Annotated in this window: 50 protein-coding genes, 1 tRNA gene and 2 pseudogenes (1 of these 53 cut by a window edge); 24 read left to right on the top strand and 29 right to left on the bottom strand. The window is 67.8% G+C overall.

Annotated elements, in window-relative coordinates:
- Positions 1 to 40: 40 nt before the first annotated feature.
- The 6 genes from UAA55_RS16620 to UAA55_RS16595 all read right to left on the bottom strand — a co-directional run bounded on the left by UAA55_RS16620 (position 41) and on the right by UAA55_RS16595 (position 3,058).
- Positions 41 to 190, bottom strand: a complete 150-nt coding sequence (locus tag UAA55_RS16620; RefSeq protein WP_145610108.1) for an entericidin A/B family lipoprotein — start codon at positions 188 to 190, stop codon at positions 41 to 43.
- Positions 191 to 222: 32 nt separating this feature from the next.
- Positions 223 to 687, bottom strand: coding sequence for a hypothetical protein (locus tag UAA55_RS16615; protein ID WP_322954088.1), 465 nt, complete (start codon positions 685 to 687; stop codon positions 223 to 225).
- 49 nt (positions 688 to 736) lie between these two features.
- Positions 737 to 982, bottom strand: a complete 246-nt coding sequence (locus UAA55_RS16610; RefSeq protein ID WP_145610110.1) for a hypothetical protein — start codon at positions 980 to 982, stop codon at positions 737 to 739.
- Between the two features lie 118 nt (positions 983 to 1,100).
- Positions 1,101 to 1,583 carry a ferritin-like domain-containing protein gene (locus tag UAA55_RS16605; protein WP_322954087.1) on the bottom strand — a complete coding sequence of 161 codons (483 nt, stop codon included), beginning with the start codon at positions 1,581 to 1,583 and terminating at the stop codon, positions 1,101 to 1,103.
- Between the two features lie 304 nt (positions 1,584 to 1,887).
- Entirely contained in the window at positions 1,888 to 2,634 is a 747-nt protein-coding gene (locus tag UAA55_RS16600) for a lipid-binding SYLF domain-containing protein (RefSeq protein ID WP_322954086.1), read from the bottom strand.
- 223 nt (positions 2,635 to 2,857) lie between these two features.
- Positions 2,858 to 3,058: a CsbD family protein gene (locus UAA55_RS16595; protein ID WP_322954085.1), complete on the bottom strand. Its 201-nt coding sequence runs from the start codon at positions 3,056 to 3,058 to the stop codon at positions 2,858 to 2,860.
- Positions 3,059 to 3,602: 544 nt separating this feature from the next.
- Here UAA55_RS16595 and UAA55_RS16590 point away from each other — a divergent pair.
- From UAA55_RS16590 to UAA55_RS16580, 3 genes are all read left to right on the top strand, one after another.
- Positions 3,603 to 3,761, top strand: coding sequence for a DUF3309 family protein (locus tag UAA55_RS16590; RefSeq protein WP_322954084.1), 159 nt, complete (start codon positions 3,603 to 3,605; stop codon positions 3,759 to 3,761).
- Positions 3,762 to 4,084: 323 nt separating this feature from the next.
- Entirely contained in the window at positions 4,085 to 8,467 is a 4,383-nt protein-coding gene (locus tag UAA55_RS16585) for a response regulator (protein WP_322954083.1), read from the top strand.
- A gap of 301 nt (positions 8,468 to 8,768) precedes the next feature.
- A complete protein-coding gene (locus UAA55_RS16580; protein WP_322954081.1) occupies positions 8,769 to 9,449 on the top strand; it encodes a TetR/AcrR family transcriptional regulator in 681 nt (226 codons plus the stop codon).
- Between the two features lie 75 nt (positions 9,450 to 9,524).
- On the opposite strand, the gene UAA55_RS16575 is transcribed toward UAA55_RS16580, so the two are convergent.
- From UAA55_RS16575 to UAA55_RS16565, 3 genes are all read right to left on the bottom strand, one after another.
- Positions 9,525 to 10,613, bottom strand: a complete 1,089-nt coding sequence (locus UAA55_RS16575) for a GGDEF domain-containing protein (RefSeq protein WP_322954080.1) — start codon at positions 10,611 to 10,613, stop codon at positions 9,525 to 9,527.
- Positions 10,614 to 10,873: 260 nt separating this feature from the next.
- Positions 10,874 to 11,185, bottom strand: a complete 312-nt coding sequence (locus UAA55_RS16570; RefSeq protein ID WP_322954079.1) for a hypothetical protein — start codon at positions 11,183 to 11,185, stop codon at positions 10,874 to 10,876.
- 101 nt (positions 11,186 to 11,286) lie between these two features.
- Positions 11,287 to 11,697 (bottom strand): acyl-CoA thioesterase, encoded by a 411-nt coding sequence (locus tag UAA55_RS16565; protein WP_322954077.1) that lies wholly within the window; start codon positions 11,695 to 11,697, stop codon positions 11,287 to 11,289.
- Between the two features lie 170 nt (positions 11,698 to 11,867).
- Here UAA55_RS16565 and UAA55_RS16560 point away from each other — a divergent pair, with 170 nt between their 5' ends.
- A complete protein-coding gene (locus UAA55_RS16560; RefSeq protein WP_322954075.1) occupies positions 11,868 to 13,130 on the top strand; it encodes a CaiB/BaiF CoA transferase family protein in 1,263 nt (420 codons plus the stop codon).
- Positions 13,131 to 13,185: 55 nt separating this feature from the next.
- Complete coding sequence (locus tag UAA55_RS16555) at positions 13,186 to 14,061, top strand: dienelactone hydrolase family protein (RefSeq protein ID WP_322954074.1); 876 nt, start codon at positions 13,186 to 13,188, stop codon at positions 14,059 to 14,061.
- 399 nt (positions 14,062 to 14,460) lie between these two features.
- On the opposite strand, the gene UAA55_RS16550 is transcribed toward UAA55_RS16555, so the two are convergent.
- Both UAA55_RS16550 and UAA55_RS16545 read right to left on the bottom strand, forming a co-directional pair.
- A complete protein-coding gene (locus UAA55_RS16550) occupies positions 14,461 to 15,195 on the bottom strand; it encodes an SDR family NAD(P)-dependent oxidoreductase (protein ID WP_322954073.1) in 735 nt (244 codons plus the stop codon).
- A 109-nt stretch (positions 15,196 to 15,304) separates the two neighbouring features.
- Entirely contained in the window at positions 15,305 to 15,811 is a 507-nt protein-coding gene (locus tag UAA55_RS16545) for an Lrp/AsnC family transcriptional regulator (protein ID WP_088873210.1), read from the bottom strand.
- Between the two features lie 160 nt (positions 15,812 to 15,971).
- Between UAA55_RS16545 and ald the strand changes: the two genes are divergently transcribed.
- The 3 genes from ald to UAA55_RS16530 all read left to right on the top strand — a co-directional run bounded on the left by ald (position 15,972) and on the right by UAA55_RS16530 (position 18,381).
- On the top strand, positions 15,972 to 17,087 hold the full coding sequence (ald, locus tag UAA55_RS16540) for an alanine dehydrogenase (protein WP_088873209.1): 1,116 nt from the start codon (positions 15,972 to 15,974) through the stop codon (positions 17,085 to 17,087).
- A gap of 142 nt (positions 17,088 to 17,229) precedes the next feature.
- Positions 17,230 to 17,412, top strand: a complete 183-nt coding sequence (locus UAA55_RS16535) for a hypothetical protein (RefSeq protein ID WP_322954072.1) — start codon at positions 17,230 to 17,232, stop codon at positions 17,410 to 17,412.
- Positions 17,413 to 17,577: 165 nt separating this feature from the next.
- Complete coding sequence (locus tag UAA55_RS16530) at positions 17,578 to 18,381, top strand: hypothetical protein (protein ID WP_322954071.1); 804 nt, start codon at positions 17,578 to 17,580, stop codon at positions 18,379 to 18,381.
- 26 nt (positions 18,382 to 18,407) lie between these two features.
- Here UAA55_RS16530 and UAA55_RS16525 read toward each other — a convergent pair whose 3' ends face one another.
- From UAA55_RS16525 to UAA55_RS16495, 7 genes are all read right to left on the bottom strand, one after another.
- Positions 18,408 to 20,687, bottom strand: coding sequence for a putative bifunctional diguanylate cyclase/phosphodiesterase (locus UAA55_RS16525; RefSeq protein WP_322954069.1), 2,280 nt, complete (start codon positions 20,685 to 20,687; stop codon positions 18,408 to 18,410).
- A gap of 115 nt (positions 20,688 to 20,802) precedes the next feature.
- Positions 20,803 to 21,201 carry a response regulator gene (locus tag UAA55_RS16520; RefSeq protein WP_322954067.1) on the bottom strand — a complete coding sequence of 133 codons (399 nt, stop codon included), beginning with the start codon at positions 21,199 to 21,201 and terminating at the stop codon, positions 20,803 to 20,805.
- A 143-nt stretch (positions 21,202 to 21,344) separates the two neighbouring features.
- Positions 21,345 to 23,729: a response regulator gene (locus UAA55_RS16515; protein WP_322954065.1), complete on the bottom strand. Its 2,385-nt coding sequence runs from the start codon at positions 23,727 to 23,729 to the stop codon at positions 21,345 to 21,347.
- Between the two features lie 272 nt (positions 23,730 to 24,001).
- Entirely contained in the window at positions 24,002 to 24,244 is a 243-nt protein-coding gene (locus tag UAA55_RS16510) for a hypothetical protein (RefSeq protein WP_322954063.1), read from the bottom strand.
- 193 nt (positions 24,245 to 24,437) lie between these two features.
- The gene (locus UAA55_RS16505; RefSeq protein WP_322954062.1) at positions 24,438 to 25,751 is read right to left on the bottom strand and encodes a pentapeptide repeat-containing protein; all 1,314 of its coding nucleotides are present in this window, start codon (positions 25,749 to 25,751) and stop codon (positions 24,438 to 24,440) included.
- Between the two features lie 159 nt (positions 25,752 to 25,910).
- Positions 25,911 to 28,232, bottom strand: coding sequence for a hybrid sensor histidine kinase/response regulator (locus UAA55_RS16500; RefSeq protein ID WP_322954061.1), 2,322 nt, complete (start codon positions 28,230 to 28,232; stop codon positions 25,911 to 25,913).
- Positions 28,233 to 28,402: 170 nt separating this feature from the next.
- Positions 28,403 to 31,210 carry a M16 family metallopeptidase gene (locus UAA55_RS16495; RefSeq protein ID WP_322954060.1) on the bottom strand — a complete coding sequence of 936 codons (2,808 nt, stop codon included), beginning with the start codon at positions 31,208 to 31,210 and terminating at the stop codon, positions 28,403 to 28,405.
- Between the two features lie 371 nt (positions 31,211 to 31,581).
- On the opposite strand from UAA55_RS16495, the gene UAA55_RS16490 reads away from it, so the two are divergent.
- From UAA55_RS16490 to UAA55_RS16465, 6 genes and pseudogenes are all read left to right on the top strand, one after another.
- Positions 31,582 to 32,232 (top strand): paraquat-inducible protein A, encoded by a 651-nt coding sequence (locus tag UAA55_RS16490; RefSeq protein WP_322954059.1) that lies wholly within the window; start codon positions 31,582 to 31,584, stop codon positions 32,230 to 32,232.
- Entirely contained in the window at positions 32,229 to 32,969 is a 741-nt protein-coding gene (locus UAA55_RS16485) for a paraquat-inducible protein A (protein ID WP_322954057.1), read from the top strand. The genes UAA55_RS16490 and UAA55_RS16485 overlap by 4 nt, the downstream gene beginning before the upstream one ends.
- 121 nt (positions 32,970 to 33,090) lie before the next feature.
- Entirely contained in the window at positions 33,091 to 34,644 is a 1,554-nt protein-coding gene (locus UAA55_RS16480; RefSeq protein ID WP_322954055.1) for a PqiB family protein, read from the top strand.
- Positions 34,641 to 35,297: a PqiC family protein gene (locus UAA55_RS16475; RefSeq protein WP_322954054.1), complete on the top strand. Its 657-nt coding sequence runs from the start codon at positions 34,641 to 34,643 to the stop codon at positions 35,295 to 35,297. The genes UAA55_RS16480 and UAA55_RS16475 overlap by 4 nt, the downstream gene beginning before the upstream one ends.
- A gap of 222 nt (positions 35,298 to 35,519) precedes the next feature.
- A pseudogene (locus tag UAA55_RS16470) lies at positions 35,520 to 37,181 on the top strand (methyl-accepting chemotaxis protein); the annotation flags it as partial.
- 450 nt (positions 37,182 to 37,631) lie between these two features.
- On the top strand, positions 37,632 to 38,528 hold the full coding sequence (locus tag UAA55_RS16465) for a DUF5694 domain-containing protein (protein WP_322954051.1): 897 nt from the start codon (positions 37,632 to 37,634) through the stop codon (positions 38,526 to 38,528).
- Between the two features lie 24 nt (positions 38,529 to 38,552).
- On the opposite strand, the gene UAA55_RS16460 is transcribed toward UAA55_RS16465, so the two are convergent.
- The 7 genes from UAA55_RS16460 to UAA55_RS16430 all read right to left on the bottom strand — a co-directional run bounded on the left by UAA55_RS16460 (position 38,553) and on the right by UAA55_RS16430 (position 42,009).
- Positions 38,553 to 38,628 (bottom strand) — tRNA-Phe (locus UAA55_RS16460).
- Positions 38,629 to 38,836: 208 nt separating this feature from the next.
- The gene (locus UAA55_RS16455; RefSeq protein WP_322954050.1) at positions 38,837 to 39,049 is read right to left on the bottom strand and encodes a DNA gyrase inhibitor YacG; all 213 of its coding nucleotides are present in this window, start codon (positions 39,047 to 39,049) and stop codon (positions 38,837 to 38,839) included.
- A gap of 14 nt (positions 39,050 to 39,063) precedes the next feature.
- Positions 39,064 to 39,291, bottom strand: a complete 228-nt coding sequence (locus tag UAA55_RS16450) for a ribonuclease E/G (protein WP_322954048.1) — start codon at positions 39,289 to 39,291, stop codon at positions 39,064 to 39,066.
- Positions 39,228 to 40,355 carry a ribonuclease E/G gene (locus UAA55_RS16445; RefSeq protein WP_322954047.1) on the bottom strand — a complete coding sequence of 376 codons (1,128 nt, stop codon included), beginning with the start codon at positions 40,353 to 40,355 and terminating at the stop codon, positions 39,228 to 39,230. Before UAA55_RS16445 ends, UAA55_RS16450 begins: the two co-directional genes overlap by 64 nt.
- 13 nt (positions 40,356 to 40,368) lie before the next feature.
- Positions 40,369 to 40,998 (bottom strand): Maf family protein, encoded by a 630-nt coding sequence (locus UAA55_RS16440; protein ID WP_322954046.1) that lies wholly within the window; start codon positions 40,996 to 40,998, stop codon positions 40,369 to 40,371.
- A gap of 14 nt (positions 40,999 to 41,012) precedes the next feature.
- A complete protein-coding gene (infA, locus tag UAA55_RS16435) occupies positions 41,013 to 41,231 on the bottom strand; it encodes a translation initiation factor IF-1 (protein ID WP_044559220.1) in 219 nt (72 codons plus the stop codon).
- Between the two features lie 220 nt (positions 41,232 to 41,451).
- Positions 41,452 to 42,009: a thermonuclease family protein gene (locus tag UAA55_RS16430; protein ID WP_322954045.1), complete on the bottom strand. Its 558-nt coding sequence runs from the start codon at positions 42,007 to 42,009 to the stop codon at positions 41,452 to 41,454.
- 233 nt (positions 42,010 to 42,242) lie between these two features.
- Here UAA55_RS16430 and cysQ point away from each other — a divergent pair, with 233 nt between their 5' ends.
- The 6 genes and pseudogenes from cysQ (at position 42,243) to UAA55_RS16400 (ending at position 48,958) form a co-directional block, all read left to right on the top strand.
- Complete coding sequence (gene cysQ, locus UAA55_RS16425; protein ID WP_322954044.1) at positions 42,243 to 43,043, top strand: 3'(2'),5'-bisphosphate nucleotidase CysQ; 801 nt, start codon at positions 42,243 to 42,245, stop codon at positions 43,041 to 43,043.
- 128 nt (positions 43,044 to 43,171) lie between these two features.
- Positions 43,172 to 44,488, top strand: a complete 1,317-nt coding sequence (locus UAA55_RS16420; protein WP_322954043.1) for a cyclopropane-fatty-acyl-phospholipid synthase family protein — start codon at positions 43,172 to 43,174, stop codon at positions 44,486 to 44,488.
- Between the two features lie 156 nt (positions 44,489 to 44,644).
- Positions 44,645 to 46,147 carry a replicative DNA helicase gene (locus UAA55_RS16415; RefSeq protein ID WP_322954042.1) on the top strand — a complete coding sequence of 501 codons (1,503 nt, stop codon included), beginning with the start codon at positions 44,645 to 44,647 and terminating at the stop codon, positions 46,145 to 46,147.
- Positions 46,148 to 46,166: 19 nt separating this feature from the next.
- Positions 46,167 to 47,291, top strand: a complete 1,125-nt coding sequence (alr, locus tag UAA55_RS16410) for an alanine racemase (protein WP_322954041.1) — start codon at positions 46,167 to 46,169, stop codon at positions 47,289 to 47,291.
- A 106-nt stretch (positions 47,292 to 47,397) separates the two neighbouring features.
- Positions 47,398 to 48,167: pseudogene (locus UAA55_RS16405) on the top strand (MlaE family ABC transporter permease).
- Positions 48,164 to 48,958 carry an ABC transporter ATP-binding protein gene (locus UAA55_RS16400; RefSeq protein WP_322954040.1) on the top strand — a complete coding sequence of 265 codons (795 nt, stop codon included), beginning with the start codon at positions 48,164 to 48,166 and terminating at the stop codon, positions 48,956 to 48,958. The pseudogene UAA55_RS16405 and the gene UAA55_RS16400 overlap by 4 nt, the downstream one beginning before the upstream one ends.
- 153 nt (positions 48,959 to 49,111) lie before the next feature.
- On the opposite strand, the gene UAA55_RS16395 is transcribed toward UAA55_RS16400, so the two are convergent.
- Both UAA55_RS16395 and UAA55_RS16390 read right to left on the bottom strand, forming a co-directional pair.
- Positions 49,112 to 49,480 carry a hypothetical protein gene (locus UAA55_RS16395; protein WP_322954039.1) on the bottom strand — a complete coding sequence of 123 codons (369 nt, stop codon included), beginning with the start codon at positions 49,478 to 49,480 and terminating at the stop codon, positions 49,112 to 49,114.
- A gap of 236 nt (positions 49,481 to 49,716) precedes the next feature.
- On the bottom strand, positions 49,717 to 51,093 hold the full coding sequence (locus UAA55_RS16390; protein ID WP_322954038.1) for an amidohydrolase family protein: 1,377 nt from the start codon (positions 51,091 to 51,093) through the stop codon (positions 49,717 to 49,719).
- 240 nt (positions 51,094 to 51,333) lie between these two features.
- On the opposite strand from UAA55_RS16390, the gene radA reads away from it, so the two are divergent.
- From radA to purF, 3 genes are all read left to right on the top strand, one after another.
- Entirely contained in the window at positions 51,334 to 52,761 is a 1,428-nt protein-coding gene (gene radA, locus UAA55_RS16385; RefSeq protein WP_322954037.1) for a DNA repair protein RadA, read from the top strand.
- 6 nt (positions 52,762 to 52,767) lie between these two features.
- The gene (locus tag UAA55_RS16380) at positions 52,768 to 53,466 is read left to right on the top strand and encodes a CvpA family protein (protein WP_145748694.1); all 699 of its coding nucleotides are present in this window, start codon (positions 52,768 to 52,770) and stop codon (positions 53,464 to 53,466) included.
- Positions 53,467 to 53,527: 61 nt separating this feature from the next.
- A complete protein-coding gene (gene purF / locus UAA55_RS16375) occupies positions 53,528 to 54,982 on the top strand; it encodes an amidophosphoribosyltransferase (protein WP_322954035.1) in 1,455 nt (484 codons plus the stop codon).
- 120 nt (positions 54,983 to 55,102) lie between these two features.
- On the opposite strand, the gene UAA55_RS16370 is transcribed toward purF, so the two are convergent.
- Positions 55,103 to 55,579: a hypothetical protein gene (locus UAA55_RS16370; protein ID WP_322954034.1), complete on the bottom strand. Its 477-nt coding sequence runs from the start codon at positions 55,577 to 55,579 to the stop codon at positions 55,103 to 55,105.
- Positions 55,580 to 56,107: 528 nt separating this feature from the next.
- Here UAA55_RS16370 and UAA55_RS16365 point away from each other — a divergent pair.
- Positions 56,108 to 56,545 (top strand): helix-turn-helix domain-containing protein, encoded by a 438-nt coding sequence (locus tag UAA55_RS16365; protein WP_322954033.1) that lies wholly within the window; start codon positions 56,108 to 56,110, stop codon positions 56,543 to 56,545.
- Positions 56,546 to 56,573: 28 nt separating this feature from the next.
- On the opposite strand, the gene UAA55_RS16360 is transcribed toward UAA55_RS16365, so the two are convergent.
- A protein-coding gene (locus UAA55_RS16360) for a hypothetical protein (RefSeq protein ID WP_322954032.1) crosses the window boundary here: on the bottom strand, positions 56,574 to 57,092 show its 3' portion. 138 nt of this gene lie beyond the right edge of the window; only the last 519 of its 657 coding nucleotides appear in the window; the start codon falls outside the window, past its right edge — the gene reads right to left on this strand; its stop codon occupies positions 56,574 to 56,576.

The raw sequence follows: 57,092 nt of genomic DNA, 5'->3' as shown, positions 1-57,092 counted from the left end.
TCGCGGGCGGGTGCTTTTCAGCGGTTGCGCGGGGGCGCCATCACGGCGTGTCCTTGTGGGCCTCCTTGCTGATGGCGTGGCCGGTGGCGGAGATATCCTCGCCGGCGCCCTCGGTGGTATGGCAGGCGCTGACCAGCGCCCCCATGCCCAGCATGGACAAAAGAACAAGCGCGCGGAGTTTGGTCGTCATCGTGGCCCTCCTTGGTGGGCTAGGGGTTGCACTCATTTGCGGTCGGCGCGACTGGCGGGGGTTCCGACAATCAGGCCGGCCACGACGGCCGCCAGCAGAGCTGGCACCTTGTGTTTGACCACCAGGCGCTGGGCTTCCGCCATCAGCGCCTCGGGGTCCAAATCCAGGGCCGGATGCATCGCCGGCGGGGGCGGCGGCTCGCGCCGGCTCACCAACAGGCGCATCACGAGCAGCAGCACCAGGCACAGCACGATGAGGGCCAGCGCCACCAGCGTCGGCGTCCAGACGGGCCCCATCTGCGGTTCCAGCCCGGCCCACAGCGCGGCGCACAAAAGACCCACCGCCGCCACAACGGCCAGCATGGCCAGCACGCCGGTGAGGATGACGGTGACGACACCGTCGACCAGCGGCGCGGGAGAGGACCGGTGCACCGGACCAAAGGGGATGACCCCCAGTTGCGACAAGGCCATCACGGCCAGCTTGGTCCAGCCTTCCATCACCGGTCCCCCTTATGCGGCGCTCATATACCACCCCGTCCGGCCCGCCTCAGCGGGACAGCAGGCGGCTGGCGATAAATCCGGCGGAGAAGGCCAGCAGCAGGCTGGTGATGGGCTGCGCCTCCACCTGTGTGCCCACGGCCTTGGCCGCCGCCTCGCCCTTGGCGGCCAGCGTCTTGTAAAGATCGCTGGCCTCGGCCTTGATGGCGCTGGACAGGTGGTCGGCATCCTCCCGCGCGGCGTCGCGCACGGAACGGGCGGCGGTGGCGGCGGCGTCGATGGTTTCGCTCTTCATCGTCCTTCTCCTTTGTTGGTCGGGGACCGCCGAAGGGGCGGCGCGCGCCCTCAAGTCGGCCCCCGTGGGCGAGTCCCGGTCCGTCGGGCCCGCCGGATCCGGCATCGCGGGCCGGCGGTCAGCGGCGTTCCAGCGCGTGCTTCAAGGTACTCATCTGATCATGGTCGGCCTTGATGCTGTCGTAGCAGGTGGCGACCACCTCGCGGGCCGGCATGGGCAGATCGCCCTGCAGGGCCTTCTCGAAGCTTGACTTGATGTCGTCCTCGCCCGCCTCGACGGCGGCGACGACGCTCTGGTCGCTACCGGTGACAGCGTTTTTCAGGTTAACGAACATACGGCGCGCCGCCCCTAGCACCGTGCCGTCCGTTTCGGGCTGGCCACCCAGGCTGATGACCTCGGCTTGCAGGGCGGTGGTCAGCTGGCGGCGCTGGCGGGCGCGGGTGGAGAACAGCGTCTTGAAACTGTCGTTGGCGGCCTCTTCCGCGGCGTCCTTGTAGCCCAGGGCGCTGTCCAGAGTCTTTTCGATTAGATCGTTCAGGACTTTGATCGAATGTTCGGTGGCGGCGGGCGGGACGGTAGGGGGAACGGTGGGCGGAATCATGGTCTGCTCCTCTCCTGGAATGGTTGCCATGTCGGGATCGTATTATTCGCCCCGATGTTGAATAAACAAACCTCGCATAAGGAGCGTTGCGCAGAAATTGTTTGCTATATCTTTATCAATAAAATTAACCAGTTGCTCATAGTATAGAATGTTTTACCTAAGCTGTGAGGCTGGCCCATTACTGGATAACGTTCCGCCTAGGCCGAACGCGCCGACACCCCGCCATTGGTATACCCTGCCCTTGGCAGCCATGATCGGGTGAGGGAGGCGCAACGCCGTCCCTCACCCTTCGGCGAAGCAACCGTCAGCGTATGGTCGCCAAGTTCTTGCGCAGACCGTCGGCGTCGGAATTCTTCACGCTGCGCGCGGAGACGATGGCCGATACCGATTCCGGTTTGCCGTAATAGGCTTCGTTCCAGCTGTCGCGGGGCTTCAGGACCGAGCCGTTGAGAGTCAGGCCGGCATAGGCGCCGCTGGCCGACGACCAGACGATGATATCGCCGCTCATCGAGGTGCCGGTGGCGGCCTCGGCGGTGGAGCCCAAGGTCACCACGGCCAGACCCGCCTGGGCACCGATCTTGAATTCATCCTGCAGGACGGACGACAGGGCCTTGTCGCTCATGATGAACAGGACCAGCTCCGCCTGCTCCACGCCGATCTGCAGGCCGAAGGAAGCGGAGCCCAGGGTGTAGAAGGCGGGATAGCTGAAGTCGCCATTGGGGCCCCGCGTCAACAGCACGGCGTCGCCGCCCTCGCCGCCCACAAAGAAGCCGCCCTTGATCAGCTGCGGGACGATCAGCACGCCCTTGGCGCGGCGCATCAGGTCACGGGCGTTGCCGAATTCCTTGTCCTTGCGCAGGTCGTCGATGGTGACGCGGGCGCGCTCCACCAGGTTGCTCTGGTCCGTGCCATGGGATGCGACGGCAGCCAGCGCGTGGGGCGCGGTCGCGGTCATGGCGCCGAAAACCATCAGGGCCGACAAGGCGGCGGGAATGACTCGGGAGTGCAGGGACGGCTTGGCCGCCGCCGAGGTGTACGACACAGGCATCATGGTCACTCCGTTATTGGGCCGGCCGGGGGCGCCGGCCAAGCCATCGCCGCTGAGGGGCCAGCTGGCGGGGATGGTGGATGGGAATGGCCGGAACGGCCGCTCCCTTTGCTGTTTCAAGGCGCTCGCCAATAAGGTCAGGGACCCCGCCGCGGCACGGGGGGTGACGGCGTCCGCACCGTCACCGGCCCAGCGGCGGGCACAGCGGCAGACCACCGCCGCCCCGTCAGTCCACAGCCTTCTTGGCGGTGTCCTTCAGGGCCTTGCCGGCTTCCTGAATCTTGCCGGCGGCGTTCTGGGCATGGCCCTCGACCTTCTTGGCCTTGCCTTCGGCCACCATCTGATCATCGCCCACGACCTTGCCGGCCACTTCCTTCACGGCACCGCCGGCGATCTTGGCATTACCTTCGATACGGTTCTTGTTCATGATCGTCTCCCTCTGTTGGGGTTGGGTTGAAGTACCATCCGGGCTGAATCGAAAGACCGCTATCCGCCCCGCGTCCGGAAAACCTCGCTCCGGGCCGGCACGACCGGGTCCCCGTGAATCGCTCCCGGGGATGAGCGCCTCAGTATGAACAAGCGGCTTCCCAAGAGTTGATCCGTCAATAGCCAGTCAATGTTCAACACGCCTTATGGCGGGAATGTGGCGCGATTAGGCGGATCATGCGGCAATTATCGCTATATAATGAAGTAGGATATTGGGAAAGAATCACATTATTTATTTCGTCATCATCACGATGGCCGCACTATCGGCTCTGTACGACCAAATGCCTATGTCGTCACCTTTATTTACACACCGGACTAGCAATACGGAATACACCTGGGCGTCTCGGCGCTATGGCACGGGTCATGCACACCTCTTTTCTTTGGCGGATAGCTAGTTTTTCATGCCGACGGGATTTTAAAAACATGTTTTGGTCACAATGAATTTCCATCATCTGAACGCCTTCGAATTCTGGAGGGATGCCGTTATGAATCTTGGAACCATCATCCTGATCATTCTAATACTGTTCCTGATTGGCGCTCTGCCCACCTGGCCGCACAGCGTCAACTGGGGTTACTATCCGGCCGGCGGCCTGGGCACGTTGATCGTCATCGTGCTCATCCTCATCCTGATCGGCCGACTATAGGACATCCCTCTGAGGAGGGCCTGGACGGCCTCGGCGCCCCCGCGCCGGGGCCGTTCGCGCATCCGGGACCCGACCTGGCCATCCACAGCCGTTGGACGAGATACCCTTATGGATTTCACCCGCCGCCGCCGATTGGGGATAGAATGGAGGCGGTTCCGGACTTTATGGGCCTTTGGGTCGGAACTACCCCCAATTCCCCGTCGATTTCACGGGATTTGGTTGTTTGATTGGTGTGGATGGCGGCGCCCGGAATGGCGCGGCAGTCCTGTGGCCCCGCCCCTTCCACGGTGCGAGGATGGTGGCGCTTCCGAACGGGGGGATGCATGCGGTTCGGCTTGCGGCACCGTCTGTTGCTGTTTCTACTGCTGTCGGTCCTGCCCTTCATCATCCTGCTCGCCTGGGAGATTCAGCAGCGCCGGAATGAAGCGGTGGCGGGCGTGCAAGCCACCGCCCTATCCTTCGCCCGCCTGGCGGCCAACAGCCAGCAGCGCCTGCTGGACCAGGTGCGCGACCTGGCAGCCAGCTTCGCCACCCACTCCGCCCGGTCGGCCCCCGACGTCTGCAACGATGATGCGGCCATCATGAAGGATGCCCAGCCTTGGCTGGCCAACATCCATGTCGTCACCCGCGACGGCCAACTTGTCTGTTCTTCCCTGCCCCAGCCCTGGCCCAGCTACGCCGACCGCGTCTTCCTGCAAGAGGCGGTGCGTAGCGGTAAGCCCACCATCAGCGGCTTCCTGCTGAGCCGCGCCTCCGCCAAGCCCATCATCGGCATGGCCTATCCCATCCTGAAGTCCGACGGCGGGGTCGACCGCCTGGTGTTGGCTGGCCTGAGCCTGGATTGGGTGGAGCACAACAGCAAGGTCATCCTTGAGGACGACATGACCTTCCTGATGGTGGACAAAGAGGGCACGGTGATGGCCCACCTGCCAGCCATGCCCGAGGTCATCGGCAAGAAGATGGCCGACACGCCCGCCATCCGTTTCGCGCTGGGGCGGGAACAGGGCAGCGGCAGCGCCGTGGGCCTGGACGGGCGGGAAAAGCTGGTAGGCAGCGCCGTCCTGCCTTCCACCGGCATGCGAGTGATCGTCGGCTTGGACCGCGCCGCCGTGCTGGCCAAGGTGAACCGCGATTCCGAGCGCATCGCCCTGCTGGCCCTCGCCGTGACCCTGGCGGCCATGAGCCTGGCCTGGGCGACGTTGAGCGGCACGGTGCTGCGCTGGCTGGCGTCCCTTCAGCACGCGGTGCACCGCCTGGGCGCGGGAGACAAGACCATCCGCGCCGACGTACCGTCCGGCGCCGGTGAACTGGGGGAACTGGCCAACGCCTTCAACGCCATGGCCGAGGCCATCACCTGGCAGGATCGGGAGCTGCTGGCGCGCGAGGCCCGATTCCGCGACCTGACGGAGATTTCCAGCGACTGGTTCTGGGAAATCGACGAGGCCGGCCGCATCTCCACCATATCGCAGGGCATCACCGCCATCGGCCTGGACCCCGCCGATCTGCTGGGCCGGAAGCGGCGGGAGCTGTCGGCCAACCCCAACGACCCGTCTTTGGCCAGGTATGAGGCCTTCCTGGCTGCCCGCCAGCCCTTCCGCGAACTGACCTACGCCATCCCGGACCATCAGGGGAACATCCACCACATCGCCATCAGTGGCGTTCCTCGATTCGACGAGAACGGCGCCTTCCTGGGCTTTCGCGGCTCGGGACGCGACCGCACCGCCGAGGTCAAGGCGGCCCATGCCCTGGCCGCCAAGGTGGCCGAGCTGGAAAGCGCCCGCATCGACCTTCAGGCGCAACGCACCCTGCTGGACAGCGTCATGAACAGCTCGCTGGACGCCATCCTAGCGCTGGCGGCGGTGCGCGACCCCAACACTGGCGCCGTGATCGACTTCCGCTTCACGCTGGTGAACAAGGCCGGCGAACACCTGATCGGCCAGCCGGCGGCCCACCTGGTGGGGAAGCGCCTACGGGACGAGCTGCCTGGCCCCCTGGGCGGTGGCCTGTTCGAGCGCTACGCCCGCATCGTCAATCGAAACGCCGCCGAAAACTTCGAGCATCTGAACCCCCAGGAAGGCGGGCTGGAAGGCGAAGGAACCTGGCTTTGGGTCTCCGCCGTGCCCTGGGAAAAGGGCCTGGCCGTCACCCTGTCCGACATCACGACGGAAAAGATGCGCGCCGCGGCCCTGGCGGAAAGCGAGCAGCGCTTCCGCCTGCTGGCCGACAACGCCACCGACATCGTGGCCCTGCATGCCGTCGACGGGCACTGTCTCTACATGTCGCCATCGGTGGAGCGGGTGCTGGGCTGGCGGCTGGAGGAGGTCATGGGGCGGCGCACCGTGGAATTCACCGAGCCCATGGACATCCCCATCCTGGCCGACGCCCAACGCCGCCTGATGGCCGCCCCCAACGGGGAGCCCATCACCTACCAGTTCCGCGTCATCAGAGCCGACGGTTCCACCGTCTGGCTGGAAACGGTGGCCCGCCTGATCGTCGACCCGGTGGAGGGGGCGCGCTTCGTCGCATCGTCCCGCGACGTGACGGAACGGCGGCGCCATCTGGAGATGATGACGGAGGTCAACAGCCGGCTGGAGGCGCAGACCAGAGAACTGGTCGCCCTGGCCGACGACCTGGATCGGTCGCGCCACGCGGCCGAGGCCGCCAACCAAGCCAAGTCGGAGTTCCTGGCCAACATGAGCCACGAAATCCGCACGCCCATGAACGGCGTCATGGGCATGACCCAAATCCTGCTGGAAACCGATCTCACGTATGACCAGCGCACCTACGCCGAGACCATCTATGACAGCGCCGAGGCGCTGCTGAACATCATCAACAACATCCTGGACATCTCGAAGCTGGAGGCCGGCAAGGTCGAGTTGGAGATGCTGGAGTTCGACGTGGGTGACGTGGTGGATGGCGTGGTCGCCATCCTGGCCACGCGTGCGCAGGAGAAGAAGCTGGACCTGACCGGCCTGGTCGACGCCAAGGCCGCCGGCATCTATCGCGGCGACCCCACCCGCCTGCGCCAGATCCTGCTGAACCTGGCCGGCAACGCCGTGAAGTTCACCGCCACCGGCCAGGTGGGCATCAAGGTCGTGGCCCTGTCGGCCAAGGGGGGCGACAAGAGGAGCCGCGTGCTGGAATTCGCCGTCACCGATACCGGCCCCGGCATGACGGAAGGCCAGCAGGCCCGCCTGTTCCAGAAGTTCACCCAGGCCGACACCTCCATAAACCGCAAATTCGGCGGTACCGGCCTGGGCCTGGCCATTTCCCACCAGCTGGTTCGCCTGATGGGCGGCGACATCATGGTGACCAGCAGCCCAGGCCAAGGCGCCGCCTTCAGCTTCGCCATCCCGCTGGAGGTGGTTTCAGCCAAGGGCCGCGGCGGCCGGGCCCCCGTGCTGAAGGGACGGACGGCCCTGGTGATCGATGACCTGCCCCTGAACCTGGCCGTGATGGAAAGCCATTTGAACCGGTTGGGCATCGACTGCGTCACCACCTCGGGCGGCAACGCGGCGCTCCGCCAGATGGACCTCGCGACCCAGGCGGGCCGCGCCTTCGACGTCATCTTCGTCGACCAGGCCATGCCCATCATGGACGGCCTGGCCTTCGCCGCCCAAATCCGCCAGGAACCGCCCTATGCCGGGGTGAAGATGGTTCTGGTCACCTCCGTCGGCGGCGACCTGGGGGAAATGAAGGGCCTGTTCGACGGCGTGCTGACCAAGCCCGTGCGCCTGGCCACGCTGAAGGACTTGCTGACCCGCCTGGTGCAGCAGGAGGTCGCCGCCAGGCGCAGCCGCGCCGGCCGCTCAGGCGCCGCCGCCCGGATGGCCGCGCCGGCGGGACGCAAGGCGCGACCGTCCGCCGCCGCCCATCCCGGCAAAGGGCACGCCGTCCTGCTGGTCGACGACAATGAGACCAACCGCGCCATCGCCCGGATCATGCTGGAGCGGGAAGGCTATGCCGTCGACGACGCCACGGATGGGGAAAAGGCCGTGACCCGCTGCGCCGAAAGGGCATATGACCTGATCCTGATGGATGTGCAGATGCCGGTGATGGACGGCGTGGCCGCCACCCGCGACATCCGCGCCGGCGGACCCTGCGCCCAGGTGCCCATCATCGCCATGACCGCCAACGCCATGGTGGGCATGCGTGAGGAATACCTGGCGGCGGGCATGAACGACTATGTGTCCAAGCCCTTCGACCAAGAGCAGTTCCTGCACAAGGTGGAGCATTGGGCGGGACAGGCCGCCCCGCCCCCGCCTGAGCCCGGCGGTCCCGCCACGGCCGCCGCGACGCCGGAGCCGGCAGAACGGGCGGAACCCGCCTTCGATCCCGGAGTGCTGTCCGGTCTGGGCGCCGCGGTGCCCGCCGCCGCCTTTCAAGGCCTGGTCCGCGGCTTCGCCGACAACGGGATGGCCCGGATCGACCGTCTGCGGGCCCTGGACCCCGGCACCGACCTGGGCGCCATACAGGGCGAGGCGCATGACCTGGTCTCCACCGCCGGCAACGTCGGCCTGCGCCGGCTGCAGCGCCTGGGCCGCGATTTGCATCAGGCCTGCGTCGACGGCGACCTGGCCAGCGCCCAGACGGCCCTGGACCACATCGTGCGCGAGGGACCACCGGCCTGGGCCGCCCTGCGCCAGCGCTTCGTCGGCGACGACGGACCCGCCCTGGAAACCAACGCCAGCGGCAGTGACGACTGAATCTTTTCCCCATGATTACGCCCGAACCCGCCGGTGACGGCGCTGAAGCGGGACATGACACCGGTTGCCTATCCAACAGTGAATAATATGATCGATTATTGCCCGCCAGCGCCTTGTTTGTTGCCATTCGATGCGATAAGACGGGACGGACAAGACGCCGCGCAACCAAGCCAGGGAGTGGTTGCCGCCACCTAAAACGCCGATGTTCCAAGCGCTTCCGCGCCCCTCGCCCGTGTTCGGCTGTCGTCGTCCGGGTTTGGCCGTCTTCCGAATTCCCACGCCGTGAGAGCGCAACCGCCCCATGACCGCCACCGCCCTCGTCAACGCCCCCGGCCAGCCCCCGCAGCAGCGCTCCGTCCGGGGCCGCCCACGCTGTGACAAGTCGCGCCAGGCCATCCTCAGCAGTGCCTATGACCTGCTGGTGCAGGCGGGTCTGTCCGGGTTCACCATCGAGGCGGTCGCCGCCCGCTCCGGCTGCGCCAAGACCACTATCTACCGCTGGTGGCCCACCAAGGGTGCGCTGGCCGTCGCGTCGCTGCTGGAAATGGTGGAGGTGGCGGCCCCCATCCGCGCCACCGGCTCGGCCCGCCGCGACCTGGAAAGCCTGCTGGACGTCATGGCCGGCACCATGGCGGGCCCCATGGGCCGGGTCGTCGCCAGCATCATCGTGGAAGGGCAAAGCAACCCCGAGGTGCTGGACAGCTACTGCACCCAGGTGCTGCGGCCCCGCCGGGAACGCATCCGCGACATCGTTCACATGGGTGTGCGCTCGGGCGAGTTGCCGGCCGACCTGGATGAGGCCGTGGTGGTGGAACTGCTGTACAACACCCTCTACAGCCGCCTGCTGATCCGCCACCAGCCGCTGGACGAACCCGGCTGGACCCAGCGCCTCGTGGCCGCCGTCCTGGGTCCGGCGAAAGCGGCCTCGCCGCCACCGGCCAAACCCCCGCGCATCCATAGCGATGAATTCTATCCGGCTTGATGCCCAGGCCGGCTTGATGCCCGGGCCTCAGGCGCGGGCTACGGCACGAGCCAAGCCCATGCCGCTGGGCTTATATCAGGCGGCCACGGACACGCGGTTGCGGCCGGCGTGTTTGGCGGCGTAGAGGGCCTTGTCGGCGCGGCCCAGCAGGCTGTCCACGCCGTGGTCGTGGGCCTGCAGGGCGGTGACGCCCAGGCTGCAGGTCAGGGTCACCGACACGTCGGGCGCCAGCATGATAGGGGTGGCGGCCACGGCGCAACGCAGGCGTTCGGCCACCCGCTCGGCCTCCGGCTGATCAGTCTGCGGCAGCAGGATCACGAACTCCTCCCCGCCGAAACGGCCGATGACGTCGGTGTCGCGGATGGCGCCGCGGCAGAGGTCGACCACGGCGCGGATGGCCTGGTCGCCCGCCTGGTGCCCCCAGGTATCGTTGATGCGCTTGAAATGGTCGATGTCCAGCATCAGCACCGACAGCGGCCCGCCATAGCGCCGGGCCCGCGCCATCTCGCGCGCCGCCGTGTCGGTGATGAAGCGGCGGGTGCCGGCGCCGGTCAGGCTGTCGGTGATGGCGACCAGCCGCAACAGGCGCTGGTTCTCATAGTTGGTGTAGTTGATCTGCTCGAACGCGAACAGCACGCAGATGAACATGGTGCCCACCGGGCCCAGCAGCAGAGGGTATTTCACATATTCGAAGTCCTGCGCGAAACCCACGGCGCCCGCCGCCGGCGGCAGGGAGATGATCAGGACCATGAACAGGGCGCCGGTGGTGAAGGGCACGTACTGCATCACCAGCAGCGGCAGGAAGGTGAAGAACAGGAAGCCCGAGAACTGCGCCTGCATGCCGTGATCCAGACGGTTCAGCACCTCGATGAACAGCATTTGGCAGGTGAAGGAGCCGATGAAGGCGTAGGCCGTGGTCAAGCGGCGCGGCACCCTGAAATGCAACAACAGGGCGTGCAGCACGATGATGACCGACATCACCAAGCGCAGGCCGATGGTGCGCCGCGCCCCCTCGGCATCAATGACATAATCCCATCCCCACAGGCCGCTGACGGTGATGGAGGTCGCCACCGTCATGATGGTGCTGAACAGGCGATGGTGATCGAACTTGTAGTCGACGTAGGCCCGGTTCGGCCAAATGACGTCTTTGATGTGGTGGCCCACAGGGTCCGTTCCCTATCTCGCCATCCCGGCGCGGCGCATGCCCGGACGGCCTTATCCTGGAGGCAGCTTATATCCCGCCAGCCGAATCCGGACTACGCCGGTATTTGATGACCATGCTGCCACGATGCCGCAGGATAAAGCTAGTCCCGGCGGGCTGGACAACCGCGCCCTGACCTTATGCCCCGGTTCTTGACTGGGCGCAGTCCTTGCGCCCCTTTTTCGACAATTTCTATCGTCTTTAGGAAATCTTGTTTCCCGGCTTAGACCTTGCGGGTCGGCTTGGGCGCCGCCTTGTCATAGGCCTTGGCGGCCGCCTCCGGCTTCTTCTTCATCTCTTCCATCAGCTTCATGGCGAAGCGGCCGCCGTCATGGCGGGACTGCAGGAAGGTCATCACCACGTCGCGCGCGGCCTCACGGTCTATGGGGATCTCGGCGGGCTCTTCAGCCGGGCGGGGGGATCGGGCCGCCTGCATGCGTTCCGCCGCCGCCGCCGCCTTTTCCAGGACATCCGGATCGATCCGCCGCCGGATGGCGCGGATTTGGCGCAGCAGTTCGTCACGGGGGTCGGCCATGGAACCAGGTTCGCCTTCAGCAAAGTGGGCCTGGGTACAGTGCGCGTCCTGGGCCCCGGATGTCGAGGGAACTTTGGCCCGGAGCCCCTGTTCCCGCCCACTCACGCCTCAACGGATGGTTCAATGGTCGGCAGGGGGCGGGGCCGACGATTCTCGTCGATGGCGACGAAGGTGAAAAGGGCTTCGGTCACCTTGTTGGTGTCGTCGGCGTCGCGGCTACGGCGCCAGGCCTCCACCTCGATGCGCATGGAGGTGCGTCCGCGCGAAACCAGCCGGCCGAACAGGCTGACCTCATCGCCCACGAAAACGGGGCCAAGGAAAGCGATGGCGTCCACCGCCACGGTGGCGGCACGGCCCCGCGCCGCACGGGCCGCCACGTTGCCCGCCGCCAGGTCCATCTGCGACATCAGCCAGCCGCCGAAGATGTCGCCGGCGGGGTTGGTATCGGCCGGCATGGCGATGGTGCGGATCACGGGGACCTCGTCGGGCATCTTGGCGTTCTTATCGAGCATCGGGACCTCGGGTTCGGCGGGTAAACGATTGGGATATCAGAGCGTGAAACGGGCCGCAGGGGAAGCCTGGGCTTAACAACGCCGATGCCATCTAGGCGCTGGTCACGTCCGCCGTGTAAGATCGCCGCCGTGCAGACCAGGCGTCCCCCACAGAAGGCAGACCTGCGCCCATGATCCAGCCGCCGCCCATCCCCGCCACCGGCCCGCTGACCGGCCTGAAGGTCCTCGATATGAGCCGTGTGCTGGCGGGGCCCAGCGCCACGCAGATCCTGGGCGACCTGGGTGCCGACGTGGTGAAGGTGGAGCGGCCGGGCCAGGGCGACGATACCCGCGCCTGGGGGCCGCCCTTCCTGAAGGACGACGCCGGGCTGGACACCAAGGAGAGCGCCTATTACCTGTCGGCCAACCGCAACAAGCGCTCGCTGACCTTGGACTTCACCACGCCGGCCGGCAAGGCGCTGGCCCTGCAACTGATCGGCCACGCCGATGTGGTGGTGGAGAACTACAAGACCGGCACCCTGGGCCGCTACGGCCTGGGCTATGAAGACCTGCGCGACGCCTTCCCCCGCTTGATCTACTGCTCCATCACCGGCTTCGGCCATACCGGGCCGTATGCCGCGCGCGCCGGCTATGATTACCTGGTGCAGGGCATGGGCGGCTTCATGTCCCTGACGGGCGAGCCCGAGGGGCAGCCGCTGAAGGCGGGCGTGGCCATCGCCGACCTGATGACCGGCACCTACGCCGTCATCGCCATCCTGGCGGCCCTGCGCCACCGCGACCACACCGGCCGGGGCCAGGCCATCGACCTGTCGCTGTTCGACACCCAGGTGGCCTGGCTGTCCCATCCCGGCCAGTTTTACCTGACCAGCGGCCATCTGGCGCCGCGTGTGGGCAACGCCCACCCCACCATCGTGCCCTATCAGACCTTCGCCACGAGCGACGGCTGGATCATCCTGGCCATCGGCAACGACGAGCAGTTCGCCCGCTTCTGCCACCTGACCGGTAACGCCGCCTGGGCCAGCGACCCCCGTTATGCCACCAACCAGGCGCGGGTGGGCAACCGCGACAGCCTGGTGCCCGCCATCGCCGCCGTCATCCAGGGCCAGGACAGCCAGTTCTGGATCGACGCGCTGGAACCGCTGGGTGTGCCCTGCGGCCCGATCAACAGCATCGACAAGGTTTTCGCCGATCCGCAGGTGGCCGCCCGCGGCATGCGCGTCACCTTGCCCCATCCCCAGGCCGGCGGCACGGGACCGGGCGGCCAGCCGGGCGCGGTGGAGCTGATCGGCAGCCCCATGAAGTTCAGTGACACGCCGGTCAATTACCGTCAGGCGCCGCCCACCCTGGGCCAGCACACCGACGCGGTGCTGCAGGACTGGCTGCGCCTGGATGAGGAGGAGATCAGGCGCCTGCGGCAAACGGGCGCCCTGTAGTGGGCGGCCGGCCCACGGTAAAAATCAGCGACAACAGGGACAGGATGCGACATCCATGGAAGACAGCGTGATCAACCGTCGCGGCTTCACCACGGCCGGCCTGGCCGCCGGCTTCGCGCTGGCGGTGCTGCCGGTATCGGCCGAAACCATCATCACCGACGCCGACAACCTGGAGGCCGGCCTGGTGGAGGTGCCCGTGGCCGGCGGCGCCACCATGAGTGCCTACCGCGCCGTGCCCAGATGGGCGGGCCAGGGTGGGCATCATCCAGTGGTGCTGGTGGTGCAGGAGATCTTCGGCCTGCACGAGCACATCCGCGACCTCTGCCGGCGCCTGGCCAAATCGGGCTATTACGCCATCGCCCCCGACCTCTACTTCCGCCAGGGGGACGCCACCAAGGTGCCCGACATCCCCACCCTGGTGCGCGACATCGTGTCCAAGGTATCGGATGAGCAGGTCATGGCCGACCTGGACGCCACCGTCGCCTTCGTTAAGACCGATGGGAGAGCCGATACCCGGCGCATGGCCATCACCGGCTTCTGCTGGGGCGGACGCATCGTCTGGCTTTATTCCGCACACAATCCCGATCTGAAGGCCGGCGCCGCCTGGTACGGCCGGTTGGTGGGCAACACCGACGCCGCCCATCCCAAGAACCCCATCGACCTGGTGAACCAGCTGAACGCTCCCGTCCTGGGCCTGTACGGCGCCAAGGACGACGGCATCCCCGTCGCCAGCGTGGATCAGATGCGGGCTGCCCTGGCCCAGGGCGACAAGGCCGCCAGCGACTGCAAGTTGATGGTGTTCGAGGACTCCGGCCACGGCTTCAACGCCGATTACCGCCCCAGCTACAACCCCGCGGACGCCAAGGTGGCATGGAAGCAGATGCTGGAGTGGTTCAAGAAGCACGGCGTGCCCTACGTGCCCCACGCCTAGCCAAGGCCATTCTCTCCAGCCCTAGGACGCGACCGCGTCCGCCGGAGATTTCCGGGGAGCGTAGCGGACTGGAAATCGAGGACGAGCCAAAGCCGCGGATGCGGCTGCCGGCGCCTGAGGAGTTGGAACAAAGAAAAAAGGCCCGCCTGCGGGGGAGCGGCGGGCCTTTTAAGAGGCCGGGTTGGGCGCGGGGAGCAACCCACCCGGACGGGGAAGCAGAAACGGGACCGAGGTCACCGTCTCGGGCACCGGAGAGGTTGGGGCCATCCCCGGCACAGGAAGAAGACTATGCCCGCCGAACCGCTGAGGCTGTGACCAATATCACTACGGTGCGGAGCGTAAGCATATCCTGCCATGCGTGGGCCGCCCTTGAATGGCCGGCCCGGCATCCCACGCGCCTCAGTACAGGGCGATGCACTCGCCATGGCGGGTGTTGTCGGGCGCCACCAGGTCCAGGATGGCGGGAACGACGCGGGTGACCGGCGGCTGGGTATCCGGCTTTTCGCCGGGGAAGGCCTGGGCGCGCAGCTTGGTCGGCATGGGGCCGGGGTCCACCAGGTTCACCTTCAAGGGGCTCTGCAGCACCTCCTGCGCATAGGTCAGCGCCATCATCTCCAGACCCGCCTTGGCCACGGCGTAGGCGTTCCAGTAGGCCACCGGCTCATGGCCGTAACGGTCGGTGATGAAGACGGCGCGGCCGGCGTCCGACCCGCGCAGCAGCGGGTCCAGGGTGCGGATCAGGCGCATGTTGGCCGTCAGCGTCAGGGCCAGCACCTTGTCCCACTGCTTCACGTCGGCATGGGCCATGGGGCCGATGGCGCCCAGCATGCCGGCGTTGGCCACCAGGATGTCCACGCGCTTGAACCGATCCAGCAGGGCCGGGCCCAGCACGTCCAACTGGGCAGGGTCGGCCGCCATGTCCTGGGGGATCAGGGTGGCGGTGCCGCCGGCGGCGCGGATGGCATCGTCCACCTCCTCCAGCCCACCCACGGTGCGGGCGATCAGCACGACGTGTGCACCCTCCGCCGCCAGCCCCTTGGCCACGGCGGCGCCCAACCCGCGCGACGCGCCGGTGACGACGGCGACACGGCCCTTGAGCCGACCGGTGATGGCGGAAGAGGCAGGCTCGGTCATGCGGGACGCTTTCCTCGGACAAAGGTTTTTCGGCGACACCGTGGGCGCGAGGTGCCCACGCGTCACCGCAACGGCTGGCTTTGCGGTTTACGGCCTGGCATCGCGTCCGTCAATCGCCGCCCACGGTCACCACGTCGGCCAGCGGCAGGGCCGTGCGCTTCATGACGGTGCGCAGGGTGAAGCTGGAATGGACGCGGGCCACGCCCGGCAGACGGGTCAGGATGCGGTTGTGCAGGGCCTCGTAGTCGGCGGCGCCGGCCACCACCACGCGCAGCAGATAGTCGCTGTCGCCGGACATCAGATAGCACTCCATCACCTGCGGGCAGGTGGCCAGCGCCTCCTCAAAGGCGCGCAGGTAGGGTTCCGTCTGTTTCTCCAGCGTCACCTGCACGAACACGCTTTCCGGCCGCCCGCAGGAGGCCGGATCCAGGATGGCGGTGTATCCGCTGATGATCCCCGCCTCCTCCATTGCCTTGACGCGGCGCAGGCAGGCGCTTTCCGACAGGTGGACATGGGCGGCGAGTTCCGAATTGGGAACGCGGCCATGCTCCTGCAGCCGGGCCAGGATGGCACGATCAATCCTATCCAGCACCGTTGTTCGCAGACTCTGCCGCATGACACGCCTTTAACGATGGTTCCTTGCGCATTGTGCGCCAAGCCTAACCCTCAACGCAAGGACATGCACCGGCCTTCGGCCTTATCTTGGGCTCCGAAATCGAGGCAACGGTTGCGCGACCGGACAGGCGGCGCCAACCCAGATGATCCGGGAGATAACCATGCTGGTCGGCGTTCCTAAGGAAATCAAAAACCACGAGTATCGCGTTGGCCTGATCCCCGGCAATGTGCGCCAGCTGGTGGCCCATGGCCACTCCGTCATCGTGCAGAAGAACGCCGGCACGGCCATCGGCCTGACGGATGAGCAGTACGCCGCTGCCGGCGCCACCCTGGTGGACACCGCCGAAGAAATCTTCGCCAAGGCCGACATGATCGTGAAGGTGAAGGAGCCGCAGCCGCACGAGTGCCGCATGCTGCGCCCCGGCCAGGTCCTGTTCACCTACCTGCACCTGGCCCCCGATCCGGAGCAGACCGAGCTGCTGCTGGCCTCCGGCGCCATCTGCATCGCCTATGAGACCGTGACCGACGCCCGAGGCGGCCTGCCCCTGCTGGCGCCCATGAGCGAGGTCGCCGGCCGCATGTCCATCCAGGCGGGCGCCAAGTGCCTGGAGAAGAGCTACGGCGGCAACGGCATCCTGCTGGGCGGCGTGCCCGGCACCCCGGCCGCCAAGGTCGTCGTCATCGGCGGCGGCGTGGTCGGCCTGAACGCGGCCCGCATGGCCGTGGGCCTGGAAGCGGAAGTGACCGTGCTGGACAAGTCGCTGGACCGGCTGCGCCAGATCGACCAGCAGTACGGCCGCCGCGTGAACACGCTCTACGCCAACATCGACACCATCGAGCAGGCGGTGCTGGACGCCGACCTGGTGATCGGCGCCGTGCTGGTGCCGGGCGCCAACGCCCCCCGCGTCGTCACCAAGGAGATGGTGGCCAAGATGCGCCCCGGCAGCGTGCTGGTGGACGTGTCCATCGACCAGGGCGGCTGCTTCGAGACCTCGCACGCCACCACCCACGCCGACCCGACCTATGTGGTCGACGGCGTCATCCACTACTGCGTGGCCAACATGCCGGGCGCCGTCGCCCGCACCTCCACCTTCGCCCTGAACAACGCCACCTCCCCCTTCGTCCTGGCCCTGGCCGACAAGGGCTGGCAGCAGGCCCTGGCCGATGACGTGCACCTGCGCAACGGCCTGAACGTGTTCCGCGGCAAGCTGACCCACCCCGCCCTGGTGGAAGAGGGCGACGCCCGCTACCTGGCCGCCGACAAGGCCATCGCCTGATCCCCTCCGGATCAGCGATTGAGTGACTGCGAAGGCCCGGCGGCGACGCCGGGCCTTTTTGCTGTCGGCTACCGCAGCTTTTTTCTGGATCCATCACGTGCGCACCATCTAATCTAAGCACGGATAAATTGCGGGTGCGCTGATGACCTTCATGGAAGGCTTCCTGATATTCTTCGCTTTCGGCGGCGCCTACATCTTCTGGAACCTGTCCGATCTGATCGGCGCCAAGGCCGAAGAACTGCGGGAGCAAACCCGCAAGCTGAAGCTGGAGAACGACCAGGCGGAAGAGAATCGGGAAAAGCTGAAGGTCGCCGCCCAACCTTAGGAGCCGCCGCTGCGAATGCGCCCTGGCTGCTTTACCCGATATCCTGATTAGCTTGAGGATTTCAGCGACGACTTCGCCACCTGGGTATTGTTCTGGGGCCCCAGGGGGCGAAATCCCGACCTCCACCACTTGAAGAAGTGATATTCATTACCGAATTCAGATCGAATGGATTTTCATCCAATGCCCATAAAGAAAAAAATATGGGTGTCCCTTTTCAACGCCCTGACACTGGCAGGGATCATCACCCTGACCGGGTGCGCGTCACAAAAGGGCCAGGGCAACGCCGCGCTCATAGAACGAACCGAAGCCCGCTATCCCCTCTTTTCCCCAAACAAGGGAAAGGGGGTACAGACCTTTCTCACTGCGGCCCGTTCCCTGAAACGCCCGCATCAAGCGGACCCTGGATGCGAGGAATTCATTTCAGACTTCCTCGCTAATACCAACATAGCGGTCCAATCCCCCCTTACATCCGCCACGTCGGCCAAGGATATCGCCACGCAAACGCAACTGGACCGGTGTCCGCCGGCCTTATTCCAGGACCCGCCACCACCGCCGTTCAAAGTCCCAATGGAGCAACCTACAGGCCAGGTCTTCGAGCGATACGACATTTACAGTGAACAGCTGACCAATACGAAACTGTACCTGCTCATGTATCGAAAAATGGCATGGACAACGCCGAGTGGCGACGGAAAGCTTCACAGCCTTTCAACCTATACACGGGAAATCGACCCCGCCACTTGTAGAGGCAATGTCATTGGCTCCGACATCTCCGGGCCCAAGAGTGCCGAGGTCAACGATGACGAGGGCGTGTATCTGCTGACATGGAAGCAGATGCCGATAGCCGTGACGCTGCTGCACAGGACACAACCCAGCGGCCCAGGAACACCCGGTGAGATCTGGAGCCTATCTGCGCAGTCGCAATTCCCTGTGGTGCTGCCCCTCATGTGCATCGTGTCCTGGAAACCCTGACCCAATACCAGTCGATGGGGGTGCACTTAGGCGCTGCGTCCCTCGCGCTCATCCTCGCGCGCCATCAGCAGGGGGTGCAGGAAGCGGGCTTCCAGCTGGCGGGCGGGCATGGGCTCGGCGATGAAGAAACCCTGGACGACAGGGCAGCCCTCAGCCACCAGCCAGGCCAGCTGATCCTCCCGCTCCACGCCCTCCGCCACCACCTCCAGCCCCAAGCGTGCGCCCAGGGTCAGGATCATGGCGGCGATGGCGCTGTCGCGCGGCAGATCCTGCACGAAGGCCCGGTCGATCTTGAGTGTGTCGATGGGCATCTGGCGCAGGTAGGACAGCGAGGAGAAGCCGGTGCCGAAGTCGTCCACGGCGATGCGCACGCCCAGGCGCTTCAGGCGCCACAGCACCTCCAGCGAACGCGCGCTGTCCACCATGACGCTCTCCGTCACCTCGATCTCGATGCGGTCGGCGGGCACGCCGCTGCGCGCCAGGCAATCGCGCACCCGCTCGACGAAGCCGGGGGCGATGATCTGGCGGGCGGAGACGTTCACGGCGATGTGGAAGTCGGGCAGCAGCTTGGTCCAGTGCGTGGCCTCGCGCACCGCCTGTTCCAGCACCCAGCTGCCCAGTTCCATGATCAGGCCCGAGTCCTCGGCCACGGTCATGAAGGCGCCGGGCTGCACCAGCTGGCCGTCATGCTTCCAGCGCACCAGCGCCTCCGCCCCCACCAGAACCTGGTCGGCGGCCCGCACCTTGGGCTGGAAGTACAGCTCGAACGAGCCGATGCTGAGCGCTTGGCGCAAGTTGGCCTCGGTGCTCAGCCGGTTCTCCGCCCGCTCGCTCATCTCGCGGGAGAAGAAACGGTACTGGCCACGGCCGGCGGCCTTCGCGGCGTAAAGGGCGGTGTCCGCCTGGCGCAGCAGGGCGCTGGCGGTATCGGCGTCGCCGTTGGGGGCCCCCTCGCTGGCCAAGGCCACGCCGATGGAGGCGCCGGCATGCAGCAAATGCCCGCCCTCCACCATCAACGGCGATTCCAGCGCCTTCAGCAGGCGTTCCGCCAGCACGGCGGCGTCCACCGCCTCGAGCGCGTTCTCCGTCACCACCAGGAACTCATCGCCGCCCAGGCGGCCCAGCATATCGTCCTCGCCAATGCAATCGCGCAGGCGGGCGGCCACCGCCTTCAGCAACCGGTCGCCCACGTCGTGGCCCAGGCTGTCGTTCACATGCTTGAAGCGATCCAGGTCGAGGAAGAACAGGGCGATGCCGCCGCGCCCGCCGACGCGGCCCATGCGGCCGGGCTGCGCCTCCTGGTCCGCCAGTTCCGGGTTGTACAGCCGCCGCTCCCGCCGTTTCAGCGCCTCTTCCAGGCGGCGCTGCAGCAGCAGGCGGTTGGGTAGGCCGGTCAGGACGTCGTGGGTCGCCAGCTGTTCCATGTCGGAGCGGCTGCGGTCCAGCAGGCGCAGCACCTCGTTGAAGCGGCGCACCAGATAGCCCAGCTCGTTATCCGCCTGGCGGGGGAAGTCCGGCAGGCGGGCGGCCCCCGGGCGGGACGGATCGATGCTGGCCACGGCCAGGCCCACGGCGCGCAGCGGCCGGGTCAGGAAGGTGTGCAGCAACAAGGCCAATACCACGCCCAGCGCCAGGTCGCGCACCAAACCGCCCAGCACGGTGGTGCGGATGAAGGCGGCGTAGTCGGCCGCCGCCCGGGTGGTGTCCATCTCCAGCTCCAGCCGGCCGATGATGGGGCCATTGCGCGGATTGCCGGCCGGGCGGTACAGCAGTCGCTGGGTCTGCGCCAGATCCTGGAAAATGGGGGCGAAGCGCGCGCCGGACAGCCAGCCACGCCAAAAGGCGCCCTCGTCCTCGGCCGGCGGCAGGTCGCGGGCGCCGTTGGCCAGCACCCGGTCCGGCATCTCCATCAGCCGCACGGCGCGCACGCCGTCGATGGCCAGGACGGACCGGACCAGGCCGGCCGCCAGGTCGGGGTCCAGGTTCCACACCGCGGCGCTGGCCGTGTTCTCCACCAGGTCCAGCACCATGCGGCCCGCGTTGGCGAATTTGGCCCGCTCCCGCTCCGCCTGGCCGATGCCCTGGATCAGGGACAGGACGGCGCCGATGACCAGGGCGGACAAGAGGGCCAGGGCCGCCTGACGCACGGCCAGGGAACGCCAGAAGGCCACGGTCATCTGGTGGCGGCGCATCACCTCCTGCCGGCGGGCGCGACGCACACGCCAAGCGCACACCCAGCGCGGCAGGCGGACGCCGAACAGCCGGAAGGCCGGAACGCCGGACCGGACGGCATCGGGTCTGGTCACGGCGCGCCCTTCGCCGGCGTCACCGCCAACGTCCGCCCGATCCCGTTTCCCTTGTCACGCGCCATCGCCATCCCTATTTCCCCGCCGCCTTCCAGCCCCGGCCCCGCCACCGCGCCTATCGCCGGGGCGCCATCACCACCTGCAGCTTCTCCCGCAGGTTCACCAGGGTGACGGGCTTGGCGATGAACGCGTCCACGCCCAAATCCCTGGCCTTCAGAACGGTTACCTTGTCCGCGCGATTGGTCAGGAAAACCACAGGAATGTGATGCCCTTGCGTTTCCCGCGACCGAAGATGCTGCAGGAAGGTCAATCCATCCACCGGCGCCATGTCGATGTCGGCGATGATCACGTCCGGCCGGCGTTCCATGGCCACGTTCAGGCCGGACGAGCCGTCCTCCGCCTCCATCACCGTGCCGAAGTCCAACTGCCGCAGGATGCGGACGACCACGCCGCGGATGAAACTTTGGTCCTCAATCACCAGGGAGCTGCGAAAATTGAATGAAATCGCACTCATTCTGCCATCCCCAAACGGCCGCGCCTTCAAATCCAGACAATTTTATTTTAACGGGGCATGAATACACGCCCCACGCCGATTACCGGAACGCTGGGTTCTGGAATACAAGATTAGTATAGGCAGAAATGAGGGTAGTCGTCTTCTTATAAAGCGGCGATGGCCGCCGCCACCTGTTCCAGCGCGGCCGGAACAGCCCTTGCCGCGTGCCGCGCGTCCTCGACCTTCCCTTGGACCAGGGCCTCTTCCACTCGATCGGCCGCGCGGGCCAGGATGTCGGCCCCGGCACTCTTCGCCACGCCGGCCAGGGCATGCGTTTCGCGTCGGGCGGCGTCCGCGTCGTCCCGGGCGAAGGCCTGGGCCACGCCCTCGGCCAGCGGTCGGGCCGCATCCAGGAAGTCGCGCAGGAAGGCTCGCGCCTCCCCATCCAGTACGCTGAACAGCTCCAGCGTACGGGCCAGGTTCAGTACCGGCGTGGTGTCCACCGCCCCCGGCATGGGCGCCGCCGGCGCGGGGTGGGTGGCCGCGCCGGACAGGGGCGGCAACCACTGCGCCATGCAACGGTCCAGGCGGTCCAGCTCAAGCGGCTTGGCCAGGAAGCCGTCCATGCCAGCCGCCAGGCAGCGCTGGGATTCGCCGGCCATGGCGTTGGCGGTCAGCGCGATGATGGGGGTGCGCAAGCCGGTGCCCGTCTCCGCCTCACGGATGGCGGCGGTCAGCTCGAATCCGTCCATCTCCGGCATGTTGCAGTCGGTCAGCACGAGGCCGAAACGGCCGGTGCGCCAGGCGGCCAGGGCCTGGCGCCCATCCTCGGTGACCTCGGCGGCGATGCCCAGCAGGCTCAGCTGCCGGCGGATGACCATCTGGTTGACGGGCTGGTCTTCCGCCACCAGCACCAGGCGGCCCTGGGCCACGGCGATCTCGACCGGCGGCGGTTCGCCCCGCCCCTGGCGCAAGGGCGACGCCGCCGCGCGGGCCGCCGTTTCCTGCCCCGCGGCCGAGGCCACGGCGCGGATCAGGGGCACGCGGCGCACCGGCCGGCCGATCTGCACCGTGCCGGACGGCAGGCCCGCCGGCCGCACCGAATCCGCCGCGGCCACCAGCACCGCCGGCTTGCCCGCCGGCAGGTCGGGCCACACATCGCCCGGCCGGGGAATGACCACGGCCACGTTCCACGGCTGTCCCTCGCCCACCACCCGGCCGCCGGCGGCCTCGACGTAGCAGGCGACGGTGTCGCGCAGGGCCTGGGTCTCGGCCGCCACCAGCACGGCGATGCCGGCCAACGACGGCAGCGCCGGCTGCGGCGGCGCCACCGGCTGTTCCTGGGCGACCGCCAGGTCGATCTCGAACCAGAAGGTGGAGCCCTGGCCCGGCGCGCTGTCCAGGCCGATGCGTCCCTGCATCAGGTCGATCAGGCGGCGACTGATGGACAGGCCCAGGCCGGTGCCGCCGAAGCGTCGGCTGGTGGAGCTTTCGGCCTGGGTGAAGGGCTGGAACAGCTGCTTCTGCACATCCTCGGCGATGCCGATGCCGGTGTCCTGCACCGCCACCCGCACCCGCGACCGGTCCTGCGCCCCGCCGGGCAGGCAGCGCACCGAGAGGGTGACGCCGCCCTTCTCGGTGAACTTGATGGCGTTGCCGGTCAGGTTGTACAGAACCTGGCGCAGGCGCAGCGGGTCGCCCATCAGCAGTTCGGGAATGGTGGGATCGATGTGGACATGCAGGTCCAGCGCGCGCTTGCGCGCCTGGGCCGCCAGCATGTCGGCCACCCCCTCCACCAGCGGCCCCAGGGGCCCCAGGGCCACCGGGTGGCATTCGATGTCCATGCGCCCAGCCTCGATCTTAGAGAAATCGAGGATGTCGTCGATGATGCGCAGCAAGGTGCCGGCCGCGTCGCGCGCGGTGAACAGCATCTCCATCTGGTCATCGTCCAGACCGGTGTGGGACATCAGTTCCAGCATGCCCAGCACCGCGTTCATGGGCGTGCGGATCTCATGGCTCATCGTGGCCAGGAAGCTGGACTTCAGCCGGCTGGCGCTCTGCGCCTCGCGCGCGGTGCGGATGTTGTCGTAGGACCGCAGGGCCGTGATGATGGTGATGAACAGCTTTTCCGAGGTGAGCTCGGTCTTCGCCTTGTAGTCATTGATGTCGTAGTTGACGATCACGTCGCGCACCGGCGCCTGTCCGGGCTGGCCGGTGCGCAGCACGATGCGCACGTCGTTGTTGTCGAACTCCTCGCGGATGCGGCGCGCCAGCACCAGGCCGGCGTCGTCCGTCTCCATGACGATGTCCAGCAGGGCCACGGCGATGTCGCCGCGCTTGGTCAGGATGCCGGCCGCCTCGGCCGCCGACCGGGCGGTCAGCAGTTCGAGCGGACGCCCCTTGTAGGTCAGCCGGCTGAGCACCAGCCGGGTCATGATGTGCACCTCCTCGTCGTCATCGACGACCAGGATGGGCCAGGGCGGCAGTTCCGGCGCACGCGTCGCCGGGGCATCTTCCGCCAGGAACAGGGAATCGAGGTCAGACATCATCGCCGCCCGTCTTCAGGGCGGTGGGCAGTGACGGCTTGCTGTCGTTTGGAACCGCTAGTCACAGCCATTGGATCGACGTGTCGGCACCTTTATGCCGCTGGATGGATGGACCCCATCGGGACAGGACGCCAAGCGCGACCTACCCCTGTGCTCAAGGCACTGTACATGACAGGAGCCGGCCAATCCAGCCGCGCACAATCCGGCGATCAATTCGGGACTGTAACGTCGCCGAACCGTGTCGCTGGATAAGGAATTGAGAGTAGAGCCGAGCCTTAGCGGCTGGCGGCCTTGCGTCCGCGGCCAGTGGCCTTGGGAGCCGCCTTGGCGCTGCGCCGTCCGCGCTTCACCGGTTCGGGCGGCGGGGCGGGCGGCGGGGCGATGCAGGCCTCAAGCCCCTGGTATGCCATCACGATGATCGACGGCAACGCCTCGACACTGACGGGATTGGACCGGGCATATGACGTTGCGATCTTGACCGCCAGTTCCCGCAATTCCGGCCTCAGTCGATCGTTCATCTACCGCTCCCACCCGCTTCCCATGGACATCTTGATAGAAGGGACCGTAATCAAAGACGCTTCGTTTAGCGCCCATTAATTCGGTCTATGCGGTTTGGATGAGTAATGCCGGCCAAGTGTACTGGTCAGCTGCCGGTTCACTATGACCAGGGGCGGAGGTGTACAAGGGTTCAGGCCGGCTTGGAGACCGGTTTCAGCCTGCCCGGGCCGAGGGCGACGGCACGGGCCGGTCCAGTCCCACCGCCCCATCCAGGCGGGCGCCGGCGAAGCGCACGCCGGTGGTGTCCGCTTGCCCCAGGTCGGCGCCCCGTAAATCGGCGCCGGTGAAGTTGGCGTACTGCAACTGGGCGCGCCATAGACTGGCCCGGGCCATGTCGGCGCCTGTGAGGTCGACCGGCCACGACCGCCCGCCGGGATGACCGTTCGGCTGCGGGATATCGGCTGGGTCCAGGCGGGCATCGGCCATGTCGGCACCCACCAGCCGGGCATGGCCCATCGTGGCGCCACGCAGCACCGCGCCACGCAGGCTGGCCCCCGTCAGGTCGGCACCGGAAAGATCGGCCAAGGTCAGGTCGGCGCCGCCCAGCAGCGCACCCTGCAGGTGGGCGCCGCGCAGGGTGGCGCCGGACAGACGCGCGCGGCGCAGATCCGCGCCCTCGAGATTGGCCCCGTCCAGTTCGGCACGGGCGCCACGGGTGCCGCCACTGTCTATCCAGCGCTCGTGCTCATGCACGCGGTGGCGCACGTCCAGCGCCAGCGAATTGAGTGGGCGGGAAAAGCGCGCCTCATCCAGCTCGGCACCGCTGAGGTCGCAATGGTCCAGTTCCACCCCCATGAGGTCGGCGCCGGCGAAACGCGCCCCCTGAAGCCGCGCGCCCACCAGCAGGGCACCGCTGAGGCGGATGGCGGCGAGGTTCGCGTGGCTAAGGTCAGCGCCGGTCAAATCCACCTCTCGCAGGACGGAACCCGTGAGGTCGGCGCTTCGCAGGTCGGCGCCGCGCATCACCGCGCCGGTGATGTCGCATTCCTGCATGATCACACTGGACAAGCGCGCGCCCATCAGCAGGGCGCGACCCAGATGGGCCTGGCGGAAGATGATGCCGCGACCGGAGCGCGATTCCCCCGCCGCCGCCTGCCCTTCCGCCGCGGGATCCTGCACAGGGACCAGCATGTCGCTGGAGCGCAAATCAGCGCCGCGCAAATCGGTGCGGTCCAGCAAGGCGCCCCGCAAGGCGCAGCCGCGCAGGTCGGCCGCCGCCAGACAGGCCTGGGTCAAGTCGGCGTCCGAAAGATTGGCGCCGTGGAGGTCCGCGCCCTCCAGCCGGCAATTCGTCAGAATGGCGCCGGACAGATCGGTCCCGGCCAACCGGGCGCGGGACAGGTCGCGGTTCGACAGGTCGATGCCCTGGAGGATGAGCATCGCCAGGTTGGCGCGGCGCCCACCCGGCTTGGCCGCCAGCCAGCGCTCGTGCTCATCAAGAATTTGGGTCAGCTGGGCGCCGAACATGGAACCATCCGCTCGCGACCAGGTAGCAGGCAGGTGGGACAGCCCCCCGGGCCAATCCCTGACGGCGGGGTCGCGCCGCCAGGCCCAAGTATGGGCGGTGGCGGTTAATGGAAGCTGAAAGCCGGGCAAGAAAATCCGCATAGGATGAACGGCTGGAACTCAGTCCAGGGTGTCCAGCACGTCCAGCAACTGTTCCATGCGATAGGGCTTGGGCAGCAGGCGCATGCCCTCCAGCGGCGGCAGGTTTTCCGCATACCCCGTCGTAAGCAGCACGGCGAGGTCGGGCCGCAGCAGGCGGGCCACCTTGGCCAATTCCACGCCGTTCATGCCCCCGGGCATGACGATGTCCGAAAACAGGATGTCGATGGCGTCGCCATCCTGGAGCAGGGCCAGGGCCTGGTCGGCGCGCGAGGCCTGCACCACGGTGAAGCCCCGTTCCATCAAGCCGGCCGACACGGTGGCGGACACGGTGGCGTCATCCTCTACCACCAGCACGGTGCGCGTCTCCACCCGGTCGGCGGGACGGGCCTCCGCCGGCGCCGGGGGCCGGCGGGGCTCGGTGGCGGCGCGGGGCAGGAACAGGGTGACGGTGGTGCCGACGCCCGGCACGCTGTCCAGATGGACGGTACCACCCGACTGGCGGGCGAAGCCGTAGACCTGGGAAAGGCCCAGTCCGGACCCCTTGCCCACCTCCTTGGTGGTGAAGAAGGGTTCGAACACATGGGGCAGCACGGCGGGGTCGATGCCGGAGCCGGTGTCGGTGACGGCCAGGCGCACGAACTGGCCCGTCAGCGCTTCCGCCGTATGGTCTGGCGTCAGGTTCACATTCTCGGCCACGAAGCGCAGCACGCCGCCGTTGGGCATGGCGTCCCTGGCGTTCACCGCCACGTTCAACAGCGCCAGCTCCAGCTGGGCGCTGTCGGCCATGGCCGGCCACAACCCCTGGGGCAGCACCATTTCCAGCACGATGTCGGCGCGCAGCGCGTGCATCAGCAGTTGGCGCATATTGCGCACCAGGTCGGCCACGTCCACCGGCTCGGGCCGCAGGGCCTGACGGCGGGCGAAAGCCATCAGCTGCCGGGTCAGGCCCGCGCCCCGGTCGATGGCCTGCATCCCCGCGCGGATCAGGTCGCGGCTGCGATCGTCCGCCGCCCGGCGCAGCAGCATGTCCAGGCAGCCGGAAACCGCCTGCAGCAGATTGTTGAAATCATGGGCGATGCCACCGGTCAGGCGCCCCACCGCCTCCATGCGGTGGGCCTGGAACAAGGCGGTGTTGGCGCTTTCCGCCTCGGCCACAGCCGCCCGCACCTTCTCCTCCTGCTCGGCGCTGGAGCGGGCCAAGCGGCGGCTGGCGTCGGCCAGCACCACGGCCACGGCGTCGGCCTCGGCCAGGCCCAGTGCCTCGGTGGACACGGGCGCCCCGCGGCCCAGCGCGGCCGCCCGGGCGGCCAGCTGCTCCACCGGATACGTGATACCCCGGGCGAGACGCAGGGCCAAGCCCATGGCCAGCGCGAACAGGGCCACCGCGCCCGCCAGCGCGAACAGCAGGCCATGCCAGGCCTCCCGCCCCAACTCGTCCCGGGGGGCCGCGACCGCCACGACCAGATCCTGGCTGGGTGTCCGGCGGAAGGAAACCATGGTGGAGATACCTTCCAGCGACACGCCGGGCATGCGGCCCGACGCCTGCTTGGCATAGGCCTCGACGAATTCCGGCCGCGCCTTCTGTCCAACATAGCGCTCGGGATCGCGGGTGCGGGCGATGATCACGCCGGAGCGGTCGACGATGGCGCCGATCCAGCCGGCCCGCAGTTGCTGGTCCGTCAGCAGTTGGGTGAATTCCGTCGACGGCATGCCCAGCGACAGGATGTAGGTCGGGGCGCCGTCCCGGAACACCGGCTCGTGCAGGGCGATGGCCTGCTGGTTGGTGACGGCGCTGTTGAACAGCGTGCCCACCCGGCTGTGCTTCGCTTCCAGCGCCGCCCGCAGGTTCGGGCCCAGTTGGCCCCCGGACAGGGGCGTCCCCGGCGGCAGCGCGGTGTTCATCAGCACCCGGCCGTCGCTGGCCGCCGCCAGGCGGAACCAATAGCCCTTCGGCAGGTCGATGGCCCTGGCCTGGGCCTCCAGCGCCGCGATGTCACCCTGGGCCAGGGCGGGCGACGCGATCAGCGCCCGCAGATAGGCCTGGCTTTGCCCCAGCTGCTGGTCCACCGCCAGGGCCAGCATGTGGGCCGTTTCATCCAGGTGGCGCTCCGCCACCCGGCGTTCACGGGTGTAAGCCCCGCCCAGCAGCAAGGCGCCGCCCAGCAGGGGCGGCAGAAGCAGGGTGGCGGCGGCCAGCAACAGCCGCCCGCGCACCCCCAGGGAAGAGGCGGAGGTGCGCGTGGCCGCCCGGGCGGAGGCGCCAGCGCGTAAGCCGGCCAGCACCGGCATCGCGGCCGCGATACCCCGTCCCCCCACCGTTACCTTCTCGCCATCCGCCACGTCTCGATCCCTTCGCCGGGGCCCGGCCTCGCGCTCGCCACGCCGAAACCCCGGAATCCCGTCCCACCGCCAAGGGGCGCCAAGCTAACCCGGCCGTGCGCCCCTGGCTAGAGGAGGTATTACACGGGACGGCACCTCGGCCGGTCGCGATACCCCTAAAGGCAGGACGCTCAATTCGTGGCTTTGGCGAAGTCCCCGGCGCGGAAATAGGACAGCTTGTCCGAGTCCACGCGGACGCGCAGGGCCGCCGCCACCTGTGCCGGCGTCACCGCCGCCACCTTGGCTTCCATCTCCGCCGACCAGGCCATGGTGCGGCCCAGGTAGAGGTTGGTGACCAGCAGGCTGGCCAGGCGCGCATCCTCGGTTCGGCCCATGCGGAACTGATCCAGAAAACCGCTCTTGGCCTCCGCCAGTTCCTGGTCGGTGACGCCGTCGCGCACCAGACGCGCCAATTCCTCGCCAAACGCCGTCTTCACCTTGGCCACGTTCTGGGGGGCGGCGATGGCCTGCAGGGTCAGGCGCCCCACGTGGTCGATGGCCCCAACCGACAGGGCGGAGCCGGCGCCGTAGGATAGGCCCTCCTTCTGGCGTACGCGGTCGCCCAGGCGGGAATGCAGGGTGCTGCCGCCCAGGATGCGGTTGGCCATCAGCAGGGCGGGATAGTCGGGGTCATCTTCCACCATGGCCAGTGGCAGCCCAGCCAACAGGATGGCATTGGCCTTGTCCGGCGTCTGGATCACCTGGTCCAGGCCGGCCACCTGGGCGGGCGTCTCAGGAATGCGGGTGAAGGGCTGCGGCGCCACGAAACCGCCCAGGGCCGCCTGCACCAGCTGGGGCATGGCGGCGGCGTCGAAGTCACCCACCACCGCCACCTGGGCCGCCCGCGCGCCATAGAAAGCATGGTAGAAGGCCTTCACCTCATCCAGCTTCAGCGCCTTGATCTTGGCGATCCAGTCGTCAACCGTGTCGACGTGACCGGGATGGTCGGGCTGCGTCGTGTCGAAGGCGCGGTCGAAGGCGTTGCTGGCCAGGGACTGGGGATCGGTGCGGGACGATTCCAGGTCGGAAATGGTGGCGGCGCGCCACTGTTCCAACTCATCGGCCGGGAAGGCCGGCTCCCGCAGGATTTCCGCCACCAGCGCCAGCACCTCGGCCACGTGCGCGCGGTCGGTGCGCACGGCGATGCTGGTCTGCTGCGTACCGGACGAGATGGACAGGTTGGCCTTCATCTTGTCCAGCAGGTCGGCGATCTGCTGGCGGCTGTGCTTGGCCGTGCCCTTGAGCAGCATGCTGGCGACCGCCTCGCACGCGGCGTCCTTGCCCGTCAGGCTGGCGTCGTCGCCGAAACGCAGACGGATCAGCAGGTGCACCGCCTGGCCCCGCGCCGGCTTGGCCAGCAGCGCCAGCTTGCCGCCGTCGGCCAGATCCAGGCGCTGGGTGTGGGCGTCGATGTTGGCGGGGCTTGTGTCGAACACGGTGTCGGCCACCGCCGCCTGCCGGCCCGTGTAGCCGTCCACCAGGGACGCGGCGGTCGGGGCGGCCGGGATGTCCACCCGTTCCGGCGTCGCGGTGGGAATGAAATGCCCCACGGTGCGGTTGCCCTGGCGGAAATAGGTTTCCGCCACGCGTTGCACATCGGCCGTGGTCACGGCGGCGATACGGTCGCGCCCCACGAACAGCAGGCGCCAGTCCCCCTGGGCGATGACATCGGTCAAGCTGAGCGCCACGCCGCCGGGGTTGTCCATCAACTGGTCGTAGTTCTTCAGCATGCGGGTCTTCGCGCGGTCAACCTCCTCATCCGTGATGGGATGGTCGTGCACGCCCTCGACCACGTCGGTCATGACCGACAGCACCTTGGCTGCGTCGCCCCCCTTGGGCACCTCCGCCAGGGCCATGGCCAGGCCGGGATCCACGCGCTTCTCCGCCGAGGCCGACACGCCCGTGGCCAGCTTCTGCTCCACCAGCGCCTTGTGCAGGCGTCCCGATGGCGTGCTGCCCAGGATGAAGGACAGGATGGACAGCGCGGCGCTGTCGGGATGGGTGGCGGCCGGTATGTGGTAGGCCAACCCCTCGTAACCCGTGTCACCCACACGCCGCAGGGTGACGGACCGCTCGCCGTCCTGCGCCGGTTCCACCGTGTATTCCGGCGGCAGCGCCGCCGCGGGATTCTTAAGCCCGCCGAACGCCGCCTGCACGCTGGCCAGCGCCTTGGCCGGGTCGAACTTGCCGGCGATGACGAGGGTCGCGTTATCCGGCCGGTAGTAACGGTGGTAGAAGGCCTGCAGGTGGCCGATGTCCACGTTCTCCACATCGGACCGCGCGCCAATGGTGGAATGGCCGTAATGGTGCCAGAGGTAGGCGGTGGAGTGCATGCGCTCCATCAGGATGCCGACGGGGTTGTTCTCCCGCATCTCCATCTCATTGCGCACCACGGTCATCTCGCTGTCGAGATCCTTGCGGGCGATGAAGGAATTGACCATGCGGTCCGCCTCGAGACCCAAAGCCCAGTCCAGGTAATCCTGGCGGGCGTCGAAGGTCTCGTAATAATTCGTGCGGTCCTCCGCCGTGGTGGCGTTGTTCTGGAAGCCCCGCTTCTGCGTCTCCTGCGGAATGGACTGGTGGCTGGGCGTGCCCTTGAACATCATGTGTTCCAGCAAGTGGGCCATGCCCGTCTCGCCATAGCTTTCCATGCGCGAGCCGACGCGGTAGACGACATTGACGGTAATGGTGGACTTGGCCTCGCTGGGGAACAGCAGCACGCGCAGGCCATTGGCCAGGCGGTATTCGGTGATGCCTTCGACGCTGGCCATCTGTCTGGGCGCGGCCTGCGCCGGCGCCCTGCCCGTTTTCGCGGGGGCGGCGGCCTTCGGCTGGTCCGCGGCGACGGCCATGGCGGGGATAAGGGCGGGCGCCATCAGCGCGGACAGGGCACAGCTGGTGGCCAGGGCTGCCGCCAGGAAGGTCTTACCAGAAGTCAACGTCGTCCCTTTCTTTGACACACGATACCGCCGCGCCGCCGGCAGGGCGCGCCCTTGCCCGCAGGGGGGTGGCCCGTTCGCAGTGTGCACGAGGCGTCATCGTCTGGGCAGGGAATTAAATGGCGCACCCCGGCCCTCGGGGCATTGCTCGCGACAGGGGCCGCCAGGCGGCGGCCTATCGTCGCATGATCGCTAGGTCGACCGGCTTCCCCCAATCAGGCCGCGGCGCCCAATGGCCCCCACCCAATGGCCCCCGATGGTGCTATTCAGGAAGCTGGGCTATCATAAAGGCCTGATTTCGCCCACAGTACCGGGTAACGCGGCCGCGGCCATGCACCGAGGCCGGACCATGACGACGAACTGGCATCCCTTTGATCGAGACCCTGGTCGCCTGCCCCGAATGCGACGCCCTGCACGAACGGCACCCCTTGCCACCGGGCGCCAAGGCCCGGTGCGTGCGCTGCCAGGCCGTGCTGTACCGCCGCTCCTACCTGGAGGCGGAGCACCAACTGGCCTTGGTCACGGCCGCCATCGTGGTCTATCTGATCGCCAACTGTTTCCCCATCGTGGACCTGGAAATCCAGGGCCGCAGCAACAGCGCCACGCTGATCGGCAGCGTGCTGTCCCTGTGGCGGGAGGGGCGGGAGATCGTGGCCGTGCTGGTCTTCGCCACCACGCAATTGTTCCCCTTGGTCGATCTGGGGGCGCTGTTGGCCCTGCTGCTGATGATCCGCCGGGGGCGTCCGACGCCCGCCTTCGCCCCCACCTTGCGCTTTCTCCAGGCCCTGCGTCCCTGGGGCATGATCGAGGTGTTCATGCTGGGCATCGTCGTGTCGCTGGTGAAGCTGTCCAACATGTCGACGGTCGTGCCCGGCATCGCGCTGTGGGCCTTCGGCCTGCTGACCATCCTGCTGGCCGTCATCCTGTCCCTGGATCTGCGCAGCCTGTGGCAAGCGGGCCGTGGGGTGATTGTCAGGCCGGACGGCCCGCCTGCCCCCGGCCGTCGGGCCGCGCATCCATGAACGCGAAGCGACACGGCCGGCCCCCCGGACCAGAGCCCGCCGTGACCACGGCGGCGCAGGCCGGCCTGGTTTCCTGCCCCCACTGCCATCTGGTGTGCCGCGAGACCAGCCCCCATGGGACCCGGAGAACAGGGCATCTGCGGTGCCCCCGGTGCGCCGGACGCCTGCATCGGCGCAAGACGGACAGCCTGTCGCGCACCTGGGCGCTGCTGATCGCCGCCGCCATCCTCTACATCCCCGCCAATGTCTTTCCGGTGATGCAGACATCGACCCTGCTGGGCACCCAGAACGACACCATCCTGTCGGGCATCCTCTATTTCTGGACCAGCGGCTCGCCTGAGCTGGCCGTGCTGATCTTCACCGTCAGCATCCTGGTGCCGTTGTTGAAACTGGCGACGCTGAGCACGCTGGCCGTCTCCATCCACCGGGGCGCCCGGCGACGCGCCGACCAGCGTGCCCGCCTTTACCGCATCATCGAGTTCGTGGGCCGCTGGTCCATGCTGGACGTGTTCGTCGTGGCCCTGATGGTGGGCCTGGTCCATTTCCAGGGCCTGGCCGTCATCCAGGCCGGGCCGGGAGCGGCCGCCTTCGGCGGCGTGGTGGTGTTGACCATGCTGGCCGCCCACAGCTTCGACCCCCGCATGATCTGGGATCGCGCCCGCCGCGCGCCAGCGAACCGTCAAGAACCAACCCGCCTAGCCTCCGGAATCCGCCATGGCCGACACCCCGCCCCATAACGACAGGCCCGATGCGCCGGCAGCCCGCGGAGCCGCGCCCGGGGCGCCCCCGGACAGGACCATCCATGACCGGGATCTGCCGGAACCCATAGTGGACGCGGGCCGTCGATGGATCCCGTCATTGGTCTGGCTGGTCCCAGCCATCGCCGCCCTCATCGGCCTGACCCTGGTCGTCAAGACGGTATGGATGAAGGGGCCGAGCATCACCATCAGCTTCCTGACCGCCGACGGCATCGAGCCCGGCAAGACCAAGGTCAAGTTCAAGGACGTGGACATTGGCGAGGTCAAGGGCGTCACCCTCACCGACGACCATGCCCGCGTGCTGGTGACGGTGGAGTTGACCAAGGATGCCAAGGGCTTCGCCGTGGACGACAGCCGTTTCTGGGTGGTGCGCCCCCGCTTCGCCGAAACCGGCGTCTCCGGCCTGAACACCCTGCTGTCGGGGTCCTACATCGGCGTCGACGCCGGCAGGTCGAACAATCCGCGCAAGGAATTCACCGGGCTGGAGGACCCGCCCGTGGTGGCCTCCGACGTGCCGGGCCAACGCTATGTGCTGCACACCGACGACATCGGCTCGCTGGCGGCCGGGTCGCCAGTCTATTACAAGCGCATCCCCGTCGGCCATGTGGAGCGCTACACCCTGGATGAGGATGGCCGCAACATCACGCTGCACATCTTCATCAAGTCGCCCTACGACCATTTCGTCACCAAGGACAGCAAGTTCTGGCATGCCAGCGGCGTGGACGTCCGCATCGACGGCTCGGGCCTGAAAATCGACACCCAGGCGCTGGCCACCATCCTGATGGGTGGCGTCGCCTTCGAGGACCCGGCCGGCACCTCGCTCACCCCCGCCCCGGCGGGCGATCATTTCTGGCTGGCCGCCAACCATGCCGACGCCCTGAAGGCGCCGGACGGGCCCAGCGTGCCAGTGGTGCTGCACTTCAACCAGTCCATCCGCGGCCTGACCGTGGGGGCGCCGGTGGACTTCCGTGGGGTGGAACTCGGCAACGTGACCGCCACCGGCATAGACTACGACCCACAAACGCATGATTTCACCGGCCGCGTCCTGGTGACCCTCTTCCCCGACAGGCTGGCCTCCTTCGAAAAGACGCTGCCGTGGAACGGTGACCGGCATCTTCGCACCGCCCGCATCCGCGACCTGGTGAACCGGGGCCTGCGCGCCCAGTTGCGCACCGGCAGCATCCTGACCGGGCAGTTGTACGTCGCCCTCGACTTCATGCCCAGGGCGGCGCCGGTGGCGTTCAATCCCGACGCCGATCCCCTGGAACTACCAACCGTGCCGGGCGACCTGGAGGAGCTGTACCAGAAGGTGCAGGAGATCGTGGCCAAGCTGGACAGGATCCCCTTCGACGCCATCGGCGAGAACGCGCGCAAGGCGTTGGCCAGCGTGGACAGCGCCACGCGGCATATCGACGACCTGGTGCGGCATGCCGACCACGACGTGCTGCCGGAAATCCGCGACAGCCTGCAACAGATGCAGCAGACCCTGGCCGCGACCCAGGCCAGCGTCGCCCCCGACGCCCCGCTGCAACAGGACACCCGCCAGGCGCTGAAGGGCGTCATGGACGCCACCCGCTCGCTGAAAGCGCTGAGCGACAGCCTGGAACGCCACCCGGAATCCCTGGTGCGCGGCCGGAAGGACAAGGACGAATGACCGCGACACCGTTCCCCCGCCCCCTCCCTTCCCTGGCGGCCGCCGCCGGCCTGGCCCTCCTGCTGACCGGCTGCGGCGGCTCCACCCCCATCCGCTATCACGCGCTGGCGCCGCAGCCGGGCGAGGCGCCCGTGGCCGGCAGCGCCCGTGTGCTGGTGGAGGTTCTGCCCGTGACGGTGCCGGAGCGGCTGAACCGCACCCAGCTGGTGCTGACCGATGCCGGCGGCCGGCTGGACGTGCGCGATGACGACCGCTGGGCCGCCCCGGTGGCGGATGAGATGCGGCTGGCGCTGGCCAACGCCCTGTGGCAGCGCCTGCGCGCCATCGACGTCTACCAGGCCCCCGTGGCCCCGGCCCCCAATGGCCCGCCGCAGTATCGCCTGGCGTTGCGCGTCGAACGCTTCGACGCCACCCCTGGCGGCACCGCCGTGGTGGACGGCAGCTGGACCATGCGGCGCCTGCCGCAAGGGCCCGCGTCCACCTGCCGTGGTGGCTTCAGCCTGCCCGTGGCCGCCGGCACACCGGACGCCGCGGCCGCCGCCCTGTCCAACGGGGCGGCGCAGTTGGCCGCCGCCGTGGCCGACAGCCTGGGCCGCCTGGACCAGGTGGCGCCGGGCGCCACCCCGTCACCCTGCGCCAGCGGCGGGAGCTGAGAGAATTCGCGTTTCTAACCGATAGCATAGTTCCGCACTTTACCGTTCGTTAATATGCTTAACGGAGTATTAGGCTTCATGGCGCCATCCCTCCGTAAGTCCTCAAGGCCGTTTCGGCTGTGGGTCCTTTAACGGCGATGGCGCCCCGGTTTTTGGGGGCCATCCGCATGGGGGCTCCGGCTAGGGTGAGGAGCTTCGATGGCCATGAAAAACTTGTCCATCCGCCACAAGGTGGTCCTGGCGTTCGGCGCTGTGCTGGGCATCACCCTGATCCTGGGCGTGGTCGCCGTGCTGCAGGCGGCGCGCATGAACGCCTCCGCGATGGACATCCGCGACGACTGGCTACCCTCCACCCGCGCGGTGGGGCAGATCGTCCAGGCGACGGAGCGCTTCCGCTCGCTGGAAGGCTCCTACCTGCTGGTCAAGGAACCGGCCATGCGGGAAGAGGTGGAGAAGCGCTTCGCGGCCACCCTGGCCGACTTTGACAAGTCCTGGACGGGTTACCAGCCGCTGATCGGGGCCGGGGAGGAACGCGCCGCGGCGGACGAGATCCAACGTGTCTGGAAAGCCTATCTCGGCATGCATGAGAAGCTGCTGGCCATCGCCCACGACGGCAAGATGGACGAGGCTGTCGCCTCCTTCCGGGGCGAAATGATCGACACCTTCACCAAGCTGCGCCAAGCGCTGAAGGCCGACGCCGACATCAACATGAAGGGCGCCGACGAGGCCGCCAAGGCCAGCCGCGACAGCTACCAAACCGCCAAGACGGTGGTCATCGGCGCGCTGGTCCTGTCGCTGGCCCTGGGCGGCCTGGCCGGCTTCGCCCTGATCCGCCTGGTGTCCAAGCCGCTGGACGATATGACGGGCGCCATGGGCCGCCTGGCCGATCATGATCTGTCGGTCCAGATCCCCGGCGCCGACCGCCTGGATGAAATCGGACGCATGGCCGCCGCCGTCGCCGTCTTCCGCGACAGCATGATCCGCGCCGACGAGCTGGCCGAGCAGGCCCGGCAGGAGCAGCTGCGCCGCGAGGCCCGCGTGCGCCTGCGGGAGCAGCATATCGAGGAGTTCGACAGGGTTTCCACCGAGCTGGTGAACTTCGTCGCCCACGCCTCGGAGGAACTGGGCCAGACGGCCGGCCGCCTGACCCAGATCGTCGACGGCAATCGCCGCCAGGTGCAGGCCGTGGCCATGGGCGCGGAAGAAGCCTCCACCAACGTGCAGACGGTGGCCGCCGCGACGGAGGAGCTGACCGCCTCCATCGGGGAAATCAGCCGCCAGGCCCTGCAGTCGGCCACCGTGGCCGACGAGGCCGTGCGCCAGGCGGAAGAGACCGACGCCACCGTGAATGGCCTGGCCGAGGGCGCCCAGCGTATCGAAGCGGTGATCAGCCTGATCCGTGAGATCGCCAGCCAGACCAACTTGCTGGCGCTGAACGCCACCATCGAGGCGGCGCGGGCGGGCGAGGCGGGCAAAGGCTTCGCCGTCGTCGCCACCGAGGTGAAGGCGCTGGCCAACCAGACCGCCAAGGCGACCGAGGACATCGGCGCCCAGGTGGCCGCCATCCAGCAGGAGACGACGGACGCGGTGTCCGCCATCCGCCAGATCCAGTCCACCATCCGCGACATCGGCGCCGGCACCTCCGTCATCGCCGCCGCGGTGGAGGAACAGGGTGCCGCCACGCGGGAGATCACCCGCAACGTGAGCGAGGCCTCCAAGGGCACGGTGCTGGTCTCCAACAACATCGGCGCCGTGGCCGAGGCCTCTGAAGAGACCGCCGCGGCCTCCGTCCAGGTGCTGGGCGCATCGCAGAGCCTGGCCAAGGAATTGGCCCGCCTGCAGGAAGCCGTCGCCGACTTCTTCGCCAAGCTGCGCGCCGCGTAGGGCCTCAGCGGCGTCAAACAAAAACGGGCCGGTACTTCGTGAACGGAGTCCCGGCCCGTCGTGTTTTCAGCAGGCGCGAAAGCCCGGCCGTCGATGGCGGCCGTACGCCGGACGCCTTGACCACAGCGTAGGCGGCACCAGGTCGTCACTGGCTTCATGGAGTGGCCCCGAAGCGGCCCTTCCACCCCATCCCGACGCGCGGCACGGTCGGCGAAACATCCTGTCCAAAGCTGGGGGCGACATGGACCGCGTCTTTCATCGATCAACGGCTGTCGTGCTGGCCCTGATCCTGGCGGCCTGTGGATCAGGCGCGGCAAGGGCGGCCGACCAGGATTACCGCCCGCCCTTCCATCCCGACCGGCTGAAAGGCCCGCCGGCGGGCAAGCCCAACGAGGTGCTGGTCCTCGCTTCCCCCATCTTTCCGGCTTCAAGGACACGCTCCGGCCGGAAATGCTGGCCCCCCTCCTGGCGCGTCTCGGTGCATGGCGGCCAACGGCCATCGCCACCGAAAACCTGTCGGGGCTCCAGTGCGACAGCCTGCGCCGATACCCGTCGCGGTACGCCTCGACCGTCGAGGATTACTGTCCCGACCCGACCGCCGCCGGGCAGGCCACCGGATTGGATGTTCCGGCCGCGAACGTGGAAGCCGAGCGCCTGCTGGCGGCTTGGCCGGCCACGCCCGCCCCCGCCGACCGCCGGCATCTGGCGGCGATCTTCCTGGCGGCGGGGGAGCCGGCCTCGGCCCTGGTGCAATGGCTGCGTCTTGCGCCCACCGAGCGGCGGCAGGGGGATGGCCTGACCGCTGATCTTGTCACCTCGCTGGACAAGCTGAAGGACCGGCGCAACGAAACCAACCTTATCGCCGCCCCGCTGGCCGCGCAATTGGGGCTGGAGCGCGTGTGGGGCGTCGACGACCACAGCGCGGACCAGCCCGATCCCGTCGACCGCGACGCCTACGCGGCGGCCGTCACCAAGGCCTGGGACAACCCCGCCACCAAGGCCCGCGTGGCGGAAGACAAACGGCTGGAGGCCGATTTGGCGAAACCTGACGGCCTGTTGACAATGTACCGCGCCTACAACGCGCCGCAGGCGCCGCTGCTGACCTACCAATCCGACTTCGGCGCGGCCCTGCGAGAACCGTCACCGCAAGCCTTCGGCCGGAACTATGTCGGCTATTGGGAAACGCGCAACCTGCGCATGGTCGCGAATATCCGCGACGTGCTGGGCCAGCATCCGGGCACGCGGCTGCTGGCCATCGTCGGCGCCTCACACAAGGGATATTACGAAGCCTATCTGAACCAGATGCATGATGTGCATCTGGTGGATTCAAGCAGAGTACTTCGTTAGGATATTGATTTTCCGGAAAGAAAATGGTGCCCAGGGACGGAATCGAACCGCCGACACGGGGATTTTCAGTCCCCTGCTCTACCAACTGAGCTACCTGGGCATCCAGAGGGGCCTAGCGGACGCTAACCCCCTGATCTCGCGTGGGTTTTCGTAACCCGTTGCCGTGGTGTTGGCGTCCACGGCGCGTCGAGGTGGCTGTATGTAGACAAGTCCGGCGGGCTTGTCCAGCCCGTTGTTTCGTTCTTTTTCAGATTTTTTTCAGAGCGTTGATCTACCTGATGAATCCCAGCCAAGACGGGTGCGGCGGCTCAATCCCGCTCGGCGGCCGGGGCGGTTTCACCGTCCTCGTCCGTCTCCTCGGTCACGGGCACGCGGTAGCTTTCGTTCAACCAGCGGCCCAGATCGACGTCGGCGCAGCGAGGGGAGCAAAAGGGCTTCACCTCGGGCGCCGGAGGCCGGCCGCAGATGGGGCAGGCGGCGCGGGACTTGCGGGGCTTAAGGGGAATCGGTTCATCAGTCATGGCAACATCACCACTCACGTCACGGCATCATCGTCATCCGGCGGCGCGTCCGGCGCCACCAGATCCAGCAGCGAAGGGCCCCGCCGCTGGCGTGTCATCTCCACCAGGCCCAGGCGGGACATGCCATAGACCTGGGTATTGCCGGGATCGTCCGCCACCGCGCCCGTCAGGGCCAGGATCAGGCGTTCACGGTCCGGCGGCCGCGACAGGTTGATGAAGTCCACCACCACGATGCCGCCCACATTGCGCAGACGCAGCTGGCGGGCGATTTCCGGCACCGCCGCCAGGTTGACGGCCAGGGGGTCACCCTTCTCCCCCCGTTCACGTCGATGACGGTCAGCGCCTCGGTCCGCTCGATGACCAGGCTGCCGGCGGCCGCCCCCCGGAGCGGGACGCGCGGGCGCAGCAGCGTGGCGATGGCGCCGTCCAGATCGCCGCCGTCGAACAGCGGCAGGCCGGTGGTCGCGCGCCGCAGGGCCGGCAGCAGGTCGGCGGCGCGGTCGTCGCACCAGCGGCGCAGCTCGGCATAGAGGTCCTGACCGACGGCGGCGCGATCATCCACCAGGATGGCGTCCACCGGCTGGCCCGTCTGTTCCATCAGGGCGCGGATGCCGGCATGCGGTGCGGCCAGAAGCGTGCCGGGCGGCCCATCGCCGGCGCGCGCCACGCCGCGCCAATCCAGGGCCAAGGCTTCCGCCTCCTGCGCCAGCCATTCGGCGGGCACGCCGGCGGCGGCCGCGCGCACGATCCAGCCGCCGGCCCAGCCCTGGCCGCCGGCCGGCACGGCATCGCGCACCACGGTGGTGAGGCGCGCCCGTTCGGCCGCGGCGCTGGCGCCCTGGCCCAGACGCTTGGACACCTGGATGCCGGCGGCCAGCGGCGTATGCACCAGGAAGCGGCCGGGCAGCGCCACATCCATGGACAGGAGCGCGCCCTTGGCGCCCACGGGGTCGGCCTTCACCTGGACGATGACGCTCCGGCCGGCGCGCAAGGCGGCGCCGATGGGGCCCTGGAGCCGGGCGGCCGGGCGTTCCTTCGGCCCGCCCTTGCCGCCGCCCCCCTGGGGCAGGCGCACGTCCGCGGCGGGCAATAGGCCGTCGCGGCCGGTGCCGATGTCGACGAAGGCGGCGTTCATGCCGGCGACGATGCGGGTGATGCGGCCGCGCACCACGGCGCCGGCCAGGGTGGGCCGTTCCACGCGGTCGATGTAGAGATCCGACAGCACGCCGTCGGTCAGCACGGCCGCCCGGCGCAAAGGCGTGCCTTGCGCCGGGGACGTCACGTCGATGTGAAGTTCGCGGGCCATGCGGGCCGGCCCGTCAGGCGGCCGATAGCGGATCGATGCCGGCCGCGCGCAGCAGGGCCGCCGTCTCGAACAGCGAGAGGCCCACGACATTGCTGTGGGACCCGACCAGCCCGCGCGCGAACAGGGCCGCGCGCCCTTGGATGGCATAGCCGCCGGCCTTGCCCACGCCCTCGCCGCAGGCGATATAGGCGTCGATCTCGGCGCGGCCCAGTTTCTTGAACAGCACGGCGGTCTGCACCAGGCGGGTGCGGGCCCTGCCGGTGGCGTCGATGACGCACAGGCCGCCGTAGACGCGGTGGCGGCGGCCGGACAGCAGGTCCAGGCAGCGGCGCACGTCATCGGCGCTTTCCGCCTTGGGCAGGATGCGGCGGCCGCAGCCCACCACCGTGTCGGCGGCCAGCACGACGGCGCCCGCGCTGCGGGCGGCCACCACCGCCGCCTTGGCCTTGGCCAGGCGCAGGGCGTGATGGGCCGGCAGTTCATCCACCAGCGGGCTTTCGTCGATGTCGGCCGGATCGATGCCGGCCGGCGTCACCCCGATCTGGGCCAACAGTTCCCGGCGGCGCGGGGAACTGGACGCCAGCACCAGCGGCGGGAGCTGTCGTGGCGTCTGCCCCGTCCCGTCCGCTTGCACACGCACCATGGGCGACCGTCCGCTTACTTGAAGCGGAAGGTGATGCGGCCCTTGGTCAGGTCGTAGGGCGTCATTTCGACGTTGACCCGGTCTCCCGCCAGCACGCGGATGCGGTTCTTGCGCATCTTGCCGGAGGTGTGGGCCAGCACTTCGTGTTCGTTATCGAGCTTGACGCGGAACATCGCGTTCGGCAGCAGTTCGGTCACCGTGCCGGAAAACTCGATCAAATCCTCCTTCGACATAACTTCCTTTCAGGAAAAAACGAGTGGACTGCGGGATACGCGCAATTTCGGCGACATAGGTGATGGCCCTGGCGGTCGCGGTCAAGTGTTTTCCAGGCGACCCCAGGGGTGCGCCCGCGTCTTTGCGCGGCACTGTGGCCCGGCCACCCTCATCCGCCTGTCGCCAATCAAGTGGGCCGGGACGGTGGCGGAATGCGGGCGCGGGCCGCGTCGGCGACACTCAAGGCTGGCCGGAAGGCTTCTTCTTGGGCTTGCCGGTGGCGTCGGCCTCCAGCGCCGCCTGCCGGTCCCGCCATAGCCAGGGCGGCTCGACCCGCCCGCCCCACATGCCGGCGCGATGGCTCATGGCCAGGACCTGGGTGTTGTAATAGTCCGGCGTCAGGGCGGTGTAGGCCAGCGCCCACCCGGCCCGGACCATGATGCCGGCGACATCCCGACCCTCCACCGTGCACACCCCCAGGCGCCGCTGCTTGGGCGGGCTTTCCTTCGTGGTGCAGCGGACGATCTTGTCCTGGACGATCGCCTGCAGTTCCTTGGTCGCCTGGGCGAAACAGTCATAGCTAGCGCCGCGCCGGTTCCGGCAAGTCTGGCCGGGATCGGGCGCGTCGATGCCGTAGAGCCTGATCTCCCCCCCATCCACCAGCAGGGTGTCACCTTCCGTCGCCTGGGCATGTCCCTCGATGACATCGCCCCCGCCGCCCACGGGCGGCGGGGCGGCGGCCAGGGCGGCGGCGGACTGGGCAAGGATGGCGATGAGGAGAGGGAGCGTCGGTCTCATGGGTCCCAGTTTAGCACCACCCGCCGCCGGCCTCCGCCCCCATTGCGCGGGTTGCGGCGCGGACCGGCCGCCGCCCATAATCCCGCCCCTTAAAATTTGGCTTAAAATTCGACGGGGCCACGCATGAGAGCCGCGCGTGGACATCCGGGTTTGGACTGTTGCTGAGCGGGGGCCGGATGCACTATTCCCCTCGCCGATCAGCCCCGCAACACTACAGAGATAGGCTTGGCCCCATGACCACCGCCCCCGCCCTCTCCCGTATGGACCTTGTCGCCCTGCTGGATGACATCGCGGCGCTGGCGGTGGAGGCGGGGCACGCCACCCTGCCCTTCTACGAGGGCGACCACGGCGCTACCGCCAAGTCGGACGGCAGCCCCGTCACCCTGGCCGACCACGCCGCCGAGGCCGTCATCCTGCCCGGCCTGGCCCGGCTCACGCCCGCCATCCCGGCCGTGTCGGAAGAGGCGGCGGAGCGGGGCGAGATTCCGGCCGTGGCGGCCCGCCAGCCCTTCTGGCTGGTGGACCCGCTGGACGGCACCAAAGAGTTCATCAAGCGCAACGGCGAGTTCACGGTGAACATCGCCTTGGTGGACAAGGGCCAGCCGGTCCTGGGCGTGGTCTATGCCCCCGCCAGCGGCGAGCTGTTCGCCGGGTCCCTGGCGCCCAAGCCCCTGGCCTGGCGCCAACGCGCGGGCGGGGAGCGCGAGGCCATCGCCTGCCGGCCGCAGCCGCGGGCCGGCGTCACGGTCGTCTCCTCCCGCTCCCACGCCAATGACGAGGCGCTGGCGGCCTATCTCAAGGCCTATTCGGTGGCCGAGACGCTGGCCTGCGGCAGCTCCGTCAAGTTCTGCCGCATCGCCGAGGGCGTGGCCGACCTTTATCCCCGCTTCGGGCCGACCTGTGAATGGGACACGGCCGCCGGCCACGCCGTGCTGCTGGCCGCCGGCGGCGGCATGACCACCCCCGAGGGCGACCCATTCCGCTACGGTAAGACGGGCTTCCGTAACGGTCCTTTCATCGCCCACGGGAAGTAGGGCCGAAGCAAGGGCAAACCCTGCCCTTTTGAGTAAATCTTAGAGCTAATAAATCCTCTGGCGCCCTGCTCGCAGACTACCTACATGTCTTTGATATGCAGGTGATTTGAGACGAGGGAGCCTTCGGCATGCTCTTGGCCAGCCTGTTCCGGTCACTGATCAAGACCGGCCATCTCACGCTTATCGACGCCCATGGCCGCCGCTACGAATTCGGCCGGCGCGACCCTGAAGGCCTTCACGGTGGGATCAGCCCGGGCGGCATCGCCGACGGGGGGCCGGCCAGCTACGGCCCCGTCACGGCGCGCGTGACCGATCCCAGCCTGCACTGGAAGCTGGCCCTGGCCCCGCGCCTGTACGCCGGCGAGGCCTATATGGACGGCACGCTGGTGATGGAGGAGGGCAGCATCTACGATCTGCTGGCCCTGGTCACCCGCAACAGCGGCTGGCAGCATATCGGCTGGTCCGGCCATCTGATGGGCCCCATAGAGACGCTGACCCGGTACGCCCAGCAGTTCAATCCGGCGCAACGGTCCAAAGCGAACGTGGCCCACCATTACGACCTGTCGGGCAAGCTCTATTCCCTGTTCCTGGACAGCGACCGCCAGTATTCCTGCGCCTACTTCCCCACGCCGGAGACCACTCTGGAGGAGGCGCAGAGCCTGAAGAAGCGCCACATCATCGCCAAGCTGCGGCTGGAGCCCGGCATGAAGGTGCTGGACATCGGCTGCGGCTGGGGCGGCATGGCGCTGGAGATCGCCCGCCGGGTGCCGGGCGCCCAGATCCTGGGCATCACCCTGTCGGAAGAACAGTTGGCCGTCGCCCGCCAGCGCGCCGTCGACGAGGGCGTCACCGACCGGGTGAGGTTCGAGCTGGTGGACTACCGCCACCTGAAAGGCCAGGGCTATGGCGGCCATTTCGACCGCATCGTCTCGGTGGGCATGTTCGAGCATGTGGGCCTGCCCCACTACCCCGAATATTTCGCCGCGGTGCGTGACCTGATGACGCCGGAGGGGGTGGCCCTCATCCACTCCATCGGCCGTCTGGACGGACCTGGCGCGACCAATCCCTGGATCCGGAAGTACATCTTCCCCGGCGGCTACGTCCCGGCCCTGTCCGAGGTCATGCCGGCGGTGGAGAAGGCGCGCATCGTCACCACCGACATCGAAATCCTGCGCCTGCATTACGCCGAGACCCTGCGCGCCTGGCGGCATCGCTTCCTGGCGAGGGCCGACGAGGCGGCCGCGCTTTATGATGAGCGGTTCGTGCGCATGTGGGAATTCTATCTGGCGGGGTCGGAGTGCGCCTTCCGCTACCAGGGGCACATGGTTTTCCAGATCCAGCTGTCCAACGCGCTGGCCGCCGTCCCCCTCACCCGGGATTATATCCACAAGGCCGAGGAAGCCATGGCGTCGCGCGCCCACACGCCGGCGATGGTGGCGGAATAACATGAAATCATGGGGATAAGGGCGAGGTTCGGCCGCCTTATCCCGCCGTTATCCCCGTGATTATCCCCCTGTGGACAAAATCCATCCGCATGTTGCACTTGCCGCGCGCGCGGCGGCCGGCTATGCCATGCCTCCCCCGCTGCTACACTGATGCCCATGGACACCAAGTTGACCGATCCGGCCGCCCCCACCGGCGCGTTGCCGTACCGCACGCCGCCCCATAACCTGGAGGCGGAGCAGGCGCTGCTGGGCGCCGCCCTGGTCAACAACAAGGCGCTGGAGAAGGTGGCCGAGTTCCTGCGGCCGGAGCATTTCTTCGACCCCGCCAACGGCCGCGTCTTCGCCGCCATCGCCAAGCTGGTGGAACGGGGGCAGATCGCCAGCCCCCTGACGCTGAAGGCCTATTTCGAGCAGGACGCCGACCTGAAGGAGATCGGCGGCACCGAGTACCTGGCCCGCCTGGCCGCCGGCGTCGTCACCGTCAGCAACGCCGAGGACTACGGCCGCATCATCCATGACGCCTACCTGCGCCGGCAGCTGATCGACGTGGGCGAGGACATGGTCAACGCCGCCTACAAACACGACCTGGACGTGGTTGCCACGGACCAGATCGAGGAGGCGGAGAAGAAGCTGTTCGACCTCGCCTCCACCGGCGACGCCCAGGGCGGCTTCATCCCTTTCGAACGGTCGCTGAAAGCCGCCATCGAGATGGCGGAGGCGGCCTACAAGCGGTCCAGCCACGTCACCGGCGTCACCACGGGGCTGCGCGACCTGGATGGCAAGCTGGGCGGCCTGCATCCCTCGGATCTCATCATCCTGGCCGGCCGCCCCTCCATGGGCAAGACGGCCCTGGCCACCAACATCGCCTTCAACGCCGCCCGCGCGCACATGAAGAGCAGCGGCAAGGAAGGCGCGCCTGTCGGCTTCTTCTCGCTGGAAATGTCGGCGGAACAGCTGGCCACCCGTATCCTGGCCGACGAGGCGGAGGTCAGCGGCGACAAGATCCGCCGTGGCGAGATCCATGGCAGCGACTTCCCCCGCTTCATCGAGGCCAGCAACTATATCTCCAAGGTGCCGTTCTTCGTGGACGACACGCCGGCCCTGTCCATCACCGCCGTGCGCACCCGCGCCCGCCGCCTGAAGCGCACCCACGGCCTGGGCATGATCGTGGTCGACTATCTGCAGCTGCTGCGCGGCGGCGGGATCAACAAGACCGACAACCGTGTGCAGGAAATCTCCGAGATCACGCGCGGCCTGAAGGCCATCGCGAAGGAGCTGGATCTGCCGGTGATCGCCTTGTCGCAGCTGTCGCGCCAGGTGGAGAACCGCGAGGACAAGCGCCCCCAGCTGTCGGACCTGCGCGAGTCGGGCTCGATCGAGCAGGACGCCGACGTGGTCATGTTTGTCTACCGCGAGCAGTACTATCTGGAGCGCGCCGAGCCGTCGCGCCGCCCGGAGGAGGCGGAGGACAAGTTCAACGACCGTTACCAGCGCTGGCAGCAGCGCCTGGAAGAGGTGCATGACACGGCCGAGGCCATCATCGCCAAGCAGCGTCACGGCCCCGTCGGCACCGTGCGCCTGCACTTCCATGGCGAATTCACCCGCTTCTCCGACCTCGACACCCACCATGCCCTGGCCGGGGCGGGCGACGATTACTGAGGCCCCGGGGGTGCCGTCCGTGGATTTTCCCAGCCAGGTGCCGGCAGGCGCCGGCGCCGTCTTGGCCATCGACCTGAGCGCCATCGCCGGCAATTGGCGCACCTTGCGCGACCATGCCCAGCGGGCCGGCCGCGCCGTGGAATGCGCCGGCGTGGTCAAGGCCGACGGCTATGGCCTGGGCGCCGTGCCCGTGGCGACGGCCCTGGCCGGGGCCGGCTGCCGCAGCTTTTTCGTCGCCGACCTGGAAGAGGCGGCCACCCTGCGCGCGGCGTTGCCGGACGCGCGCATCCTGGTCCTGCACGGGCCCGCGGCGGGCACGGAGCGGGAAATGGCGGCCTTGGGCCTCACGCCCGTCCTGAACAGCCTGGACGACATCGCCCGCTGGCGGGCCACGGCGGTGGAGCTTGGCCGCGCCCTGCCCGCCTTCATCCACATCGACACGGGCATGAACCGCCTGGGCCTGGACGATCAAGACGCGCGGCGCCTGGCCGAGGAGCCGGCCCTGCTGGATGGCCTGACGCTTTCGGGCTGGATGAGCCACCTGGCCAGCGCCGACGTCGCCGGCGACGGCTTGGCCGCCGAGCAGGACGCCCGCTTTCGCGCCCATTTGGCCCGACTGCCCCGGGCGCCGGGCAGCCTGGCCGCCTCCTCCGGCATCTTCCGCGAGCAGGCTCTGCTGCATGACCTGGTGCGGCCCGGGGCGGCGCTGTACGGCGTGAACCCGACTCCGGAGGCCCCCAACCCCATGGCGCCGGCGCTGCGCCTGCTGGGCCGCATCCTGCAGGTGCGGGACGTGCCGGCCGGGGCCACGGTGGGTTATGGCGCGACATATCGCACCACGGCGCTGGCGCGCCTGGCCACCATCGCCGTGGGCTACGCCGACGGCTACTGCCGGGCACTGGGGTCCTCCGGCCATGTCACCATCGCCGGCGTGCGCGCCCCCGTGGTGGGCCGTATATCCATGGATCTGCTGAGCGTGGATGCGACGCGAGTCCCTCCGGACGCCCTGGTTCCCGGCGCCTTCGCCGAGCTGATCGGGCCGGATCGGCCGCTGGACGACGTGGCCGCGGATGCCGGCACCATCGGCTATGAGATCCTAACAGGGCTTGGCCGGAGGTTTTGCCGCGTGTATCAGGGGGCGTGACCTTTCGCGCTGCACCCGCGAGGGGCGTTTGGCGGTTGTCGATGTTGGTCCCTTGCCTGCCGGGCGTCCGGCACGGCCTCGTACAATGACTTGAGGAGCGGAGCGGATGGGGTTCTTGAGCGGGATCGGCCGGGCCACCCTGGTGTTCCTGGCCGCCACCGGGCGGTTGGCCCTATTCACGGCGCGCGGCCTGTCGCACTGCGTCCGTCCCCCCTTTATCCCCGGCTGCTGGTCCAGCAGATGCGGGAGATCGGCTACAACAGCCTGCCGGTGGTGGGCCTGACCGCCCTGTTCACCGGCATGGTGCTGGCGTTGCAGAGCTACACCGGCTTCGCCCGCTTCAACGCCTCCAGCGCCATCGCCACCGTGGTGGTGCTGTCCATCACCCGCGAGCTGGGCCCCGTCATGGCCGGGCTGATGGTGGCGGGCCGAGTGGGCGCCGCCATGGCGGCCGAAATCGGCACCATGCGGGTGACGGAACAGGTCGATGCGCTGACCACCCTGTCCACCAACCCGTTCAAGTACTTGGTGGCGCCCCGCATCCTAGCCGGCACCCTGATGCTGCCCTGCCTGGTGCTGGTGGCCGACATCATCGGTGTCTTCGGCGGCTACGTCGTCAGCATCTACCGCCTGGGCTTCAACCCCTCGGCCTACCTCACCAGCACGGCGCAGTACCTGGAGACCATCGACGTGGTCTCCGGCCTGGTGAAAGCGGCGGCCTTCGGCTTCATCATCGCGCTGATGGGCTGCTACAACGGCTACCATTCCAAGGGTGGCGCCCAGGGCGTGGGCGCGGCCACCACGTACGCGGTCGTCTCCGCCTCCATCATGATCCTGATGATCAACTATCTGCTGACGGGGCTGTTCTTCTCATGAGCACGGTATCCCCCCACTCCGGCACCCCCAAGATTGAACTCGTCGGCGTCAAGAAGGCCTTCGGCCCGAAGAAGGTGCTGGACGGCGTGGACCTCAGCGTCGCCAAGGGCAAGTCCTTCGTCATCATCGGCGGCTCGGGCACCGGCAAGTCGGTGATGCTGAAGTCCATCCTGGGCCTGCTGCGTCCCGACGCCGGCACCATCAGGGTGGATGGGGAGGAGACGACCCATATCGGCGGCCGCGCCCGCGACCGGGTGATGACCAAGTTCGGCATGCTGTTCCAGGGCGGCGCGCTGTTCGACAGCCTGCCCGTCTGGCAGAACGTGGCCTTCGGCCTGATCCAGGGCCGGGGCATGAAGCGAAGCCAGGCCCGCGAGATCGCCATCGAGAAGCTGGCCGCGGTGGGCTTGGGCTCCGATGTCGCCAACCTGTCCCCGGCGGAGCTGTCGGGTGGCATGCAGAAGCGCGTGGGCCTGGCCCGCGCCATCGCCACCACCCCCGAAATCATCTTCTTCGATGAGCCGACAACGGGCCTGGATCCCATCATGGCCGACGTCATCAACGACCTGATCGTGAAGTGCGTGCGCGACCTGGGCGCCACCGCCCTGACCATCACCCACGACATGGCCAGCGCCCGCAAGATCTCCGACCGCATCGGCATGCTGTACCAGGGCAAGCTGATCTGGCAGGGCCCCACCAGCGCCATCGACGACAGCGGCAACGCTTACGTCGACCAGTTCATCCATGGCCGGGCCGTGGGTCCGATCCAGATGCAGGTGAAGCTGGGGTAGTTTTGCTTTGCCCTCAGACGGCGGGCGACTTCATTGCCGCCTCAAAATGGGACGCGACCGCGTCCGCCGGACCTTTTCGGGGAGCGTCAGCGGACTGAAAAGGGAGGAAGCCAGGGCGCGGATGCGCCCGCCCGGCGATTGAGGGAATACGCGCTAAGCCGCGACCCTTCCCCAGCCGGCCGTGGCCATTTCCGCCGGCAGGTCGATCTTCCGCCCCGCTGCCCAGGCATAGGCGGTGGCCATGTCGCTGAAGGCGCGCAGCTCATGTCCGGTGATGAACAGGCGGGCCAGGTTCAGCAGGAAGCGCAGGCCGGCGTTATGGCTGACCACCGCCGCGCGGCCGCCGGCACGGCCGCGCATGGCCTCGCCCATTATGGCTCCCATGCGGCGGATGGCGTCTGGCGATACGTTGCCGACATGCAGCCGCAGGTCCGTCACGCTGTTCCACGTGGCGACATCCATATTCCAGGCCAAGATTTCCTCAATGTAATCGGCGATGGTTTCCCCGCCGACATCGTCCATGATCAGAACACAGATGACCCTGGATGAAGGAATCAATTTATGCTGTATTTTATACATTTCCGCACTGCCACCGGAAACGAGGACGGCGGAAGGGGTAACACAGCTGAAACTTTACCGGCATGATCATTTTACCGGTCACAATTTCAAAAACGTAACCGACTTAGCTACATAGGTAGCAGGAAGGCGGCGCCAATATTGGATGCCGCCCCACACCGACCCTTCCTGGAGTCACTTGTTCAGTCGACATCACCAGCCTCATCCGGGGCAATGGGTCGAAAGTCCGCACGGTTGTACCGATGCCCACGCTTCACCGTGTAGACGACGCTGCGCAGGTTGGCGATATCCTGGGTCGGATCCTTGGCGACGAACACCAGGTTGGCCAGCTTGCCCGCCGCCACCGTGCCCATGCGGGACTCCAGGTTCAGGGCGCGGGCACCTATCTGCGTGCCGGACTGGATGGCGGCCAGGGGCGTGAAGCCGGCCTGGCGGACCAGCAGCTCCAGTTCCTCATACAGGGCGGGATAGGCATCGCCGGCGGGCGTCTCGCCATCCGTGCCGGCGGAAACGGCCACGCCTGCGGCATGGGCCTGGGCGGTGATGCGGGCCGCCAACTCGCCGGGGCAGTAGGATCCGGGCGGGTTCGGCTTGCCGGCCCAGCGCTTGTCGCCCTCGGCATAGACGCGCACGGTGGCGTCCAGCACCTGGCCGTGGCGCTTCATGCCGTCAAACAGCCCAGCCAGAACGGGGTCGGGGTTGCCGATACGGGCCGAGTCCACCGGCGCGCGGTCATGGTACCGCGTCGGCTTCACCGGCAAGGCCTGGTAGGCCAGTATGCAGGCGTGGGACAGCACATCCACGCCCGCCTCGATCTCCTCCGCCGGGGTGGCGGGAAAGACCATGGCGTGGGCCCAGACGCGGAAGCCCTGGGCGTGCGCCTCGCGCGTGATGCCGGCCACCAGGTCGGCCGGCAGGTTGGCGTAAATCTTGATGGCACTGGCGCCGGTGCCGCGCGCCAAGGCCACCGCCACCCTCAGGTCGGTGGCGGGCGTGATGGCCTGCATCCACGGCACCTCACCCGGCGTCTCGCCCTTGGCCGATGCCGCCGTGCGCGGGTCCTTGAAGAAGCTGGGGCCAGCCATCAGGGCCGTGTAGTAGATGTCCGGCGCCGGGATTTCGCCCAGCAAGGCCGATCGCGACAGGTCGGCCAGCGCGCGGGTGTCGCCCGCCATGTCGCGCTCCGCTGTGACGCCGCCGTAGACCGCCCGGCGCAGCAGCGCCTCCTCAGCCTTGCGGTTGGGCACGGTGGCGAGATGCACATGGGTGTCGATCAGGCCGGGCAGGACGTAGAGGCCGCTGGCGTCCACCACCGTGGCGCCCCGGGCCAGCTCGGCCGGCACTTGACCCATGGGCGCCACCAGGGCGATGTCCTGGCCCTTGGTCACGACCGCCATGCCGGCATGCGGCGGCGCCCCCGTGCCGTCGATCAGGGTGGCGCCGCGATAGATCACCACCGCCTCGGGCGCCGACCGCGTCTCCTGCGCCGCCGCCATGGGCGGAACCAGTACGGACGAGACCAGCAGGGCGGAGCGGAGAAGCGTGGCGACGGGCTTCAAAGCGGTACATCCAGACAGGGAACGGGCGCTGGCGACTGTGGGCGCGGCGGTGCCCGCTGTCAATTCGCGGGGGCGGCCGTTCGTGGCGGGGCGATAGGGGCCCCAAGACCATTCTGTCGTGCGTTCCACACGCCCCTACCCCCTAAATCTAGTGGCTGTATAACCGGCGCCGAGGTGGCGGCCCGAGCCTCCGAACTGTTATGATGGCGCCTGCAATACACCCGTCAGGAACCCCGTCCCTTGGCCCGAAACACCAACCGCTACGTCTGTCAGAGCTGCGGCACATCCCACCCCAAGTGGAGCGGCCGGTGCGAGGGCTGCGGCGCCTGGAACACCCTGGTGGAGGAGGCTGCCCCCGAGGCGGCGCCCAAGGGTCTTGGCAACAAGATGCAGGGCCGCCGGCTGGAATTCGTGGAGCTGTCGGGCGTCTCGGAGCAGGCGCCGCGCCGCCTGACCCATATCCAGGAATTCGACCGGGTGTGCGGCGGCGGCCTGGTGCACGGTTCGGCCCTGTTGGTGGGCGGCGATCCCGGCATCGGCAAGTCCACCCTGCTGCTGCAGGTCATCTGCCGCCTGGCCCAGGGCACGTCCTGCGCCTATATCTCGGGCGAGGAGGCGGTGGACCAGGTGCGCATGCGCGCCTTGCGGCTGGGCCTGGCGGCGGCACCGGTGAACCTGGCGGCCGCCACCAACGTGCGTGACATCGTGGCCTCCCTGGACGCGGCCGACGGCCCGCGCGTGGCGGTCATCGACAGCATCCAGACCATGTATGTGGATACGCTGGACAGCGCGCCCGGCACGGTGGCCCAGGTGCGCGCCTCGGCCTCGGAACTGATCCGCGTGGCCAAGCGCCGGGGCATCACCCTGCTGATCGTGGGCCACGTCACCAAGGACGGCCAGATCGCCGGCCCCCGCGTGCTGGAGCACATGGTGGACACGGTGCTGTATTTCGAAGGGGAGCGGGGGCACCAGTTCCGCATCCTGCGCGCGGTGAAGAACCGCTTCGGCGCCACGGACGAGATCGGCGTGTTCGAGATGGCGGAGGACGGCTTGCGCGAGGTCGCCAACCCGTCGGAGATTTTCCTGGCGGAACGGCGCGGCGACGTGACCGGCACCGCCGTCTTCGCCGGGATGGAGGGCACCCGCCCCGTGCTGATGGAGGTGCAGGCCCTGGTCGCTCCCTCACCCCTGGGCACGCCCCGCCGCGCGGTGGTCGGCTGGGACACGGCGCGCCTGGCCATGGTGATGGCGGTGCTGGAGGCGCGCTGCGGCCTCGCCATCGGCGCCAATGATGTGTATCTGAACGTCGCCGGCGGCCTGAAGGTCACGGAACCGGCGGCGGATCTGGCGGTGGCCGCGGCCCTGGTCTCCTCCTTGACGGGGGAGCCGGTGCCGGCCGACGCGGTGGTTTATGGAGAGATCGGGTTGTCGGGGGAGATCAGGGCGGTGAGCCAGAGCGAGACGCGGCTGAAGGAGGCGGCGAAGCTGGGCTTCGGCACGGCGCTGGTGCCCACCCGGCGTAAGGGGTCGGGCGGCGATGCCGGCATGCGCCGCATCGAGCTGCACCACCTGTCGGACCTGCTGCCCCTGTTCCAGGCCGCTCCCGCACAGAAAAGCGCACCGCCCAAGAATACACCCAAGGCCGTATCCGGCAGCGGGCGGGGCTGAGGCATCATGGATATCAATGGTCTGAACCCCCTGGACATCGCCGTCGTCATCATCGTCGTGCTCTCGGCCCTGCTGGCCTTCGCCCGCGGCTTCGTGCGCGAGGTGCTGTCGATCGGCGCCTGGGTCGGGGCCGCCCTGGTCACGCTGTACGCCTTCCCCCTGGTCAAACCCTTCGTGCGCGCCCATATCGAGCGGCAGATGATTGCCGACGGCGTCGCCATCATCACCCTGTTCGTGGCCGCCTTGCTGGTGTTGCAGATGATCTGCCATACGCTGGCGGGCCGGGTCAGCGACAGCGCCCTGTCGGCCATCGACCGGTCGCTGGGCTTCGGCTTCGGGGTGGTGCGCGGCGCCGTGCTGGTCAGCCTGGGCTACATGCTGATGGGCTACATCTGGCCGGACAACAAGCCCGACTGGCTGCGTGACGCGCGCACCCGGCCGGCGCTGGAGGCCGGGGCGGACATGCTGCGCACCCTGGCGCCATCCGACCTGCGCCACGAGGGTGAAGGACGAATTGACGCCGCCCGGATGGAAGCCGAGCGGGCCCTGGCCGCCAAGCAGGACTTGGAACGGCTTCAAACCCCGGCGATCACCCCTGCGGTGAACGCGGGTGCCAAGCCGGGTGAACAGGGCTATAACGACCGCGAACGCACGGGGCTTGATCAGTTGATCGAGAATTCCGTCGATAAGAGGAAGCCGGAGTAAGGGTTCCTCGCAACGGACCGCAACGTACCAACCTCGCGCGAAAGGCGCCCGGTGACCGCTCATGCTGACCACGAACCCCTTCGACGACGACAAGTTGCGCGAGGAATGCGGCGTCTTTGGTATCCTGGGCGCCACGGACGCGGCCGCCCTGGTGGCCCTGGGCCTGCACGCCCTGCAGCATCGCGGCCAGGAGTTGGCCGGCATCGTCGCCTTTGACGGGGAGCATTTCGCCGTCCATCGCGCCCTTGGCCAGGTCGGCGACAACTTCAGTTCCGAAGCGGTCATGCGCCCCCTGAAAGGCAACGCCGCCATCGGCCATGTCCGCTACGCCACCACCGGCGACACCGCCCTGCGCAACGTGCAGCCGCTGTTCGCCGATTTCGAATTCGGTGGCTTCGGCCTGGCGCACAACGGCAACCTGACCAATGCCATGGCGCTGCGCCGTCAACTGGTGCGCCGTGGTTGCCTGTTCCAGTCCACCACGGACACCGAGGTCATCGTCCACCTGATGGCGACCGCGCGCGGCGGCAGCGTCATCGACCGCATGGTCGAGGCCTTGCGCCAGGTGGAGGGCGCCTATTCCCTGGTGGCCATGGCCAAGGACCAGATCATCGGCGTGCGCGACCCGCGCGGCGTGCGGCCGCTGGTGCTGGGCATGTTGGGCGACGCGCCCGTGCTGGCCTCGGAAACCTGCGCCCTGGACATCATCGGCGCCGAGTTCGTGCGTGATATCGAGCCGGGTGAGATGGTGGTGCTGACCGCCGCCGGCGTGCAGAGCCTGCGGCCTTTCCAGCCGGAAAAGAGCCGCTTCTGCATTTTCGAATACATCTACTTCGCCCGCCCCGACAGCCTGGTCGAAGGGTCCAGCGTCTACAAGGTGCGCAAGGCCATCGGCGCGCATCTGGCCCAGGAAAGCCATGTGGACGCCGACGTGATCATCCCGGTGCCGGACAGCGGCGTGCCGGCCGCCATTGGTTACGCCGAGGAAAGCGGTGTGCCGTTCGAACTGGGCATCATCCGCAACCACTATGTCGGCCGCACCTTCATCCAGCCGACCGACAAGATCCGCCACCTGGGCGTGAAGCTGAAGCACAACGCCAACCGGCACTACATCCAGGGCAAGCGCGTCATCCTGGTGGATGACAGCATCGTGCGCGGCACCACCTCGGTGAAGATCGTGGAGATGATGCGGGCTGCCGGCGCCAAGGAGGTGCACATGCGCATCTCCAGCCCGCCCACCCGGCATTCCTGCTTCTACGGCATCGACACGCCGGAGAAGGAGAAGTTGCTGGCCCACAAGCTGTCGGTCGAGGAGATGAACCGCTATATCGGGTCCGACAGCCTGGCCTTCATTTCCAACGATGGTCTGTACAAGGCGCTGGGCCATGCCGGCCGCGACGCGGGCGATCCGCAATATTGCGACGCCTGCTTCACCGGCGACTATCCCATCCCACTGACCGACTACGAGGGCACGCCGGGCGGCGAGGTCGCTTTCCTGGCGGAGCGCCGGGCCTGAGCGCTTCGGCGCCCGAGCGGTTGCGCGCACAAACGAATGCCCCCGGAAGTGCCTCTTCCGGGGGCGTTTCGATTCCCCCATCCCCATCCCGCCTCAAGCGGTCTCGTGGATGTTCCACGCCTATCGCCGGGGCTTGAACGGGGTGTCGCCCCCCGCTTTCTCCAAATGCCAGTCCAGGGACCTCATCTCCAGTGGCAAGGCATCCTGCCCGGACGCCCAAGCAAAGCCCTGCCTCATGTCGGAGAAATACCGGAGATCATAGCCCCGCATATAAACACGGGCCAAGTTGACCAAGAATTTCTGGCCAGCGTTGTAGCTTACAACAGCGACCCGACTGCCATCCTCATCCGTGGATCGCTTCAGCGCCCCCGGCTCTTGCTTTTCGTTAAGTAACTTGGACATCCGCTCCAAAGAGGAATGATGGATGTTGCCCATGAATGATCGCAGATCAACCAAACAATTCCAGGTACGGCCAACAACGCCGTCTTCTATGATCTTGCCGATGTGGTCCGCTATTTCATTCCCATCCACGTCCCCACTATAGATAATGCATATTAACCGCAGTTGCGGAAAAAGCCGGTAATCAGCCCTGTGCATTAACCCTATCCTACCGCGATAGGCAAAGGCTCCGGCCTGCTGTGTTGATGCAGATTGGGCGTTGCGATCAGGTCCGGGAGCTTTATTCTATCAGGTCTTAATCAAACTTTTACCTGAACGGATGTACCGCTCAGGGGAGAAGCTGCGCGCACTTGGATGGTGGCTTGGCCCCAGGAGGATTGCCGGCCTGATTTGGGACTTTTTTCAGCACCCTCCGGGTGCGCCCGTCACGACCGCCTGCGTCTTCCCCGGGTGGCGCGCGGCCTGCGCGCCCCTATCCCATCAACCGTCTTAGTCCCCAACAACGACGATGCCTTGGAGCGCCATCCCCATGGTCGCTCCGGACACCGGCGCCCGTATGCGACCCCGTGACATCAGGAGTGGTCAAGGAGTGTTCAGACTGAACGCGAGATTGAACATGGCACGTTTTTTCGTGCCAATGAAGCACAAAATTTCGTGCTGGCGTCGTTCTCTTGCCCCCACTCCCCCCTCCCTCCGCCCGCGCCTTGAAGGGCTGCGCGCGACGCCATGACGGGACTGAAGGATAGGTTGCGCCAGGTCCGCGAACACCTGGGCGAAACCCAGAAGAGCATGTCCGCCCGGTTCACGCTGGGCGTGAACACCTGGCAGGGGTATGAGCGCCTGGGCAAGCTGCCCAAGGGCGAAACCCTGACCCGATTGCTGGAGCTGGACATCTCGGTGGATTGGCTGCTGACAGGCCACGGCACCATGCACCTGACCGGCAATCGGCCGGGGCTGGATCCCCAGCTGCTGAGCCAGATCATCGATGGGGTGCTGGCCCTCTACCTCCGCGACGGGTCGCGCCCCATGCCGACGGAGCAGGGCCAGGTGATCAGCCGCATCTATGACCGGCTGATCGCCATCCCGGACGACCGGGAACGGCGCGGTGCCCTGCGCTACGCGCTGGAACAGGCGCGTGAGGATCTCTCCAGCCCCGGGGATTGAAGAGACGCCCTGAGGGCTGGCCGGCACCTCAGGTGGGTGTCGGCTTCACCGCCACGATAGGCGGCAGTTGGGTGACGCCAAGCCCCAGGGCGCGCAAGGCGGCCTCGTCGCGGGGCTGGCGAGGACCGCCCGTCTGGCGCAGGGCGTTGAGATCGATGCCCGTCGCCTGGCGCACCCGGTCCACCACCGCCGGTGGCGCGTCCGGCCCGGCGCTGAAGTCGAACACCGCCTCCGGCGTCACCAGGCGCTTGGGCGCCGCCGCCAGCCACCAGACACAGGGGCCGGCGCAGGGGCCGTCGATGATGACGGTGATGCCCCGGTCGACGATGGTCTGCGCCAAATCCGCCGCCGCCTGAGGGTCGCCGCCCCCCTGCGACCAGATCACCAGGGTCTGGGCGTCGATCGACGTGATGCGGGCGATGGTGTCCTTCATGACGGTGGTCTTGGCCTCACCATGGGCGCAGACCAGGTTCTGTCCGCCGACCCCCACGCCAGATCCCTTGGCGTTGGGCCGATGGCCATAGCTCCAGCAATTCAGCACCTGCTG

It is taken from the genome of Nitrospirillum guanabarense (assembly GCF_034653355.1).
GTDB lineage: Bacteria > Pseudomonadota > Alphaproteobacteria > Azospirillales > Azospirillaceae > Nitrospirillum.
This window is presented reverse-complemented; position numbering and strand designations above follow the sequence as displayed.

What these genes read in the sequence shown, in the direction of transcription:
- UAA55_RS16620 (WP_145610108.1), bottom strand. Translation starts at nt 190, where the DNA reads ATGACGACCAAACTCCGCGCGCTTGTTCTTTTGTCCATGCTGGGCATG.
- UAA55_RS16615 (WP_322954088.1), bottom strand. Translation starts at nt 687, where the DNA reads ATGGAAGGCTGGACCAAGCTGGCCGTGATGGCCTTGTCGCAACTGGGG.
- UAA55_RS16610 (WP_145610110.1), bottom strand. Translation starts at nt 982, where the DNA reads ATGAAGAGCGAAACCATCGACGCCGCCGCCACCGCCGCCCGTTCCGTG.
- UAA55_RS16605 (WP_322954087.1), bottom strand. Translation starts at nt 1,583, where the DNA reads ATGATTCCGCCCACCGTTCCCCCTACCGTCCCGCCCGCCGCCACCGAA.
- UAA55_RS16600 (WP_322954086.1), bottom strand. Translation starts at nt 2,634, where the DNA reads ATGATGCCTGTGTCGTACACCTCGGCGGCGGCCAAGCCGTCCCTGCAC.
- UAA55_RS16595 (WP_322954085.1), bottom strand. Translation starts at nt 3,058, where the DNA reads ATGAACAAGAACCGTATCGAAGGTAATGCCAAGATCGCCGGCGGTGCC.
- UAA55_RS16590 (WP_322954084.1), top strand. Translation starts at nt 3,603, where the DNA reads ATGAATCTTGGAACCATCATCCTGATCATTCTAATACTGTTCCTGATT.
- UAA55_RS16585 (WP_322954083.1), top strand. Translation starts at nt 4,085, where the DNA reads ATGCGGTTCGGCTTGCGGCACCGTCTGTTGCTGTTTCTACTGCTGTCG.
- UAA55_RS16580 (WP_322954081.1), top strand. Translation starts at nt 8,769, where the DNA reads ATGACCGCCACCGCCCTCGTCAACGCCCCCGGCCAGCCCCCGCAGCAG.
- UAA55_RS16570 (WP_322954079.1), bottom strand. Translation starts at nt 11,185, where the DNA reads ATGGCCGACCCCCGTGACGAACTGCTGCGCCAAATCCGCGCCATCCGG.
- UAA55_RS16565 (WP_322954077.1), bottom strand. Translation starts at nt 11,697, where the DNA reads ATGCTCGATAAGAACGCCAAGATGCCCGACGAGGTCCCCGTGATCCGC.
- UAA55_RS16560 (WP_322954075.1), top strand. Translation starts at nt 11,868, where the DNA reads ATGATCCAGCCGCCGCCCATCCCCGCCACCGGCCCGCTGACCGGCCTG.
- UAA55_RS16555 (WP_322954074.1), top strand. Translation starts at nt 13,186, where the DNA reads ATGGAAGACAGCGTGATCAACCGTCGCGGCTTCACCACGGCCGGCCTG.
- UAA55_RS16550 (WP_322954073.1), bottom strand. Translation starts at nt 15,195, where the DNA reads ATGACCGAGCCTGCCTCTTCCGCCATCACCGGTCGGCTCAAGGGCCGT.
- UAA55_RS16545 (WP_088873210.1), bottom strand. Translation starts at nt 15,811, where the DNA reads ATGCGGCAGAGTCTGCGAACAACGGTGCTGGATAGGATTGATCGTGCC.
- ald (WP_088873209.1), top strand. Translation starts at nt 15,972, where the DNA reads ATGCTGGTCGGCGTTCCTAAGGAAATCAAAAACCACGAGTATCGCGTT.
- UAA55_RS16535 (WP_322954072.1), top strand. Translation starts at nt 17,230, where the DNA reads ATGACCTTCATGGAAGGCTTCCTGATATTCTTCGCTTTCGGCGGCGCC.
- UAA55_RS16530 (WP_322954071.1), top strand. Translation starts at nt 17,578, where the DNA reads ATGGATTTTCATCCAATGCCCATAAAGAAAAAAATATGGGTGTCCCTT.
- UAA55_RS16520 (WP_322954067.1), bottom strand. Translation starts at nt 21,201, where the DNA reads ATGAGTGCGATTTCATTCAATTTTCGCAGCTCCCTGGTGATTGAGGAC.
- UAA55_RS16515 (WP_322954065.1), bottom strand. Translation starts at nt 23,729, where the DNA reads ATGATGTCTGACCTCGATTCCCTGTTCCTGGCGGAAGATGCCCCGGCG.
- UAA55_RS16510 (WP_322954063.1), bottom strand. Translation starts at nt 24,244, where the DNA reads ATGAACGATCGACTGAGGCCGGAATTGCGGGAACTGGCGGTCAAGATC.
- UAA55_RS16505 (WP_322954062.1), bottom strand. Translation starts at nt 25,751, where the DNA reads ATGTTCGGCGCCCAGCTGACCCAAATTCTTGATGAGCACGAGCGCTGG.
- UAA55_RS16485 (WP_322954057.1), top strand. Translation starts at nt 32,229, where the DNA reads ATGAACGCGAAGCGACACGGCCGGCCCCCCGGACCAGAGCCCGCCGTG.
- UAA55_RS16475 (WP_322954054.1), top strand. Translation starts at nt 34,641, where the DNA reads ATGACCGCGACACCGTTCCCCCGCCCCCTCCCTTCCCTGGCGGCCGCC.
- UAA55_RS16465 (WP_322954051.1), top strand. Translation starts at nt 37,632, where the DNA reads ATGCTGGCCCCCCTCCTGGCGCGTCTCGGTGCATGGCGGCCAACGGCC.
- UAA55_RS16455 (WP_322954050.1), bottom strand. Translation starts at nt 39,049, where the DNA reads ATGACTGATGAACCGATTCCCCTTAAGCCCCGCAAGTCCCGCGCCGCC.
- UAA55_RS16445 (WP_322954047.1), bottom strand. Translation starts at nt 40,355, where the DNA reads ATGGCCCGCGAACTTCACATCGACGTGACGTCCCCGGCGCAAGGCACG.
- UAA55_RS16440 (WP_322954046.1), bottom strand. Translation starts at nt 40,998, where the DNA reads ATGGTGCGTGTGCAAGCGGACGGGACGGGGCAGACGCCACGACAGCTC.
- infA (WP_044559220.1), bottom strand. Translation starts at nt 41,231, where the DNA reads ATGTCGAAGGAGGATTTGATCGAGTTTTCCGGCACGGTGACCGAACTG.
- UAA55_RS16430 (WP_322954045.1), bottom strand. Translation starts at nt 42,009, where the DNA reads ATGAGACCGACGCTCCCTCTCCTCATCGCCATCCTTGCCCAGTCCGCC.
- cysQ (WP_322954044.1), top strand. Translation starts at nt 42,243, where the DNA reads ATGACCACCGCCCCCGCCCTCTCCCGTATGGACCTTGTCGCCCTGCTG.
- UAA55_RS16420 (WP_322954043.1), top strand. Translation starts at nt 43,172, where the DNA reads ATGCTCTTGGCCAGCCTGTTCCGGTCACTGATCAAGACCGGCCATCTC.
- UAA55_RS16415 (WP_322954042.1), top strand. Translation starts at nt 44,645, where the DNA reads ATGGACACCAAGTTGACCGATCCGGCCGCCCCCACCGGCGCGTTGCCG.
- UAA55_RS16400 (WP_322954040.1), top strand. Translation starts at nt 48,164, where the DNA reads ATGAGCACGGTATCCCCCCACTCCGGCACCCCCAAGATTGAACTCGTC.
- UAA55_RS16395 (WP_322954039.1), bottom strand. Translation starts at nt 49,480, where the DNA reads ATGGACGATGTCGGCGGGGAAACCATCGCCGATTACATTGAGGAAATC.
- UAA55_RS16380 (WP_145748694.1), top strand. Translation starts at nt 52,768, where the DNA reads ATGGATATCAATGGTCTGAACCCCCTGGACATCGCCGTCGTCATCATC.
- purF (WP_322954035.1), top strand. Translation starts at nt 53,528, where the DNA reads ATGCTGACCACGAACCCCTTCGACGACGACAAGTTGCGCGAGGAATGC.
- UAA55_RS16370 (WP_322954034.1), bottom strand. Translation starts at nt 55,579, where the DNA reads ATGCACAGGGCTGATTACCGGCTTTTTCCGCAACTGCGGTTAATATGC.
- UAA55_RS16365 (WP_322954033.1), top strand. Translation starts at nt 56,108, where the DNA reads ATGACGGGACTGAAGGATAGGTTGCGCCAGGTCCGCGAACACCTGGGC.